Annotated in this window: 39 protein-coding genes and 1 other RNA gene; 27 read left to right on the plus strand and 13 right to left on the minus strand. The window is 46.1% G+C overall.

Going from position 1 to position 40,944, the window contains the following annotated elements; translation table 11 throughout:
- Positions 1-108 precede the first annotated feature (108 nt).
- The gene (locus tag AACR11_RS15315; protein WP_029790314.1) at positions 109-345 is read right to left on the minus strand and encodes a hypothetical protein; all 237 of its coding nucleotides are present in this window, start codon (positions 343-345) and stop codon (positions 109-111) included.
- A gap of 199 nt (positions 346-544) precedes the next feature.
- Here AACR11_RS15315 and epd point away from each other — a divergent pair, with 199 nt between their 5' ends.
- The 4 genes from epd to mscS all read left to right on the plus strand — a co-directional run bounded on the left by epd (position 545) and on the right by mscS (position 5,451).
- Entirely contained in the window at positions 545-1,582 is a 1,038-nt protein-coding gene (epd, locus tag AACR11_RS15320) for an erythrose-4-phosphate dehydrogenase (RefSeq protein ID WP_009698787.1), read from the plus strand.
- Between the two features lie 153 nt (positions 1,583-1,735).
- Positions 1,736-2,896 carry a phosphoglycerate kinase gene (locus AACR11_RS15325; RefSeq protein ID WP_005436484.1) on the plus strand — a complete coding sequence of 387 codons (1,161 nt, stop codon included), beginning with the start codon at positions 1,736-1,738 and terminating at the stop codon, positions 2,894-2,896.
- A 155-nt stretch (positions 2,897-3,051) separates the two neighbouring features.
- Entirely contained in the window at positions 3,052-4,128 is a 1,077-nt protein-coding gene (gene fbaA / locus AACR11_RS15330; protein ID WP_005449757.1) for a class II fructose-bisphosphate aldolase, read from the plus strand.
- Between the two features lie 456 nt (positions 4,129-4,584).
- Complete coding sequence (gene mscS / locus AACR11_RS15335; RefSeq protein WP_005436480.1) at positions 4,585-5,451, plus strand: small-conductance mechanosensitive channel MscS; 867 nt, start codon at positions 4,585-4,587, stop codon at positions 5,449-5,451.
- A 62-nt stretch (positions 5,452-5,513) separates the two neighbouring features.
- Here mscS and AACR11_RS15340 read toward each other — a convergent pair whose 3' ends face one another.
- Positions 5,514-5,996 carry a YbaK/EbsC family protein gene (locus tag AACR11_RS15340; protein ID WP_029790316.1) on the minus strand — a complete coding sequence of 161 codons (483 nt, stop codon included), beginning with the start codon at positions 5,994-5,996 and terminating at the stop codon, positions 5,514-5,516.
- Positions 5,997-6,021: 25 nt separating this feature from the next.
- Positions 6,022-6,651 carry a LysE/ArgO family amino acid transporter gene (locus AACR11_RS15345; RefSeq protein WP_029790317.1) on the minus strand — a complete coding sequence of 210 codons (630 nt, stop codon included), beginning with the start codon at positions 6,649-6,651 and terminating at the stop codon, positions 6,022-6,024.
- Between the two features lie 141 nt (positions 6,652-6,792).
- Between AACR11_RS15345 and AACR11_RS15350 the strand changes: the two genes are divergently transcribed.
- The gene (locus AACR11_RS15350) at positions 6,793-7,689 is read left to right on the plus strand and encodes a LysR family transcriptional regulator ArgP (protein WP_029790318.1); all 897 of its coding nucleotides are present in this window, start codon (positions 6,793-6,795) and stop codon (positions 7,687-7,689) included.
- Positions 7,690-7,943: 254 nt separating this feature from the next.
- Positions 7,944-8,639: an oxidative stress defense protein gene (locus tag AACR11_RS15355; RefSeq protein ID WP_029790319.1), complete on the plus strand. Its 696-nt coding sequence runs from the start codon at positions 7,944-7,946 to the stop codon at positions 8,637-8,639.
- Positions 8,640-8,712: 73 nt separating this feature from the next.
- Here AACR11_RS15355 and serA read toward each other — a convergent pair whose 3' ends face one another.
- From serA to AACR11_RS15380, 5 genes are all read right to left on the minus strand, one after another.
- A complete protein-coding gene (gene serA / locus AACR11_RS15360) occupies positions 8,713-9,942 on the minus strand; it encodes a phosphoglycerate dehydrogenase (protein ID WP_005449764.1) in 1,230 nt (409 codons plus the stop codon).
- Positions 9,943-10,201: 259 nt separating this feature from the next.
- A complete protein-coding gene (gene rpiA / locus AACR11_RS15365) occupies positions 10,202-10,858 on the minus strand; it encodes a ribose-5-phosphate isomerase RpiA (protein WP_005436473.1) in 657 nt (218 codons plus the stop codon).
- A 58-nt stretch (positions 10,859-10,916) separates the two neighbouring features.
- Entirely contained in the window at positions 10,917-11,510 is a 594-nt protein-coding gene (locus AACR11_RS15370) for a 5-formyltetrahydrofolate cyclo-ligase (RefSeq protein WP_029790321.1), read from the minus strand.
- Positions 11,511-11,515: 5 nt separating this feature from the next.
- Positions 11,516-11,700, minus strand: a non-coding RNA gene (ssrS, locus tag AACR11_RS15375) — 6S RNA.
- A 14-nt stretch (positions 11,701-11,714) separates the two neighbouring features.
- Complete coding sequence (locus tag AACR11_RS15380; protein WP_005449766.1) at positions 11,715-12,017, minus strand: cell division protein ZapA; 303 nt, start codon at positions 12,015-12,017, stop codon at positions 11,715-11,717.
- Between the two features lie 250 nt (positions 12,018-12,267).
- Between AACR11_RS15380 and AACR11_RS15385 the strand changes: the two genes are divergently transcribed.
- Genes AACR11_RS15385 through AACR11_RS15395 form a run of 3 tightly spaced genes read left to right on the plus strand, consistent with a single transcriptional unit; the run spans position 12,268 to position 15,301 of the window.
- Positions 12,268-12,846: a YecA/YgfB family protein gene (locus tag AACR11_RS15385; protein ID WP_009699857.1), complete on the plus strand. Its 579-nt coding sequence runs from the start codon at positions 12,268-12,270 to the stop codon at positions 12,844-12,846.
- Between the two features lie 40 nt (positions 12,847-12,886).
- Positions 12,887-14,065: a 2-octaprenyl-6-methoxyphenyl hydroxylase gene (gene ubiH, locus AACR11_RS15390; protein WP_029790322.1), complete on the plus strand. Its 1,179-nt coding sequence runs from the start codon at positions 12,887-12,889 to the stop codon at positions 14,063-14,065.
- Positions 14,066-14,092: 27 nt separating this feature from the next.
- Positions 14,093-15,301 carry an FAD-dependent 2-octaprenylphenol hydroxylase gene (locus AACR11_RS15395; RefSeq protein WP_017817662.1) on the plus strand — a complete coding sequence of 403 codons (1,209 nt, stop codon included), beginning with the start codon at positions 14,093-14,095 and terminating at the stop codon, positions 15,299-15,301.
- A 78-nt stretch (positions 15,302-15,379) separates the two neighbouring features.
- On the opposite strand, the gene AACR11_RS15400 is transcribed toward AACR11_RS15395, so the two are convergent.
- The 3 genes from AACR11_RS15400 to ygfZ form a co-directional block, all read right to left on the minus strand.
- Positions 15,380-15,586, minus strand: coding sequence for a DUF1107 domain-containing protein (locus AACR11_RS15400; RefSeq protein ID WP_079324419.1), 207 nt, complete (start codon positions 15,584-15,586; stop codon positions 15,380-15,382).
- A gap of 652 nt (positions 15,587-16,238) precedes the next feature.
- Positions 16,239-16,712, minus strand: coding sequence for an aminoacyl-tRNA deacylase (locus AACR11_RS15405; protein WP_009698779.1), 474 nt, complete (start codon positions 16,710-16,712; stop codon positions 16,239-16,241).
- Positions 16,705-17,673 (minus strand): tRNA-modifying protein YgfZ, encoded by a 969-nt coding sequence (ygfZ, locus tag AACR11_RS15410; protein ID WP_029790325.1) that lies wholly within the window; start codon positions 17,671-17,673, stop codon positions 16,705-16,707. The genes AACR11_RS15405 and ygfZ overlap by 8 nt, the downstream gene beginning before the upstream one ends.
- A gap of 236 nt (positions 17,674-17,909) precedes the next feature.
- Between ygfZ and AACR11_RS15415 the strand changes: the two genes are divergently transcribed.
- Positions 17,910-18,170, plus strand: a complete 261-nt coding sequence (locus AACR11_RS15415; RefSeq protein WP_009698777.1) for an FAD assembly factor SdhE — start codon at positions 17,910-17,912, stop codon at positions 18,168-18,170.
- The gene (locus AACR11_RS15420; RefSeq protein WP_321572337.1) at positions 18,118-18,558 is read left to right on the plus strand and encodes a protein YgfX; all 441 of its coding nucleotides are present in this window, start codon (positions 18,118-18,120) and stop codon (positions 18,556-18,558) included. Before AACR11_RS15415 ends, AACR11_RS15420 begins: the two co-directional genes overlap by 53 nt.
- A gap of 34 nt (positions 18,559-18,592) precedes the next feature.
- Here AACR11_RS15420 and nadB read toward each other — a convergent pair whose 3' ends face one another.
- The gene (nadB, locus tag AACR11_RS15425) at positions 18,593-20,200 is read right to left on the minus strand and encodes an L-aspartate oxidase (RefSeq protein ID WP_029790327.1); all 1,608 of its coding nucleotides are present in this window, start codon (positions 20,198-20,200) and stop codon (positions 18,593-18,595) included.
- Positions 20,201-20,758: 558 nt separating this feature from the next.
- Here nadB and rpoE point away from each other — a divergent pair.
- The 11 genes from rpoE (at position 20,759) to acpS (ending at position 29,978) form a co-directional block, all read left to right on the plus strand.
- Positions 20,759-21,337, plus strand: coding sequence for an RNA polymerase sigma factor RpoE (gene rpoE, locus AACR11_RS15430; protein WP_005449784.1), 579 nt, complete (start codon positions 20,759-20,761; stop codon positions 21,335-21,337).
- Between the two features lie 26 nt (positions 21,338-21,363).
- Positions 21,364-21,990 (plus strand): sigma-E factor negative regulatory protein, encoded by a 627-nt coding sequence (locus AACR11_RS15435; RefSeq protein WP_005449785.1) that lies wholly within the window; start codon positions 21,364-21,366, stop codon positions 21,988-21,990.
- Positions 21,987-22,952 carry a sigma-E factor regulatory protein RseB gene (gene rseB, locus AACR11_RS15440; protein WP_005449786.1) on the plus strand — a complete coding sequence of 322 codons (966 nt, stop codon included), beginning with the start codon at positions 21,987-21,989 and terminating at the stop codon, positions 22,950-22,952. Before AACR11_RS15435 ends, rseB begins: the two co-directional genes overlap by 4 nt.
- Positions 22,949-23,419: a SoxR reducing system RseC family protein gene (locus AACR11_RS15445; RefSeq protein WP_005449788.1), complete on the plus strand. Its 471-nt coding sequence runs from the start codon at positions 22,949-22,951 to the stop codon at positions 23,417-23,419. Before rseB ends, AACR11_RS15445 begins: the two co-directional genes overlap by 4 nt.
- A 127-nt stretch (positions 23,420-23,546) precedes the next feature.
- Positions 23,547-25,340, plus strand: coding sequence for a translation elongation factor 4 (lepA, locus tag AACR11_RS15450; protein ID WP_005449790.1), 1,794 nt, complete (start codon positions 23,547-23,549; stop codon positions 25,338-25,340).
- 104 nt (positions 25,341-25,444) lie between these two features.
- Complete coding sequence (gene lepB, locus AACR11_RS15455) at positions 25,445-26,344, plus strand: signal peptidase I (RefSeq protein ID WP_009703966.1); 900 nt, start codon at positions 25,445-25,447, stop codon at positions 26,342-26,344.
- A gap of 20 nt (positions 26,345-26,364) precedes the next feature.
- Positions 26,365-27,042 (plus strand): ribonuclease III, encoded by a 678-nt coding sequence (gene rnc, locus AACR11_RS15460; protein ID WP_005449793.1) that lies wholly within the window; start codon positions 26,365-26,367, stop codon positions 27,040-27,042.
- Positions 27,035-27,997, plus strand: coding sequence for a GTPase Era (gene era, locus AACR11_RS15465; protein ID WP_009698775.1), 963 nt, complete (start codon positions 27,035-27,037; stop codon positions 27,995-27,997). The genes rnc and era overlap by 8 nt, the downstream gene beginning before the upstream one ends.
- Positions 27,998-28,125: 128 nt before the next feature.
- Positions 28,126-28,857 (plus strand): DNA repair protein RecO, encoded by a 732-nt coding sequence (gene recO / locus AACR11_RS15470; RefSeq protein WP_009701980.1) that lies wholly within the window; start codon positions 28,126-28,128, stop codon positions 28,855-28,857.
- A complete protein-coding gene (gene pdxJ / locus AACR11_RS15475; RefSeq protein ID WP_005426507.1) occupies positions 28,854-29,585 on the plus strand; it encodes a pyridoxine 5'-phosphate synthase in 732 nt (243 codons plus the stop codon). Before recO ends, pdxJ begins: the two co-directional genes overlap by 4 nt.
- 12 nt (positions 29,586-29,597) lie before the next feature.
- Complete coding sequence (gene acpS, locus AACR11_RS15480) at positions 29,598-29,978, plus strand: holo-ACP synthase (protein ID WP_005449797.1); 381 nt, start codon at positions 29,598-29,600, stop codon at positions 29,976-29,978.
- Positions 29,979-30,068: 90 nt separating this feature from the next.
- On the opposite strand, the gene barA is transcribed toward acpS, so the two are convergent.
- Positions 30,069-32,867 (minus strand): two-component sensor histidine kinase BarA, encoded by a 2,799-nt coding sequence (barA, locus tag AACR11_RS15485; RefSeq protein WP_017189116.1) that lies wholly within the window; start codon positions 32,865-32,867, stop codon positions 30,069-30,071.
- A 192-nt stretch (positions 32,868-33,059) separates the two neighbouring features.
- Between barA and rlmD the strand changes: the two genes are divergently transcribed.
- The 5 genes from rlmD (at position 33,060) to eno (ending at position 40,920) form a co-directional block, all read left to right on the plus strand.
- On the plus strand, positions 33,060-34,379 hold the full coding sequence (rlmD, locus tag AACR11_RS15490) for a 23S rRNA (uracil(1939)-C(5))-methyltransferase RlmD (protein ID WP_079324421.1): 1,320 nt from the start codon (positions 33,060-33,062) through the stop codon (positions 34,377-34,379).
- 127 nt (positions 34,380-34,506) lie between these two features.
- Positions 34,507-36,726, plus strand: a complete 2,220-nt coding sequence (relA, locus tag AACR11_RS15495; protein ID WP_005449804.1) for a GTP diphosphokinase — start codon at positions 34,507-34,509, stop codon at positions 36,724-36,726.
- Positions 36,727-36,951: 225 nt separating this feature from the next.
- The gene (mazG, locus tag AACR11_RS15500) at positions 36,952-37,749 is read left to right on the plus strand and encodes a nucleoside triphosphate pyrophosphohydrolase (RefSeq protein WP_009698772.1); all 798 of its coding nucleotides are present in this window, start codon (positions 36,952-36,954) and stop codon (positions 37,747-37,749) included.
- A 151-nt stretch (positions 37,750-37,900) separates the two neighbouring features.
- The gene (locus AACR11_RS15505) at positions 37,901-39,541 is read left to right on the plus strand and encodes a CTP synthase (RefSeq protein WP_005449808.1); all 1,641 of its coding nucleotides are present in this window, start codon (positions 37,901-37,903) and stop codon (positions 39,539-39,541) included.
- 77 nt (positions 39,542-39,618) lie between these two features.
- Positions 39,619-40,920, plus strand: a complete 1,302-nt coding sequence (eno, locus tag AACR11_RS15510) for a phosphopyruvate hydratase (protein ID WP_005425372.1) — start codon at positions 39,619-39,621, stop codon at positions 40,918-40,920.
- Positions 40,921-40,944 lie beyond the last annotated feature (24 nt).

The raw sequence follows: 40,944 nt of genomic DNA on the forward strand, positions 1-40,944 counted from the left end.
AATGTTTGGTTTCACTGTAGAAAACGTAGTGAACACAGCAAAAGAACTATTAGCGTAATTTAGCGCTAGAAATGAAAAACCGAGCATTAGTGCTCGGTTTTTTTGTGCCTATTCAAATTCGTTTCCCCAGTTATCCTTCTCTTTGAGTCCACATTCCTTACAAGTGACATAACGATCCATATCGTAATAGTGACCGCCGTTTATCAGGGTATGAGCCCAAAGTTTTAAGGTTCCAAGAATCGATTTATCCGTATCGTAACTGCTTGGTTTACGGACCAGCACCTCTGAGTGTGGTGTTTCTCTATTGCATCGCTTGCAAAAGTGAGCAGTGGGAAAACCTGACATACGCATTTCCTTTTGGTGGTCAAACAAGGAGTTAAAATGCCAAGCGAAACATGCGATGTCAGAAATCAATATATTAGTGAAATGAATATTTCGGGAAGTGAAAAGATAGTTTACCGCGAGGGAGATCACTTACTTAATGCGTTCAGTCTTCGTATCAGGTACTATCTGTGACACGAATTTTTGGTGAGGCGAAGGATAAATGCTAAAAGTTGCGATCAATGGATTTGGACGTATCGGTCGTAATGTACTGCGAGCAGTATACGAGAGCGGTAAGCACCAGCAGATCAAGGTTGTTGCAGTTAATGAACTGGCTCAACCAGAAGCGATGGCACATCTTCTTCAGTATGATACTAGTCATGGTCGCTTCGGAAAGAAAATCTCGCATGACCAAGAACACCTCTACGTTCACCACGACAGTGGCGAATACGATCCAATTAGAATCCTCCACCTTGCTGAAATCGAACTTTTGCCATGGCGTGACTTAGAAGTCGATATCGTACTGGATTGTACTGGCGTCTTCGGCTCACAAGCTGACGGACAAGCCCATATTGAAGCGGGGGCTCATAAAGTTCTGTTCTCACACCCTGGCGCAAGCGATCTCGATAACACCATTATCTATGGTGTGAACCACGAAACTCTCAAAGACGAACACCGCGTGGTGTCGAATGGCTCATGCACCACCAACTGTATTGTCCCTATCATCAAAGTTTTGGATGAGGCGTTCGGCATAGAGTCGGGTACTATCACAACGATTCACTCTTCAATGAACGATCAGCAGGTTATCGACGCTTATCACAATGATTTACGTCGCACTCGTGCTGCCAGTCAATCGATTATTCCGGTGGACACTAAGTTGCATAAAGGAATTGAAAGAATCTTCCCGAAATTTTCTAACAAATTTGAAGCAATTTCGGTTCGAGTTCCAACAGTTAACGTCACTGCGATGGATTTAAGTGTCACAATTAGTACAAATGTGAAAGTTAATGACGTAAATCAAACCATTGTTAACGCATCTCAGTGTACATTACGTGACATTGTTGACTATACTGAATCGCCACTCGTTTCCATCGACTTTAATCACGATCCCCATAGTGCAATTGTGGATGGAACTCAGACAAGAGTGAGTAACGGGCAACTCGTAAAAATGCTCGTTTGGTGCGATAACGAATGGGGCTTTGCTAACCGGATGCTGGATACCGCTTTAGCAATGCAAGCTTCTTCACAGGTGGAGCAATAAGAGTGAATAAGCGATGGAGAAAATTTTTATTTCAAGCCTTGAAATAAATCTGACGTATCTCCATATCAATAACCAGTTTGAAGAATTAACGGGCTTGGCAGGATTGCCGAGTTTTTAAAAACTTTAATTATTTAATATTTGAGAGGACACATCATGTCTGTAATCAAGATGACTGACCTGGATCTTGCAGGTAAACGTGTATTTATCCGTGCTGACCTAAACGTGCCAGTAAAAGACGGTAAAGTAACTTCAGATGCACGTATCATCGCATCTCTTCCAACTATCAAGCACTGTCTAGAAGCTGGTGCTAAAGTTATGGTTACTTCTCACCTAGGTCGCCCAACTGAAGGTGAATACGCAGAAGAGTTCTCTCTACAACCAGTAGTTAACTACCTAAACGACGCACTAGACTGCGAAGTTAAACTAGCGAAAGACTACCTAAACGGTCTAGAGCTAAACGCTGGTGAACTAGTCGTTCTTGAAAACGTTCGCTTTAACAAAGGCGAGAAGAAAAACGAAGAAGAACTATCTAAGCAGTACGCTTCTCTATGTGACATCTTCGTAATGGACGCATTCGGTACAGCTCACCGTGCACAAGCATCTACTCACGGTGTTGGTATGCACGCAGACGTAGCATGTGCTGGTCCTCTACTAGCAAACGAACTAGAAGCACTAGGTAAAGCAATGGACAAGCCTGCTCGTCCAATGGTTGCTATCGTAGGTGGTTCAAAAGTTTCTACTAAGCTAACTGTTCTTGAGTCTCTATCTAAAATCGCTGACCAACTAGTTGTTGGCGGTGGTATTGCTAACACATTCATCGCAGCTGCTGGTCACAACGTTGGTAAGTCGCTATACGAAGCAGACCTAGTTGAAACAGCGAAGAAGCTAATGGACGAGTGTGCAATTCCAGTAGCAACTGACGTTGCATGTGCGAAAGCATTCGATGAGAACGCAGAAGCTGAAATCAAGCACGTTTCTGAAGTACAAGACGACGACATGATCTTCGACCTTGGTCCAGATTCAACTGCTGAACTAGCAGAAATCCTTAAGAACGCTAAGACTATCCTTTGGAACGGTCCAGTAGGCGTATTCGAATTCAAGAACTTCGAAGCAGGTACTAAAGGTATCTCTGAAGCTATCGCAGCTTCTGAAGGTTTCTCTGTTGCAGGTGGTGGTGACACGCTAGCAGCTATCGACAAGTTCGGTATCAAAGCTGACGTATCTTACATCTCTACTGGCGGCGGCGCTTTCCTTGAGTTTGTAGAAGGTAAAGTACTTCCAGCAGTTGAAATGCTAGAAGCACGCGCTAAGTAATAATCGCAAAGCGGGGGAGTCATCTCCCGCTTTCTTGTTTGCTGCAACGAGAGTGGAACTCTGCTAGAATAGCCTCAGTTGTGAGCAAACGTTTGCAAGATTTTTCAATTTAACAAGTTTTGTTTAAAAAACGACAGATAAATAGGATTACATCCATGTCTAAGATCTTCGACTTCGTAAAACCAGGTGTTATCTCTGGCGATGACGTTCAGAAAGTATTTGAAGTAGCAAAAGAAAACAAATTTGCTCTTCCTGCAGTAAACGTTGTTGGTACTGATTCTGTAAACGCAGTACTAGAAGCAGCTGCAAAAGTTAAAGCTCCAGTTGTTGTTCAGTTCTCTAACGGCGGTGCTGGTTTCTTCGCTGGTAAAGGCGTGAAACTTGAAGGTCAAGGTGCTCAAATCCTTGGTGCTGTAGCTGGTGCTAAATACGTTCACACTGTAGCTGAAGCTTACGGTGTGCCAGTAATCCTACACACTGACCACGCTGCTAAGAAACTTCTTCCATGGATCGACGGTCTACTAGACGCTGGTGAAGAGTTCTTCGCTCAAACTGGTAAACCTCTATTCTCTTCTCACATGCTAGACCTTTCTGAAGAGTCTCTAGAAGAAAACATCGAAACATGTGCTAAGTACCTAGAGCGCATGGCTAAGATGAACATGACAATCGAGATCGAACTTGGTTGTACTGGTGGTGAAGAAGATGGCGTTGATAACTCTCACATGGACGCATCTGAGCTATACACTTCTCCAGAAGACGTTGCTTACGCATACGAGAAACTAAGCGCTGTTTCACACCGCTTCACTATCGCAGCTTCTTTCGGTAACGTACACGGCGTTTACAAGCCAGGTAACGTTGTTCTAACTCCAACTATCCTACGTGACTCTCAAGCATACTGTGCAGAGAAGTTCGGTATCGCACCAAACGCTCTAAACTTCGTATTCCACGGTGGTTCTGGTTCTACTGAAGCAGAAATCCAAGAGTCTATCGGCTACGGTGTTATCAAAATGAACATCGATACTGATACACAGTGGGCAACTTGGGATGGTATCCGTCAGTACGAAGCTGACAACCACGATTACCTACAAGGTCAAATCGGTAACCCAACTGGCGAAGACGCTCCAAACAAGAAGTACTACGATCCACGCGTATGGCTACGTGCTGGTCAAGCTTCAATGGTAGCTCGCCTAGAGAAAGCATTTGCTGACCTAAACGCAGTAGACGTACTATAATTCGTCTCAACTGAGTTTCTAAAAACCCGCTCTTAGAGCGGGTTTTTTTATGTCTAAACAATGAGACAAATCCTATTCTTCCTCTGCGTGCAATTGATAACTTAGTCAGCTGCTATATGATCGCCTCACTTCATATCCCTTCATGTTGGTACAAATTTCGAAACTCAGCGCATTTCCGCATCAAGTGGCAGAAAACCAAGTAAAAAGTGTGGCGGAATGTAAATCCATTGCGTACTCTGTAACATGCCGGTATCAGAAAATTCTGATAAAGCTTTGTTTTGTAGGTCTTTGCTAAACTCTGACTTTGCAAAATTTCAGTTTTGAGATATTGTGCCAAAAATCTGACACTGTTCAGGAAAACAATAGGGATGTTGTTGTGAATAAGAACCTATAAAAAACAAGGTTCATAAATTAACGGCAATTAGATTTAATATCTTTATTTTGAGGATACGAATTATGGCAGGTGAATCGATGGGTATCGATACCTCTTTAACAGATGGTTTGAGCAAAGCTGAAACATGGCTAAATAACAACTCAGATCTTCTTATTCAATACGGTGTGAACATCATTTCTGCATTGCTGATCCTATTTATCGGTAACATTATCGTTAAAGCGGTAGCAAACAGCGTTTCAAAAGTGCTTGAAAAGAAAAAGATGGACAAAGCTGTTGTTGAATTCGTCAATGGTTTAGTTCGTTACCTTCTATTCGTTATCGTACTTATCGCGGCACTAGGTCGTGTCGGTGTTCAAACTGCATCTGTAGTTGCGGTAATCGGTGCGGCAGGTCTTGCTGTTGGTCTTGCTCTACAAGGTTCACTATCTAACTTCGCTGCGGGCGTACTGATTGTTGCATTCCGTCCATTCAAGTCTGGTGACTACGTAGAAATTGGCGGTGTAGCGGGTAGTGTTGAAGCAATTCAAATCTTCCAAACTGTACTAAAAACACCTGACAACAAAATGGTTGTTGTACCGAACTCATCAGTTATCGGTGGTGCAATCACTAACTACTCTCGCCACGCTACGCGTCGTGTAGACCTAGTTATCGGTGTTTCTTACAGCGCTGACCTTAAACAAACTAAGCAAGTTATCCGTGATGTGCTAGAAAAAGATGAGCGTATCCTTAAAGATCCAGCGATCCAAATTGGTGTGCTGGCTCTAGCTGACTCTTCAGTAAACTTTGTGGTTCGCCCATGGTGTAAAACAGCGGATTACTGGGATGTTTACTTCGATTCTACTCAAGCAATCAAAGAAGCGTTAGACGAAGCAGGCATCGAAATACCATTCCCACAAATGGATGTTCACTTGAACAAAGTAGAAGCTTAATCACTTCGATTGAGAACATGAAAAGCGAGGTGTTTGCCTCGCTTTTTTTATCTCTAGGGCTTTTATATTTCTAATAAAGTATTACTGCCGGCTCGGAGTAGTCGCTTGAGTTCTTTGCCTGCAAAACCGAAAGTCGATTCGGGTAAACCCGGGGTATAGAGCAATTCTTCATGTTGATAAAGTGCAGTATCCACAATGATAGTGACATGCTCTGGTAACCCTATCGGACAAACCGCACCGGGTACGCAGCCTAGTTGTTCGATCATTTCATCATCACTACAAATTGAAGGTCGCTTGCCGGTAATTGTTTTGATTTGTTTAGAGTCTAAACGCGAGTCTTTGTCGGTCAAGTATATGGCGTAACCTAACCCTTTCAGTTTGAGAAAAAGGCTCTTGGTGTGAGTGCCTGTCCAGCCGAGTTCAGCGGCAACTTTGATATCGGTTTCAAAGTCGAGAATGGCTTCATGCTGCCATTCTCGAAAGGGGATAGAGAGCGCACTAAACCGCTCTCGATTGAGTTGGTAGATTTTCTGCAGTGACTCCATGTCGTATTTCTTTCCTATTTTTTCTTTACCAGTATTGTGTGACTAGCTCATTTGCGAGAGCAAAAGCGATAGTAAACATCATAACGGCAACCGCAATATCGATGCCTTTTTTCACTTTTGGTTTTGAGAGCGTCGGACCTAATTTCGCCGCACCTAATGACAGCGTGTAGAACCACGCAAATGATGCCATGATGGTTCCCATTGCAAATGCGATGCGATCGTTGCCTTCGAACTGACCACCGATGGATCCCAAGATCACCACAGTATCCAAGTATAGGTGTGGGTTCAAAACGGTGACGGCAAGTGCGCCAAGAATTACAGTGCGACGACCGCGTGCGACCACTTCACTTTTTGACTCCGATGCATCAGATGGTTTGAATGCGCTCTTTAGTGACAGCAAACCGTAAACGCTCAAGAAAGCGATACCACCTAATGTCACTGATGTCAGTAGGATTTCATTTTGCGACAGGATCGCACCGCCACCGAAAATACCGAGCGAAATGAAGATCATATCTAGGATGCTACAGATAGTCGCAGTCGTCAGGTGATGTTGACGCTTAATACCTTGGTTAAGGACGTACGCATTCTGCGCACCGATTGGAATGATCATCGTCGCACCTAAACCGAATCCTTGTAATAACACCCAAAAGCTCACAACACACCTCAAAAATTAGCAATAGAACAACAGAGAAATGGAAGATATAGCTTTTATTGAAATAAGTATAATTAATGATTTTAATATATTATTAGTGTTACTTATCTTGTGTGTTTGGCGTTTGTTAGGGAGGAAAAGCACGTGCGAGGATTGGATTATAAATGGATAGAAGCTTTAGATGCCGTCGTGCATCAAGGCAGTTTTGACAGAGCAGCAGAACACTTATTTGTTTCACAATCAGCTATTTCCCAGCGAATTAAACAGCTCGAAAAGTATCTTGCTCAACCTGTGCTTATCCGTGAGCAACCACCAAAGCCGACACCGATTGGTAAGAAGTTACTTGGACTATATCGCCGCGTTAGACTTCTTGAGCATGAAATCCTCCCTGAACTGAAGAACGACACTACCACTCGCCCTGTACAACTCTCCTTGGCGACGAATGCAGATAGCCTCGCAACATGGTTGTTACCTGCGCTGCAGGATGTAATGAAGCATCGCCAAGTGGAGCTTAAGTTAACCATCTACGGTGAATCGCGCTCAATTGAAAAGCTAAGAAGTGGTGAGGTTGCAGGGGCTATCAGTTTGGAATCTCAAGCCATCCCGGGCTGTCGTGCCGACTATCTCGGTCGCATCGATTATGTCTGTGTCGCCAACCCAGAATTTTATCAATGCTATTTCTCTGAAGGGGTTGACAATCAAACACTCGCGAAAGCGCCGGCGGTGTCTTACGACCAATATGATGATCTGCATAAGAAGTTTTTGACTGAACATTTCAACGTAAGACCTGACAGTGTCATTCATCACAACATTAGTAGCTCAGAAGCTTTCCTCAAGATGGCGTTAGCAGGTGTGGCTTATTGTTTGATTCCTCGATTACAGATCACCGATGAATTAGAAAATGGTAAGTTGATTGATATTACGCCGGGTTTTTTGATGTCCTATCGAATTTACTGGCACCACTGGCAGTTAGAAACGGGCGTTCTTCAAGAAATCTCACAAGCGATTATTGGTTACGCTCAACAACATTTACCGCAATAAGTTCCCAGTTGACTCGCGTTTTAAGTTGAAATCACTGCGAAGTAACACAGTCAAAGTTGTGTTAGAAGTCGCGTAGGGCGCTTGGATAATTGACAGAAGTTTCTATGATGAGTCTATATACACTCCAGTTCATTGGTGTCTCTCCTCGTTGAAGCTAGGATACCAACTCAGTTGCTACAGTGTTCACCGAATCTCTCGAGATGAAATCTGGCACTGGAGTGACCTTAATCTTTCAAAACGGATGGATTTGTCGAATGAAACTGTCTTCATGTTTATTGGCGTCTGCATTAAGCCTTACCAGTATTTCTGCGTTTGCGAGCGATGTACCAAGTTTTGCCCATGTATCAACCACTGGTTACGGTGAGGTAGTTGCAACACCAGATATGGCTACTTTTTCTGTGAAGGTAGTTGATACGACAATGACAGCAGAGCAAGCGAAGCAATCGGTCGACAATACAGTTGATGCGTTTCTTAAGAGCCTTGCAGATGCAGGTTTATCAAAAGATAACATTACTAGCTCAAACTTATACTTGGCTCCACAATATCACTACCCAAAATCGGGCAAGGCAGAACTCGTGGGTTACCGTGCATCACGTAGCATTGACGTGACGGTCAATGATCTTGCGAACTTGAATGAGTACTTGGACATGGCGCTGAAAGCCGGCATCAACCAAGTCGACAATATTCAGTTAAAAGTGAGCAACCAGTCTGAGTATCAGCAAAAGGCACGCATGGCAGCGATTAAAGACGCGCAGAGTAAAGCGGCCTCTTTAGCGACCGGATTTGATAAGAAGTTAGGAGACGTTTGGCAGATCAACTATAACCAAATGCATGCTCGCCCGGTATTGATGCGTTCAATGGCAATGGATGCAAGAGAAAGTACAAACAGTTACCAAGACTCTACACTCGTGATTCGTGACCAAGTGGATGTGGTTTACAGGCTGAAATAATGCTTAAGTAAATACGGACGAATAAAACGAAAAAAGGCAGGGAATCCCTGCCTTTTGTGTTTGTTCAAATAGATTAGTGAAGGATACGAGCACGGATTGTGCCTTCGATGCCTTTTAGTTTCACTAGTGCTTCTTCTGCACGAGAAGTCTCAACGTCGATAACTACGTAACCGATCTCAGCGGCAGTTTGTAGGTACTGACCTGCGATGTTGATGCCGTCTTCAGCAAAGATGGTGTTGATTTGCGTCAGGATACCAGGGCGGTTTTTGTGGATGTGTAATAGACGTGAACATTCACGATGCTCAGGCAATGATACCTCTGGGAAGTTCACACTTGATAAGGTTGAACCGTTGTCAGAGTATTTCGCTAGTTTACCAGCAACTTCAACACCAATGTTTTCTTGCGCTTCTTGCGTTGAACCACCGACGTGCGGAGTTAAGATTACGTTGTCGAACTTCTGCAGTGGAGACTCAAACGCATCGGCGTTAGTTTTCGGCTCTACAGGGAACACGTCAATCGCTGCTCCTGAGATATGACCAGATTCTAAGCTATGGCATAGAGCAGGGATGTCTACCACGGTACCGCGCGCGGCGTTGATAAAGATAGCGCCCGGCTTCATGCGAGCAAACTCTTCTTCGCCCATCATGTTCTTGGTTTCTGGTGTTTCTGGTACATGTAGAGAAATCACGTCACACTTGTTCAAAAGCTCACTCATAGTGAACACTTGCGTAGCGTTACCTAGCGACAATTTGTTTTCAATGTCGTAGTAGTAAACGCGCATCCCCAAGTTTTCTGCAATGATACCCAACTGAGTACCGATGTGACCGTAACCGATGATGCCCAGACGCTTACCACGTGCTTCGTAAGAACTGTCTGCACTCTTCTTCCAAATACCACGGTGCGCTAGCGCGTTCTTTTCCGGAATACCACGAAGAAGGAGTAGGATCTGACCTAATACTAGTTCAGCAACACTGCGCGTGTTTGAGAATGGTGCATTAAAAACAGGAATACCACGGCTTGCTGCCGCGCCTAAATCAACTTGGTTGGTACCAATACAAAAACAGCCAATTGCAACTAGCTTGTTCGCTGCATTGATCACTTCTTCCGATAAGTTCGTTCGAGAACGGATACCGATGAAGTGCACGTCTTTTACTGCTTCAATCAGTTCTTCTTCCGGAAGGGAACCTTTGTGATATTCAATGTTGCTGTAGCCAGCTGCTTGAAGAACTTCAACTGAAGAAGGGTGGAGTCCCTCTAGCAAGAGGATCTTAATCTTTTCTTTTTCCAGTGAAACTTTGGCCATTTTTCTCGTCCTTAAAATGGAAAGGTGGGCTAATGTGGCGCACATAAAGCAAAACTATTAAAAAGGGGATAATTAACAGTTTTGTCGGAAGACAAACGTTTCCTTGTGCGTCTTCTGTTCAATAAAGTAACAAAAAATTTTTGCTTTGGGTAAGAAAATTACGGAATAAGGCATGCTTTTCTTAGAAAAAGGAAGAAAAAACGGCGCCCTAGGGCGCCGTCTGTAATGAAATAACAGAAAATTTAAATCATCTAATGATTTATTCTTCTATTTTCGCACCTTCTGGTGTGCCAGTGATAACCACGTCTGCACCGCGGTGAGCGAATAGACCCACCGTTACTACGCCAGCAATGCCGTTGATCTTGTCTTCAAGTTCTTTCGGGTTAGTGATTTGCATGTTGTGTACGTCTAGGATCACGTTGCCGTTGTCTGTTGTTACACCTTCACGGTATGCAGGGTCACCACCTAGTTTTACCAATTCACGAGCCACGTAAGAGCGTGCCATTGGGATAACTTCTACAGGAAGTGGGAACTGACCAAGTACGTCAACGGCTTTTGTGCCGTCAACGATACATACGAATTTTTCTGAAATAGCCGCAACGATCTTTTCACGAGTCAGTGCAGCACCGCCACCTTTGATCATTTCACGCGCTGCGTTGATTTCATCTGCACCATCAACGTAGATATCTAGCATTGCTACGTCGTTACACTCGTAAACCTCGATACCAAGCTCTTTTAGACGCTCAGTAGAAGCAACAGAGCTAGACACAGCGCCTTTGATATCATCTTTGATACTGCCTAGGGCATCGATGAAGTGATTCACGGTAGAGCCAGTACCAACACCGACAATGCTGCCTTTCTCAACATATTTAAGTGCTGCCCAACCAGCCGCTTTCTTCATTTCATCTTGAGTCATGCCAATCTCCTGAATAGATGTTCGTTAACGTTTGCGGCGTGATTATAGCGGTTAAGCGTTACTTTTCCCATTGCCAGATTTGGCTTGGAGTCACGATCTTAGGTAATGGAATATCCCAACTTTCGACGGGAAGATGCTCGACATGCTGACAATCATGGGCGATGCCGATAGGTTTTGCGCCTTCTCCAGTACTAAACCAACGTGAAAGCGTCCGGTCGTAGTAGCCTCCGCCCATTCCCAGGCGATGCCCAACACTGTCAAATCCGACTAGTGGCGTGCAAATGACATCAAGCTCACGAACTGGTTTGAGGAAACGGATATCAAGCGCAGGTTCTAAGATTCCGTATTTGTTGTATATCAACTGTTCATCATTGATGTACTGCAAGAAGAGCAATTGACCTTTAGAGAAAGGATGAATGACGGGCAGGTAAATCGACTTACCTTGCTGCCATAGTGATTCAATCAGAGGTTTGGTGTCTAACTCGCCATCGGCAGACAAATAGATAGCAATGTGCTGTGCGCTTTTTATTTCTGGTAACTGCGAAAACTGGTGAACGAGATCACGTCCAGCTTGAAACTGAGTATCGCTGTAAAGTGCGTTGCGTTTTTCGCGGATAAGTTTGCGGAATTCTTGTCGAGATAGGTCAGACATAGAGAGGATACCCCAGGGTGCCGTTGAGGATTGTGGCCCTTGAACCAGCTGGTTCAAGGCGGATCAGCAATGATAACCGTAGGCTTCTCGGTGCATGCCAAGCTTGCTCAATAGCTATCAAGTACTAACCCTTTGGTATTGCTTATCGGCTCAGGGACTTAAATCCAACTGACGCACACCCCAGGGTAAATTTGGTATCTACTGCTATCCTTGCTTCACTTTACTAAGCGCGCTTTCTAAAGACGCGGTGAGCTTTTCCATTCGCTCAGTAATTTCTTGTTGCTGACCGTTAGATTCGTATGATTTGGTATGCAATTCATAGCAAATGTTCAATGCAGCAAAGGTCAGTAGCTGAATTTCATTGGTTACCTTAGTACGCTCGCTCATCTCTTTCAATCGACGATCAAGATCTTTAGCCGCTGTAATTAGTGACTCTTCTTGCCCCGCAGGACAATTCACTCGTGTCATTTTGCCAAGGATTTCAACGTCGATCGCTTGATTGCTCATGATGAATAAACTCTATATTCGCGCTATCTAAGGCGTTGCGTTATACAACTACCGAGGAGGAAACTATAGGAAAACCGCTATTAAGATTCAAGCATTTCCCTTCACAGAAAGAAAAATGGTGAAGTGATCACACAGGAATTGGGCAAATTGCTCAAATGGTGTCCAAAATTGAATTTGATAGCCGTTTCAGCCGACTAGGCTTGATGGTAGGATATGTCGATACATTATTACGCAAGAATGAGCCAAGATTATGAGTGAAATCACCCTTCCTGAATACCAATCTATTGCTGCCGAATTGAAATCTGCAAGCCTTGCTGTGACACCAGCAGAGTTGCATGGTCTACTTGTTGGCATGCTCAGTGGTGGATTGGCGATTAACGACCAAACCTGGCAACCAATTCTGTTTGATTACACCAACGAAGGTATGGGCTGGCCATCAAGCGCATTAGCACTGGCACAAAGCGTGTTCCAAGTAACCGTTAACGAGCTAACTGGCACTTCTATGGAGTTGTCTTTGCTGCTTCCTGATGAAGCGGGTGAAGAAGGTTTGTTCGCACTAGCAGATGGTGTGTCTGATTTTGTGAACCACTTTATCTCAGGAATGGGTTTAGCGGGTATTGCGATTGATAAAGCGTCAGACGATGCAAAAGAAGCCTTAGCGGATCTAGAAGAAATTGCCAAACTGGGTATTGATGAAGATGATGATCTAGGCGAGCAAGCACTATTGTTAGAGCAAGTAATCGAACACGTTAAAGCCTGCGTATTAACTATTCATGCAGAGTTTGGTGCTCGTCCTGAAAGCAACGAAAACAAACCAACGATTCATTAATCACTTGTTTCCCATTATCGAATAGCTTCTAGAGGTTAGCATGAGGCAATATGACGTTGTAATTGCTGGTGGAGCCATGGCAGGTGCCACACTTGCGTTGGCAATCGACCATTTATCTAAAGGCGCGCTGCAAATTGCGGTTGTTGAGCCTTTTAAAGCTCAATCGGATCAACATCCGGGCTTTGATTCGCGCTCGATTGCTTTGTCCTACGGTACCGTTAACATTCTGCGTCACTTGCAGTTGTGGTCTGCTATCGAGCCTTGTGCAACTCCAATTGAACATATTCATGTTTCTGACCGCTCTCATGCGGGCATGACTGAGATTACCAAGCACGAAGTTGGCGTTGAAGCCCTTGGCTACGTAGTGGAACTTGCCGATGTAGGTCGTGTCTACCAAGAGCTCTTGGATAAGAGCAAAGCAATCACTCTGTTTTGCCCTGATTCGGTTGCGAACATCGAGCGTGAGCAAGACAAAGCACACATTGAGTTGAGCAGCGGTGAGAAGCTGGAAGCTAAGTTGCTAGTGGCTGCTGATGGCGCTGTGTCGCAATGTTGCCAGCAAATCGGTTTAGAGCTGTCTGAGCATGATTTCGACCAAGTGGCAGTGATCGCGAATATTGTGACGCAAGAGCCTCATCAAGGTCGCGCTTTTGAACGCTTTACAGAGAATGGTCCAGTTGCACTGTTGCCGATGAGTGATAACCGTATGTCGTTAGTATGGTGTCTGCGTCCTGAAGAAGCGCAAAGCGTCGTGAACTTGTCTGACGCAGAGTTTCTTGAGCGCTTGCAGAACGATTTTGGTTGGCGACTAGGTGCGATGCAGAAAGTCGGACAACGCGCGAGCTATCCGCTTCTTCTGCGTCATCGTAAGCAGAACATTTCGCACCGCTTTGCTATTGTCGGCAATGCTGCACAAACGCTTCACCCGATTGCTGGGCAAGGCTTCAACCTTGGTATTCGTGATGTGGCATCATTAGCGGAAGAGGTGGTTAAGCAAGCTGAAGATGCCGGTCGCTACCAAGGTTTGATGCGATTTAGCCAGCGCCGTGAAGATGATCGCAGCGAAACGATTTGGTTAACTAGCTCTCTCGTGCATATTTTCTCAAATGATTTACCTGCGATGCGAATTGGGCGTAACCTTGCTCTCGCAACGATGGATAACCTTTCTACTTTTAAGCAGCCGCTGCTACGCCATACACTTGGTCTAGTGAAACGATAAACGGCAACGAATTAGGTAACAAAAGCAATGATGCAAAGTGTAGATATCGCCATCATCGGTGGTGGAATGGTGGGTTTAGCATTAGCTGCCGCTTTTAAGGACAGTGACCTGCGAGTAGCCGTTATCGAAGGTGCAGTGCCAAACGACACCCTAAATGAACTGCCAGATGTACGTGTGTCGGCGTTGAGCCGTTCAAGTGAAACCATCCTTCGCAAGCTTGGTGCTTGGCAAGGTATCGAGCAGCGTCGCGCTTCACCATACCATGCGATGGAAGTGTGGGAGCAAGACAGCTTCGCGAATATCGCATTTGATGCGCAGAGCATGGCTCAACCGGATCTTGGTCATATCGTTGAAAACCGCGTAATTCAATTGGCGCTGCTAGAGCAAGTTCAAAAGCTCGATAACGTGACGCTGTTTATGCCTGCTCGTTGTGCAACGCTTGCGGTGGGTGAGCAAGAAAGCTGGCTAACGCTCGATAATGGTCAAGCTATGACAGCGAAGTTAGTGGTTGGCGCTGATGGTGCAAATTCTTGGCTGCGTAACCAAATGGATATCCCACTAACGCATTGGGATTACGGTCATAGCGCGCTTGTTGCGAACGTGAAAACCGCTGACCCACACAACAGTGTTGCGCGTCAGATCTTTACACCGCAAGGTCCATTAGCTTTCCTTCCAATGTCTGATCCTCACATGTGTTCGATTGTTTGGTCTACCGATCCAAATCGCGCAGAGCAACTGCTGGCGATGAACGAGCAAGAGTTTAATAAAGCACTGACTAGCGAATTCGATGCACGTTTAGGCATGTGTGAAGTAGTTGGCGAACGTGCAGCATTCCCACTTAAGATGCGTTATGCGCGTGACTTTGTGGTTGAACGCGTGGCGTTAGTTGGCGATGCTGCCCATACCATTCATCCGCTGGCAGGGCAGGGTGTGAATCTTGGTTTATTAGATGCAGCAAGCTTAGCGCAAGAAGTGTTGGCACTGTGGAAGCAAGGGCAAGACATTGGCACCAAACGTAATCTACGTGGTTACGAGCGTTGGCGTAAAGCCGAAGCGGCGAAGATGATAGCGGCAATGCAAGGCTTCCGTGATCTGTTCTCTGGTGAGAATCCTGCCAAGAAGTTGGTTCGTGGTATTGGTTTGAGCCTAGCAGGACAACTGCCGGGTGCGAAAGATGAAATCATGAAGCGTGCATTAGGTTTGAAAGGCAACCTGCCGGAACTAGCGCGTCAATAAATACGTTCTTCGCTTCGCAAACAAAAGATACAAAAAAGGCTGGTTAATCCAGCCTTTCTTTTTACATCGATGTTTAAGCTAAGCGTATGCGCATCTGAGCTTCATAATCTCTTGGTTAATCTCTTTTACTGCCTGAAAGTGACGTTTCTCAGCTTTCTCTGGCAACATCAATTTTCCGTTATCAAACTCGAACTTACCGACTCCGTAAATATAGATTCTTCCTTTAAAAAGACGACTTATGTGTTTAGCAATCATACTTGGTGTATAGCGCTTAAACAGTCTCATATTTACTCTTCCTTATCTCTTACCTAGCCCAGTTATTCTACGTTTTTCGCGTAAAAATTATTGTGACAGCAATAGTATTAAGTGCAGTTGAGGTACTTGGCTTTAGAGATTTGTGCTGCCTTAGACAAATTGACAGAGTCATATCTCAAATAGCGTGAGGATTACCTCAAAAAATCATTGTCGAAGGAACCAGTCCTTGAGCTCTCCTATTCTTACGTGGTGCATTAAGCAACAGTTTTGTTACAGAAATAAGAATAGAAGGAAAATGATCGTTTGCTAAATGTTTTTACTCAATGGGTTGCATTTTGTTCGTTTTGACGAGGTTGAAACCTCAAATGCATTGCTTTCATTGAGTTAGAGGAAGGAAAAGGAAAAAAGTTCCACGCAAAAAAAAGCCCGCTTCGGCGGGCGAATAGTCACAGATGCATTACACAAAAGTGGACGACTGACTTAATGAACGCTGTCATACAAGTCAGCAGATTCACTTTACGTTGGCTGAGTCGTTGTTGAAAACTTAACCAACGAATTCAGCATATACGAGTTTTTCATTTGTGACTATTTATGTTTTAAAAATGATTAAAAATTCTTAAGTGTAATCGGAGAGATATGAGTGAGATCACGCAGGAGTGAGAATCCTGCGCTTGATTACATGTTAGCGGCAGATATCAGCCACGGTTGGTTGGCACAATTGGATTAGATCATCGATGGATAGCGCTAAGCCTGCCATGCGATCTCCACTGCTTATGGTGATTTCTTTTTCTTCAAGCAAACTTGGGTCAAATACGATCGGCATGTAGCGTTTTAAGAGTAGTGGTGTGACAGTTCCAATCTTGTATCCGGTAATCGCTTCTACGTCTGCTTGATCAACACACGTCATACGACGGCACTGCAGTAACGCGCGCACCTTCTTTGGATCAACACTACGATCACCTGGTGCACAAGCAAGCGCATATTGATTCCCCATATCGCGCAAAAGAATCGCTTTGACCATTTGAGAAGGGCGAATGCCGCGTTGTTGCGCGGCATCCTCAATAGTTGTTGCTGGTCTTTGATGAGGAAGAAGACGGAACTCGATGTTCTGGTCCGCCAAAAACTGCATCAAAGGAGTACGAATGGTATTACTCATCTTCAAGGCTGTACGGCAGTGCTGCGATTTCCCATTCACACTCTGGTTGAGCAACCAAGCGCAGACGAGTGTCATCGTCTAGGTTGTTTGGCAATACAATGAGTCCTATCGCTTGGTTGTCGCTGAATTGGTAATGCGTGAGCAATGCGCCTACTGAACGCCAGTTTTCACCAACGCTACGCTCCAGTTCAATCGCACCTTCACCTAAGGCTTCAGCAGTTGCACCTTTAACAATGTACATTGCACGTTTGTTGGTGCCGCGGTATTTCGCGCGCGCTACGGTTTCTTGACCTGTGTAGCAGCCTTTCGTAAAGCTGATGCCCCCCAGCGCTTGTACGTTTAGTGCTTGTGGAATGTGCTCGTTTTGCGCATCAGCTGCCACGTATGGTAGTGCTGCTTCAATATCGAAACGGGTCCAAAGCTCATGGGTTGTCAGCGTTGCTTTGCTGTCTTCTAATAACGATTGTGCTGCTTCTGCTGTAAGCGCAAGCAACCAGCGGTTTGGAGTCACTTTGACTGCCGTGCCACCTTCAACTGTACGTACGTCGCCAGAATCAGCATTTAATGTTGAGATGAACGCATCTGCATTCTCACCAGCAACACCCAGCACGATGTCGTTTGATTCTTCGATGGTCACTTTCGAGAACACCGCGTACTTTTTGATTTCTTTCAGTTCTACTTCAATCGCTGATTTCGGCTGAACCATTGCGTAGCCATCGTTATGGTGGAATAGGCGGAAGACGCTCCATACTTTACCTTTTGCATCACAATGGGCACCCAACATTGATTGGTCTTTCTCAAGAGAAACCACATCACAGGTAACTTGACCGTGTAGGTATGACTTTTTGTCGTCCCCGACCATGGTGATCATGCCCAGATTATCCAATAGCGAGATAGACAACTCAGGTAGTGCGTCTTGTGTCGATAGGTTCAGCGGTGAAAAGCGAGTTTGCCATTCCATGATTACAATGCCTTTTGAAGATATTTTTCAGCTATGTTAATTGCAGAATTGGCATTTGTCAGCACTCAATATAACCACGCAATTTTAAGGTGTTTGGCTTTGCTGAACGTTTGTTTATTAAATGCGTTCAGGATTTGCAGCGACTTGGCTACATATTGTGACCCGCACACTAGTGACGTTGCACATCCCTTGTTACACTCCGCACTAAGAACAAGACATCTATGAAGGAATACTGAATGTACACTGCGGAAGAAAAGGCGCGTATTAAATGGGCTTGTCGTCGTGGCATGCTTGAGCTTGACGTGGTGATTATGCCGTTTTTTGAAGAGTGCTTTGAAGCACTGAATGAACAAGAGCAGCGTGATTTTGTCTCATTATTAGAATGTGATGACCCAGATCTGTTTACTTGGGTGATGGGACACGGTCGCAGCGAAAACCTAGGTCATGCATCGATGGTTGATAAAATTGTCGCGCACAACCTCAGCAAGGTTCGTTAATCTCAAGGTTAACACTTCTCTGTACGCCCAAATTGCCAACCAACTTCTTCTCCTAGGTTGCGTTTGGGCGCTTATCTGCTCTGCTATCCCACTCGTCTTATCAACTTATCTGTTATTACTGATTCTTCGCTGCCAAATGCAGGGCGGTTTTGTCGTGCCTTCTGCTCGTGGTGGCTGGTATTTACATCGTGATGGCACGGTACGTAATGACAAGCAAACCTCTACATTATCGAGCGTTGATGTGTCGGCGGTGATGTTCAAAGTCACGTTTGAATTAACGTCGGGTGAAAAAGTCACGATTTGGCGAGACAGTTGTGAAGACGTGGCATATCGTCAACTGTGTTTGATATTACGACAATGGAAAATGGGAGCCGAAGCTCCCATTTGATCTTATATCTGACTCTTACTTTTTAGTGTCAGTGCTATTTGTTTGGCGTAAGAATTGTTGGACCACTATTTTCTAGCTGATTTGGATAATCCAAGGTGTAGTGCAGACCACGACTCTCTTTACGCTGCATCGCGCAACGCACCATTAGCTCTGCGACTTGCAGCAGGTTACGTAGCTCTAGCAAGTTGTTTGATACGCGGAAGTGACTGTAGTACTCATGCGTCTCTTGTTGCAGCATCTGAATACGACGCAGTGCGCGTTCAAGACGTTTATCGGTACGAACGATACCCATGTAATCCCACATAAATAGGCGCAGCTCATGCCAGTTATGTTGGATGATCACTTCTTCATCACTGTTGGTCACTTGGCTTTCATCCCAACATGGAACCTGCGGTGCTAGTTCTACTTCGCTGTGATGTTTAAGAATGTCTTTGGCTGCCGACCATGCGTAAACCACACACTCAAGTAGTGAGTTCGATGCCATACGGTTCGCGCCGTGCAAGCCTGTATAGCTCACTTCACCAATCGCATAGAGGTTCTTCAGGTCGGTATGACCATTTTGATCGACCATGACGCCGCCGCATGTGTAGTGCGCCGCAGGTACAATTGGGATCGGCTCTTTAGTCATGTCGATACCCAAATCCATCAAACGAGAGTAGATAGTTGGGAAATGCTTAGTAATGAAATCCGCAGGCTTATGGCTGATATCGAGATACATGCAATCAGCACCTAAGCGCTTCATTTCGAAGTCGATCGCGCGAGCCACGACATCACGTGGAGCAAGCTCTTTACGCTCGTCGAAATCCGGCATAAAACGTGAACCGTCTGGACGACGTAAATACGCCCCCTCACCACGCAATGCTTCAGTCAACAAGAAGTTACGTGCTTCTGGGTGGTAAAGACAGGTTGGGTGGAATTGGTTGAACTCTAGGTTCGCAACACGACAACCTGCACGCCACGCGATTGCGATACCATCACCAGATGACACGTCTGGGTTAGAAGTGTATTGGTAAACTTTGGAAGCGCCGCCCGTTGCGAGAACAACAAATTTAGCGCGAACAGTTTCAACTTGTTCTTCGTTGCGGTTCCAAATATAAGCGCCAATGATCTTGTTTTTGTCGCCGCCGATTTTATCTTCGGTGATCAAATCCAGAGCATTATGGCGCTCAAGAACATGAATGTTTGGGTGGCTGTGTGCATTGTCTTGTAGAGAGGTTTGCATTGCCATGCCAGTGGCATCAGCAGCGTGCAAAATACGTCGACGGCTGTGACCGCCTTCGCGAGTTAAGTGATAACGTGGCTCATCGTCAGAATCATCATCTTCACGATCGAATGGTACACCACCATCAATCAACCACTGTACACACTCTTTTGAGTTTTCCGCGATGAACTTAACGGTCTCTTCATCACAGATTCCATCCCCGGCAATTTGCGTATCTTCAACGTGAGACTCAATGGTGTCCGACTCATCAAATACGGCAGCGATACCACCTTGCGCGTAATACGTTGCGCCTTCGCTGCGCGGTCCTTTACTTAGAACCATTACCTTACAGTGGTTTGCGACACGCAAAGCCAACGACAAGCCCGCGGCGCCACTCCCTACCACTAACACATCACATTCATGTTCACGATTTGTGTTCATATTACTTTTACAATCCCAAGCTAAGGTAACAAGGCTACCTTGTGTATATTTTGCACACCATGTGCATTCCATTAACGCGACATCCGTCGCTAAGGGCTAAGTTGGGAGACGTATCGAAATCGGCGTTACCTTGGTGACTTCAGCCACTCTTATTTTGCCATGCCTTGGGCATGCAGATGCTTCCTGAGTTTTGTTTGTAACGCGATGTTCTGATAGCCATTAGCCATGCAAATGAAAAGTAATAGTTTGTCAATGCCATTGCTTTTCTATGCTCTACCCAGCACAATCTGGGACAGAGATCATCCATTATACCCATTTCCCCACCAGTATGCTCGCTTGTCAAAACGAGACTTAAGTCGGACGAGGAGCGGGATTTGGCTAGTGACATCACACTGTGAAAAAACAATGACAAAAAATTTGAGAAACCATGGAACTTTCTCATTCACGTCAGGGTCACAATAGTGCTCAAGTAAGCAGTGGTGTCAATACTACGTTTTGCATAATTAGTACCCATATCTGAGAAGAGTAGGGGCATAACAAATAGGAGTATCCGCTCGAATGAACGAGCAGCTGACCGATCAAGTATTGATTGAGCGAGTTCAGAATGGCGATAAGCAAGCATTCAACCTGCTGGTAACAAAGTACCAGAACAAGGTATGTAACCTTATCTCCAGATACGTAAGTAATCCTGGCGATGTTCCAGATGTAGCACAAGAAGCGTTTATCAAGGCTTACCGAGCTATCCCTAGTTTTCGTGGGGAGAGTGCGTTTTACACTTGGCTGTATCGCATTGCAGTGAATACTGCGAAAAATCACATCGTTGCTCAAGGTCGTAGACCACCTGCAACAGACGTTGATGCTGAAGAAGCTGAATTTTACGAAACAGGTAATGCACTTAAAGAAATTTCGAACCCTGAGAACTTAACGTTGTCCAAAGAATTGCAACGGGTAGTGTTCAGTGCAATCGAAGCCTTACCTGAAGATTTAAAAACCGCAATGACTCTGCGCGAGCTTGATGGCTTGAGCTACGAGGAAATTGCTGAAGTAATGGATTGCCCGGTGGGAACGGTACGATCGCGTATCTTCCGTGCTCGTGAGGCGGTGGAAAAGAAAATCAAACCTCTTTTGCAGCGCTAGTACAAGTGATAACTATGGTGAAAATAATGGCTGACAAAGAAAAACTTTCAGCTCTCATGGATGGAGAATTGGTCGATAAGGCTTTAATTCAAGAATTAGAGCAAGACCAAGAGAGCCGTGATGCTTGGCAGAACTATCACCTGATTGGTGATGTGATGCGAGGCGAAGCGCCAGCAAAGCCTGAGTGGAATATTGCTGAAAGCGTAGCGTTAGCGTTAGAAGACGAGCCTGTGCATCGTGCTATCGATTCGCGCAGTGCTAACGTAATTTCAATTAACGACGCGCCAAAAGAGTCGCAACCAGAGCCACAAAAAGCGAAACGCCAGTTGCCTGCATGGTTGACTCAGTTTGGTCAAGTTGCCGTTGCTGCGTGTGTGTCACTTGTTGTGATATTAGGCGTTCAACAGTACGGCGGTAGCGACCCAATGTCGCCGCAAGCTGACCAACTTCCTGTGCTTCAGACTGTGCCATTTGCGGGCAGCGCTGAACCAGTAAGCTTGACGCGTGAATCCGTAGAGCGTTCCGTTGGTGAAGCAAATATGCAAGAGCAACGCAAACGCGTTCATGCTATGCTTCGTGACTACGAACTGCAGCTAAGAATTAACAGTGATGCGTCTCAACAAGATGCACATCTGACACCGGATATTGAATGAAAAAATTTCTGATCAGCGCTTGCGCTCTGTTCAGTCTGATGTCTTCGCAAGCCTTTGCTGGTGATAAGCCAGCGGAGGCTTTATTGCATCAAATGAGCGAGGCGAGCAAGAATTTAAGCTACGAACTCTCTTATATCCTTATCAAAAAGAACAGCATTGAACCTTTGCTGTATCGTCACGCGACTCACGACAAAGACCAGTACGCACATCTTGTGTATTTGAGTGGTCCTGTACGTGAAGTGATCCGTCGCGGCACAGAAGTAAGCTATATCGAAACTGGCGCAGAACCGTTTACCATCGAATCGGGTAAAATGGTTGCTCCAATCATGCCGATGCTGAACGCTAACATCGACGAGCTAAACTTGTACTATGACTACGTAAAAGTAGGTCGTGCCCGTGAGGCTGGTGTTCCAACACAAGTGCTGCGCATCGTGCCAAAAGATGGGCTACGTTACTCTTACGTATTGTGGATTGATGAGAAGAGTAAACTGCCACTGCGTGCTGATCTCGTTGATCGTGATGGTGAAATGCTTGAGCAGTACCGTACTATTTCTTACTCAGTGAACCCTAAGATTGGTGAACTGATGAGTGGTTTGGAAGAGGTTCAATTACCCGCGGTTCTGACAATGCCAAAAGGCGATATCGGTACCAGTAACTGGACCGTGGGTTGGACACCGGAAGGGTTCCATCCAAATGAACTGAATCGTTACCGCATGGCAGTGACTGACCAAATGGTAGAAAGCCAACTTTACTCTGATGGACTATTTAGCTTTTCAGTGTATGTAGCTGACAAAGACGAGCACTCGTTGAAAGGTCAACTGGTTCGTCAAGGTCGCCGTACATTGCACAGCTTTGTCAGCGGCAACCATGAAATCTCAGTTGTTGGTGATATTCCGCCGGCAACGGCTCAGCGTATCGCACAATCGGTCACTTTTAATGTAACAAAGAGTGAAGTGCAATGATGACTGCATTGGCTACCGTGACGGGCGTTCACCGTCACGGTCAGCAATATGATGTCGATATCAGCTGCGAGCAACAGACCAGTTGCAGCAGCTGTTCATCGCAAAAAAGCTGCGGCACAGGCGTGGTTACCAAAGCGATCGGTAACAAAACGCTGTCGTGGCATTTGCGTACCCCAAAATCCGTCAAAGTTGGTCAGGTCGTGGAAATTGGTTTCCCCGAAGCAAGCCTTATCAAATCAGCTATGGCGGTCTACCTTCTTCCTTTGTTTGGTTTGATTCTCGGTGCTGTAATTGGCAACTTCCTGCTAGTACCTTTAACCGCAGGCGGTGAGGGCATTACCATCCTAGCTTCGGTATTGTTCGCAGCAGGTGGTATGTGGCTCGCAAAACGTGTGTCACGCCCACTAGAAGATGAGTCAAAACGCCAAGTCACCCTCATTCGAGTTCTCGGTGAACCTATTCAATAAGTTCTAGACTTTAAATAAGGTGCGCCCGTTAACGAAATTGGGTAGAATCTGCCAACTTGATTGAAATGCCGTCAACAGACGGCTTTCTTACTGTCCCTATTTGTAAAGAGTTAGTCACCCTAAATCTATGAAGCACATTCGTAACTTTTCGATTATCGCCCACATCGACCATGGTAAGTCGACCCTATCTGACCGTCTAATCCAAGTTTGTGGTGGATTAAGCGATCGTGAAATGGCCGCACAGGTTCTGGATTCTATGGATCTTGAACGTGAGCGTGGTATCACCATCAAATCTCAGAGTGTGACGCTGAACTACACCGCTAAAGACGGCGAAACGTACCAGTTGAACTTCATCGATACTCCGGGACACGTTGACTTTGCGTACGAAGTATCACGTTCTCTAGCTGCTTGTGAAGGCGCGCTACTGGTGGTTGACGCAGGTCAGGGTGTAGAGGCTCAAACCCTAGCTAACTGTTACACCGCAATCGAAATGGATCTAGAGGTTGTGCCAATCCTGAACAAGATTGACCTACCAGCTGCTGATCCCGAGCGTGTAGCGGAAGAAATTGAAGAGATCGTTGGTATCGATGCAATGGAAGCAACCCGCTGTTCTGCGAAGACAGGTCTAGGTGTTGACGACGTTCTAGAAAACATCGTATCAGCAATTCCAGCACCAGAAGGTGATCCAGACGCGCCACTTCAAGCGCTGATCATCGACTCATGGTTCGATAACTACCTTGGCGTTGTTTCTTTGGTTCGTATTAAAAACGGTTCACTGAAGAAAAACGACAAGATCAAAGTAATGAGCACAGGTCAAACTTGGGGTGTGGATCGTCTAGGTATCTTCACGCCTAAGCAAGTGGACACTGATGTTCTGCGTACTGGCGAAGTAGGCTGGGTAGTTTGTGGTATCAAAGACATCCTAGGCGCACCAGTAGGTGATACGCTGACGCTAGCGAAAAACGGCAGCGAGAAGCCACTTCCAGGCTTTAAGAAAGTAAAACCTCAGGTATACGCGGGTCTGTTCCCAGTATCTTCTGATGATTACGAAAACTTCCGTGACGCACTAGGTAAACTTAGCCTAAACGATGCATCGCTATTCTACGAGCCAGAAAACTCAGCAGCACTAGGCTTTGGTTTCCGTTGTGGTTTCCTAGGCATGCTGCACATGGAAATCATCCAAGAGCGTCTAGAGCGTGAATACGACCTCGACCTGATTACAACGGCACCAACGGTAGTTTACGAAGTAGAACAAACTAACGGTGAGACTCTGTACGTTGATAGCCCTGCAAAACTGCCAGCGGTTAACGACATCGAAGAGATCCGTGAGCCTATCGCGCGCTGTAACATCCTAGTACCAGCGGACTACCTAGGTAACGTAATCACACTATGTGTTGAGAAGCGTGGCGTACAGGTGGACATGGTTTACCACGGTAACCAAGTTGCGATCACTTACGACATCCCAATGGCAGAAGTGGTACTGGACTTCTTCGACCGTTTGAAGTCGACATCACGTGGCTACGCGTCTCTGGATTACAACTTCCAACGCTTTGAAGCATCGAACATGGTACGTGTAGACGTACTACTGAACGGCGACAAAGTGGATGCGCTAGCGCTGATTACGCACAAAGATCAGTCTCAGACTCGTGGTCGTCAGCTTGTTGAGAAAATGAAAGAGTTCATTCCTCGTCAGATGTTCGACATCGCGATCCAAGCGGCTATCGGTAACCACATCATCGCACGTTCTACAGTGAAACAGCTACGTAAGAACGTAATCGCGAAATGTTACGGTGGTGACGTGAGCCGTAAGAAGAAACTTCTGAAGAAACAGAAAGAAGGTAAGAAACGTATGAAGCAGATCGGTAACGTAGAGCTGCCTCAAGAAGCGTTCCTAGCAATTCTTCACGTTGGTAAAGACTAGAGTTGAACTATCTCGTGCTCTTGTCTGTCATAAGACGTTAGATAGTTAAATAAGTGAAAGGGTTTCGGCTCTTTCACTTTCGTATTTTTAGATAAGGGAATTTAATGGCGAATACATTCTCACTGATTCTAGTTATCGTGACTTTGGTAACTGGCGTAGTTTGGCTACTAGAAAAGCTGGTGTTTGCGAAAAAACGTCAAGCGAAAGTAGCGGAGATCCAAGCGCAAACAACCAATGGTCTGGATGCGGTGACGCTACAAAAAGTAGAAAGCCAACCGTGGTGGGTAGAGAACAGCGTTTCTATCTTCCCAGTGCTTGCATTCGTATTGGTATTACGTTCTTTTATCTATGAACCGTTCCAAATCCCTTCAGGCTCAATGATGCCAACCCTACTAGTGGGTGACTTCATTTTGGTGGAGAAATACGCGTACGGATTGAAAGATCCGGTATGGCGCACGCAGCTAGTGGAAACTGGCAAGCCTGAGCGTGGCGACATCGTGGTATTCAAGTACCCACCACAGCCAAACGTTGACTACATTAAACGTGTGGTAGGTTTGCCTGGTGATACCGTTCGTTACTCTGCGGATAAGCAGGTATGTATTCAATCGAAAGGTGAGTCATCTTGTAAGCCAGTTAAGCTGAACAATGTTGAAGAAAGTCAATTCATCCAAAACGGTATTCCTCTGATTCAGATGAATGAAAAACTGGGTGAAGTTGAGCACCAAATTTTGGTGAACCCATTAACTCGTGACCGCGTGCAGAACTACCAACCACGTCCAGGTGTTAACGAGTGGGTTGTACCACAAGGTCAGTACTTCGTTATGGGTGATAACCGTGACAACAGTGCTGACAGCCGTTACTGGGGCTTTGTTCCAGAAGCAAACTTAGTCGGTAAAGCTGTTGCGATCTGGATCAGCTTCGAGTTTGATCGTGGCGCAGATAGTGTTCTACCTTCATGGATTCCAACTGGTGTGCGTTTTAACCGCGTCGGTGGCATTCACTAACCATTACATATCGAGAGAGTATGAATTCTCCAATTGAGAAACTAGAGAGAAAGCTCGGCTACCAATTTAAGGATGCTGGGCTTATCAACTTGGCGCTGACTCACCGCAGCGCCAATAGTAAGCACAATGAACGTCTTGAGTTTCTGGGCGATTCAATTTTAAGTTTTGTCATCGCTGATGATCTGTACCATCGTTTCCCGAAAGTGAACGAAGGTGACATGAGCCGTATGCGCGCGACCTTGGTTCGTGGGCACACATTGGCGGAACTGGGTCGTGAATTCGATCTAGGAGATTATTTAAAATTAGGTCCAGGTGAATTGAAGAGTGGCGGATTCCGCCGAGACTCTATTCTAGCCGATGCGGTAGAAGCCATTATTGGTGCGATTTACCTTGATAGTGATATTGAACAAGTTCGCGGTATCGTACTGAGCTGGTACAACTCGCGTCTTGAGGCGATTAAGCCTGGTGTATCACAAAAAGATCCAAAAACTCGCCTACAAGAGTTCCTGCAAGGCAGAAGAAAACCGCTGCCTGTCTACACAGTGACTAATATTAAAGGTGAAGCGCACAACCAAGAGTTCACGGTTGAGTGTGACGTAGCAGGTGTGGATAAGCCTGTAATCGGTAAAGGCACCAGCCGCCGCAAGGCAGAACAAGCGGCTGCAGAAACGGCACTTGAGCAATTAACGAATGGCTGATAACGAATTCGACATCGATGCGTTTTTCGCATCACACGGTGAAGTAAGTTCACCAGAGAACCAACACTGTGGCTTCATTGCGATTGTTGGTCGTCCAAACGTAGGTAAATCGACGCTTCTGAACAAAATCTTGGGTCAGAAGATTTCGATCACGTCTCGTAAACCGCAAACGACGCGTCACCGCATCATGGGTGTGGATACAGATGGTGATTACCAAGCGATCTACGTAGATACGCCGGGACTTCACATTGAAGAGAAGCGCGCGATTAACCGCTTGATGAACCGTGCAGCCAACTCATCTCTAAGTGATGTGAACCTAGTCTTCTTCTTGGTCGACGGTACGCATTGGACCAAAGACGACGAGATGGTGCTGACTAAGCTTCAAAAGTCGAACTTCCCTGTTGTGCTTTGTGTGAACAAGGTAGACAACGTGCAAGATCGTAACGAAGTGATGATGCACATGGCCGAGATGTCGAAGAAGATGGATTTCGTTGACGTTGTGCCAATCTCTGCAAAGCAAGGTAAGAACATCGACGTACTGCGCAAGCACGTTCGCGATCACTTGCCAGAAGCAACGCACCACTTCCCAGAAGAATACGTAACAGACCGCTCTCAGCGTTTCATGGCGTCTGAAATCGTGCGTGAAAAACTGATGCGTTTTACTGGTGAAGAGCTGCCATACTCGGTAACGGTTGAGATTGAGCGTTTCGATTACAACCCAGAAACGGACGGTTTCCATATCAACGCCCTGATTCTTGTTGAACGTAATGGTCAGAAGAAAATGGTGATTGGTAAAGGTGGCGAGAAGATCAAGACAATTGGTCGTGAAGCGCGCTTAGATATGGAAGAGCTATTCGGTCGTAAGGTTTACCTAGAGACTTGGGTAAAAGTGAAATCTGGTTGGGCAGACGACGAACGTGCTCTACGCTCACTAGGTTACATTGACGATCTATAAGCTTGGTTGCTTGTAAGTTTGGTAACGAAGACACTTCGTTCCAACATCGACTAAAATATAATATCGATTAGAATAGGGAGCCGCTTGGCTCCTTATTTTTTATTACCGACTTAGGCACACTGATTGAAATGAGCAACCAGTCTTCAGAAGGCTTCCAGCGCTGCTTTGTATTGCACCGACGCCCTTACAGTGAATCGAGCTTGATCCTTGATGTATTCAGCGAGGAGTATGGTCGTATCACGTTGATGGCGAAAGGCGCGCGCAGCAAACGCTCCAATCTTAAAGGGGCATTACAGCCCTTCACGCCACTATTGTTGAAATGGTCCGGCAAAGGCTCAATGAAAACCTTACGTCAGGCTGAGCCAATCAGTTTGGGTTTGCCGTTGTTTGGGATAAACCTTTACTCCGCAATGTACGTAAATGAATTAGTCGGGCGCGTGTTAATTGCGGAAGTGCCGATGCCTGCGCTGTTTCATGATTACCTGCATGCACTAACGGAATTGGCTCAGAGTGATAACCCTGAACCGGGCTTGCGTCGTTTTGAACTGGCTCTGCTGTCTTCAATGGGCTATGGCGTTGATTTCTTGCATTGTGCCGGGACGGGTGAGCCTGTCGATCCTGAGATGACTTACCGTTATCGTGAACAAAAGGGATTCATAGCTTCAGTAAGGCGCGACAATCTGACATTTTTAGGTAATGAATTGATTGCGATTAGTGAACGGCGATTCGTCACTAAAGAGCAATTAAAAGCGGCGAAACGCTTTACACGTATGGCATTAAAGCCGTATCTTGGCGGCAAACCTTTAAAAAGTCGCGAATTATTCATTCAGACATATCGAGCACGGAGTAACGGAAAATGAGCTCAATCTACTTAGGCGTTAATATCGACCATATTGCCACTCTACGTAATGCACGTGGTACTAAATACCCAGATCCAGTTCATGCTGCTGAGATCGCAGAGCGTGCCGGTGCTGACGGTATTACCATCCACCTACGTGAAGACCGTCGCCACATTCTAGATCGTGACGTACGTATCCTACGTGAAACCATTCAAACTCGTATGAACCTTGAAATGGCGGTAACGGACGAGATGGTTGAGATTGCGCTACAAACTAAGCCTGAGTTCGTTTGTCTGGTTCCTGAAAAACGTGAAGAGTTGACAACAGAAGGTGGTCTGGATGTTGTCGGTCAACTTGAGAAAGTGAAAGCGGCAACGCAAAAGCTAACTGAAGCGGGCATTAAAGTCTCTCTATTCATCGATGCTGACCGTCAACAGATCGATGCGGCAAAAGCTTGTGGCGCACCTTACATTGAGCTTCACACAGGTCACTACGCAGATGCGACAACAGAAGAAGATCAGCAAGATGAACTGAAGAAGATTGCAGCAGGCGCAAGCTACGCTGATGACCTAGGTATCATCGTAAACGCAGGTCACGGTCTGACTTACCACAACGTTGCACCAATCGCGGCACTGCCAGAAATCTACGAGCTTAACATCGGTCACTCGATCATTGGTCGTGCGGTTTTCGATGGTTTAGAAAAATCTGTGGCAGAAATGAAAGCCATCATGGTTGCGGCTCGTAAGTAATCAGATTTAAGCATGGCAATTTTAGGATTAGGCACTGACATCGCAGAGATTGAGCGCATTGAAAAAGCGCTCGGTCGAACGGGTGAGCCCTTCGCAAAGCGCATTTTGTCGCAAGATGAAATGGTAAAGTTTGCTGAATTGAAGCAAAAAGGGCGCTACCTTGCGAAGCGTTTCGCAGTAAAAGAGGCTGCCTCAAAAGCGCTAGGTACAGGCATCGCAAAAGGCGTGACCTTCCATGATTTTACAGTTTCGAATGATGAGTTCGGTAAACCGATATTGACCTTATCCGGTGTGGCGAAGCAAATCGCCGAGTCGATGGGCGTCAATCATGTTCATCTGTCGATTTCGGATGAACGTCATTACGCGGTCGCGACGGTGATTTTTGAATCCTAACTTAGCCTGATTACGGATTAATAACCGAATACGAAAAAGCCAGAGTCGATGCTCTGGCTTTTTTATGTCTCTGATTTAATACGTTATTTTCTACTGTTCAAGATAGAGTTTCGCCGTCGTGGTGACTTTAATCATCTCATCTTGCAGTTCGAACATTTCCGGTTCGATGTCTTCGATGTCAGCGCCCGAGCGCAGTGCTTGTTCCAAGGTTGCACACAGAGACTTTAATCTCGGCACGCCACAGTAAGAGCTGCTGCCGTGAAGTTTATGTACCACATGGATAAGATCATCACGCGAGAAGTCTTCTTGTTCTAATGCTTGATCGACCACTTCTTCCACCTCTGGAATAAAATCAATCAGCATGCGCAGCATGTCTTTGGCTAAGTCTTCCTTGTTGGCACTTTGTTTCAATGCCGCTTGCCAGTCGATGATGACATCTTGCTGTGGCTTTTCTGGCGCTGATGGCGCAGTTTCCACAACTGGTTCGACATAGGATGGCGCAATTTTATCGACACTTTCAGTACAGGTATTTGGGTTCCAGTGGACCAAAACCTGTTGCAGCACATGCTCTTCGATTGGTTTGGTTAGGTAGTCATCCATCCCCGCTGCTAATAGTCGGTCACGCTCGCCTGCCATGGCATGCGCGGTCACCGCAATCACTGGGGTGTCTTTGTTCAGCTCTAGCTCTTTAATATGCTGACAAGCCGTCACGCCGTCCATCAATGGCATTTGAATGTCCATGAAGATCAGATCGTATTTCTTCTCAGTCGCAAGATTCACCGCTTGCTGACCATTGCTGCACGCTGTTACCGTTTCTACACGCTCTTTCAATAGCGCAGAGATCAGTTTCAAGTTAGCTGGGTTATCGTCGACCGCAAGTACCGTCAGTGGTAAGCGTTCATTCACTACAGGCTCAATTGGAGCAATTACCGCTTGAGGCGTTTCGACATGATCTGTGATCAGACTTTGTAGAAGCTTGCGACGCGATAGTGGCTTGGTCAGACATTGGATCTGATGGTCGTTCATCACTTGATCTGCCAGTGCTAGTTCGGTACTTGGCGTACCCATGATCACACTCGGCGCCATGCGTTTGGCTTGTTCAATCCAAGCCGCTACCGATTGATCATCGTAGGTTTGGTTGGCAGCCAAGTTCAACAATACGTAGTCGTAGTTCTCGTCGTTTTCTGGCAACGAAGAGCGGTAGGTCACCAGAATGCCTTCTTGGCTCAGGATCTGCTGTGTCACTGACGCCGCTTGCATGTTTGGTTCAACCAACAGCAATTGCTTACCAGTTAGTAGTTCGACTTCAATCAGATCGCTCATTGGCATTTCAGTTGAGTGCAAGCGAACCGTAAACCAGAAGGTTGAACCTTGGTGTAGGCGACTGGTTAGGCTGATTTCGCCGCCCATCTGGCTTACTAGTTTCTGAGTGATAACCAGACCAAGACCTGTACCACCATAGCGACGTGAAATACTTGCATCCGCTTGGCTAAACGCTTGGAACAACTGAGCTTGCTGACGCTCAGAGATACCAATACCAGTATCGCGCACCATGAATTGCAGTTCGACCGAATCACCAGATTGTGAGCGCATCTCAACGCTGATGTCGATGTTACCGCGCTCAGTAAATTTGATGGAGTTACCGACCAAGTTAGTAAGGATTTGTTGGATACGAAGCGGGTCACCCACCAAGCCTTGCGGGATCTTCGGATCCACTTTCAAGGTGATTTCCAAACCTTTCTCGTGCGCGCTGGTGGCTTGTAGGTTGATTACTTCTTCTAAGCTTTCACGGAATTCAAATGGAATGTTTTCCAGCGCCAACTTACCGGCTTCCAGTTTCGAGAAGTCGAGGATGTCGTTGATGATGTTCAGTAGGTTGTTTGCGGACTTCTCAATGGTCTGCAAGTAATCCGTTTGGCTGTTCGATAGCTGTGTTTTCAGCATCTGGCGGGTAAAGCCAATCACCCCATTCAGCGGAGTACGAAGTTCGTGAGACATGTTCGCCAAGAATTCGGATTTCACACGTGCTGCTTCTTGGGCACGCTTCTTCGCGATGTCCAACTCCACGTTTTGAATCTCTAGCTGTTCCAGAGTCTCACGCAAGTCTGACGTCGCTTGGTCTATACTGTGCTGCATCTCAACGTGGTATTCCGACAGCGAGACCGCCATGGCGTTGATACCGTTTTTCAACTGGTCCAACTCACCGTGCATTTTACCTTCGATACGTACATCAAGGTGACCACGACGAATGCGGTCAACAACGTTCTTCATGTGAGTGATCGGTTGGGTTACGTCATGCATTAGACGAGAGGCGAACACACTCGCGAGACCAAGACCGAGGATCAACACCAAGAACGCAGAGAACACTTCTTGGTATTGCTGCAATCGAAGTGACGAAAGATCCATTTCCACTGCGATGTAGCCGATGGCTTTTGTGCCCTGATTCTCATTTGAGAGCTCCGAAAGATAGTGACCTTCAGATAGAATCGGCACGCGCAGAATAAGCGAGTTATCGAAGATTTCCGAATTGCCTAATTGAGGGATAGGCTTATCCTTCGGGAACATCAGAGCTTCAAAATTGGGGTGGAAGTTAGAAGTGACGAAAAGCTCATGATTTTCATCGAACACCGCGATACTACGAACCAGTTTTGAGTTCTTGCGGTGGGCGTAACTGATAAGGCGCCGAACGGCTTCGCGACTTTCGGAAAGTAGGTGAGTTTCACTGGCAATCGCAAGCGGTTCGATAATGCTATTGCCTGTGGTGATAACTTGTTTCTCGAGGTCTTGGTAGCGGTTAAATGAGAAAAAGCCGCTCAGTAATAAACCAATAATGAGAGTGGGAGCGAGAGTTAGTGTAATTACACGTGCTCTTAAGCCATATCTGGTCATGTTATCTAATTACATCGGAGTCTGGATATGGGAAAATAACGCATTATTTCTCAAGCGCACGATAAAGCCTTGAGCAAAGAAGTGACGTCACCGGATAAATGGTAAGCATAATCAAGTCACTCGAATCACACAACGGCTGCAATCAAGAATAGTGAAGCAGTAGAGCAATTAGACACAAATCAGGCACAGAGCATGGCACGTATCTTTCAACCTAAAAAGAAAACGCAACTGAATACCCGTCACCAAGCGGTACAAGTAGAGCGTTTGGATCACCACGGCGCAGGCATTGCTTACCTTAAGAAGAAACCATTGTTTATTGATGGTGCGCTACCGGGTGAGGAGGTGGTAACCCAATTGGTGGAAGAAAAGAGCAAATTCGCTCGCGGTAAGTTGATTAAAATCCTTAAACCGAGTGACGCTCGCGTGGAGCCATTTTGTCCGCACTACCATGAATGCGGTGGCTGTGACCTACAGCATTTGAGCTATGACCAACAATTGACGCACAAGCAGCAAACGCTTCGCCAGTTGATGAGAAAATTTGCCGGCAGTGATATCGAGTTGGATGCGCCTGTATTGGGTGAGTCTCTTGGCTACCGTCGCCGTGCTCGTGTGAGCTTGTTCGTAGATAAAAAGACTCGTCAGTTGCACTTTGGTTTCCGTAAGAAACAGAGTAAGCAAATCGCGCAAGTGACAGACTGCCCAGTGCTCGCGCCTGAGTTGAATGTGCTATTGCCAGAAATCTACTCGACGTTAAAAGCGTTTAAGAAGCCAGAGCAACTTGGTCACGTAGAGTTGGTGCTAGGCGATAATGGTCCATGCATTACATTGCGCCATCTAAGCAAGTTGACCGAAAAAGAGACCAATTCGTTGGTGGAATTGGCGAAGCGTCACAATGCATCGCTCTACTTAATGCCAGAAACGGATCAGCTTGATTTGATTGAAGGTGAAGTGCCTTTCTATCAAGAAGCGGGTGTCACCGTACCATTTACGCCAAATAACTTTATTCAAGTGAACCAAGCGGTAAACCAGAAAATGGTCGCTCAGGCAGTAGAGTGGTTAGACCCACAAAGTGATGAACGAGTGTTAGATTTGTTCTGTGGCCTGGGTAACTTCAGTTTGCCTATTGCGAAACGTGCAAAACACGTGGTTGGCGTAGAAGGCGTGGCAGAAATGGTGGAAAAGGCGGCAAATAATGCATCTTTGAACCAAATCAATAACGCGCAATTTTATCACGCTAACCTTGAGCAGGATTTTGAAGGGCAAGTTTGGGCGGCAGAACAATTCGACAAAGTGCTGCTTGATCCGGCACGTGCGGGCGCGAGTGGGATCATCGATCAAGTTTCTGCGCTTGGCGCACAGCGTGTAGTTTATGTTTCGTGTAATCCTGCTACCCTTGCAAGGGATAGCCAGAGCTTGCTGGAGCAAGGCTACCAATTGACCAAATTAGGTATGCTGGACATGTTCCCTCATACCAGCCATCTAGAATCGATGGCACTGTTTGAAAAGTCCTGATAATTGGGACTTTGTTGATCACTTACACGTGGTGGGTGGTCAATAAGCCAACGCTTAAAGCTTGGCGAAAGAACTAACCTGGATGGTGTTAGTCAAACCACACAAATATAATAATTAGGATGATGAGATGGTTGCGGTAAGAAGCGCGCATTTAAACCAAGATGAACAGTTTGAACTTGAAAACTGGGTGGCTAGCCTAGGTCAAGAGAAGAACACAGCGAAACGCTTAACCGAAGTGTATCGTGACTGCCAATCTGTGTTGGCGGATAACGAACAGGCGGAGCTTTTGTTGTGGCGTGGACGAGAGATGATCGAAATCTTGATCACCTTGTCGATGGACAAAGCGACACTTGTCGCGGCGCAACTGTTCCCTTTGGTCTCAAGTGGTGCTTTTGATAGAGAGCTCCTTGAGGAAAAATACAGCAAAGAAATCATTAAGCTGATCGATGGCGTCGACGAAATGGCGGCAATTGGTCAACTAAATGTAACAATGGATGGTGGTGCTGCCTCGTCTCAAGTAGATAACGTTCGTCGCATGCTGTTGGCAATGGTGGATGATTTCCGCTGCGTGGTCATCAAGCTGGCGGAACGTATCTGCAACCTGATTGAAGTAAAAAAAGCGCCGGACGAAGTTCGTCGTGCTGCGGCAAAAGAGTGTGCAAACATCTATGCGCCTCTGGCAAACCGCCTTGGTATTGGTCAGTTGAAGTGGGAAATCGAAGATTACGCCTTCCGCTACCAACAACCAGAAACCTACAAGCAAATCGCGAAGCAATTGGCTGAGCGTCGTATTGTCCGTGAACAATACATCAAAGACTTTGTCGACGACCTTACCCAAGAAATGACCGTATGCGGCATCAATGCAGAAGTCAGTGGTCGTCCAAAGCACATCTACAGTATCTGGCGCAAAATGCAGAAGAAGAGTCTGGCGTTTGATGAATTATTTGACGTACGAGCAGTACGTATCATCGCTGACAAACTTCAAGACTGTTATGCCGCTCTAGGTGTGGTTCACACCAAATACAAACACCTACCAAGCGAGTTCGACGATTATGTAGCGAACCCGAAACCAAACGGCTACCAGTCTATCCATACCGTGATTCTTGGACCTGAAGGCAAGACCATTGAGATCCAGATTCGTACTAAAGAGATGCACGAAGATTCTGAGCTAGGTGTTGCTGCGCACTGGAAATACAAAGAAGGTGCAAGTAGCCGCAGCGGTTACGATGAGAAGATCACATGGCTACGTAAGCTACTCGATTGGCAAGAAGAGATGTCTGACTCTGGCGAGATGTTGGACGAGCTACGTAGTCAGGTATTTGATGACCGCGTGTATGCCTTTACCCCACGTGGCGATGTTGTCGACCTACCAATGGGCGCAACACCGCTCGATTTCGCTTACCACATTCACTCCGAAGTGGGTCACCGTTGTATCGGCGCTAAAGTTGCGGGTCGTATTGTACCGTTCACCCATAAACTGCAAATGGGTGATCAGGTTGAAATCATCACCCAGAAAGAACCAAACCCTTCACGTGACTGGTTGAACCCGACTCTGGGCTTTGTGACGTCGAGCCGAGCACGTGCGAAAATCAACGCATGGTTCCGCAAACAAAGTCGTGAGAAGAACCTAGAAGCGGGTCGTGAAATCCTAGAGCACGAATTGGCGAAAATCGGCGCGACACTGAAAGACGCAGATCACTACGCACTAAAACGCTTTAACGTTAATAGCGCCGATGAATTGTATGTTGGTATTGGTAGTGGTGACTTGCGCATTAACCAGATCATCAACCACATCAACGCGTTAGTGAACAAGCCAACCGCGGAAGAGGAAGACCAGCAAGCGCTGGAAAAACTGCAAGAAGCAGAAAATCGCGCGCCAGCGCAAAGCCGTCCGAAGAAAGATGCGGTTGTGGTAGAAGGTGTCGATAACTTAATGACACACCTAGCGCGCTGTTGTCAGCCGATCCCAGGTGATGAGATCTCAGGTTACATCACTCAAGGTCGTGGTATTTCGGTGCACCGTAGTGACTGTGAGCAACTAGAAGAACTTCGTCATCACGCACCAGAACGTATCATTGATACCGTCTGGGGGAGCGGCTTTGTCGGCTCTTACATCTTGACGGTTCGTGTTGAAGCGATGGAGCGTGGTGGTCTACTAAAAGACATCACAACGCTATTTGCGAACGAGAAAATCAAAGTCACCAGCATGAAGAGTCGCGTCGATTACCGCACGCAAATGTCGATCATGGACTTTGACCTTGAAGTGACCAACCTTGAGGTGTTCTCACGCGTTTCGAAACGTGTTGAGCAGATCAAGGATGTGATGTCGGTGAAACGCTTAGGCTAATTTTTACGTCGTATTTGGCTTTCTAGCGGCGTTAGCTGCACTTATATCCGGAATGCCGGCCCAGACCCATCTCATAGACAAGCTATGCTCATGGGTCTCATAAGTTTGCTGCCTTGCCAGAAGAACCAACTACTTAGTAAAAACAGTTAGAAAACAAATTAAAGGTGAGTGGTTTTGGCTGCTCACCTTTTTCTTTAGATAGAAAGGTTTAAAGGAACAGAGAAAATGAGTCATCCAATTGAACAGTTAGAACAAATCATGGCGAAGTTGCGTGACCCAGAAAGCGGTTGTCCTTGGGACTTAAAGCAGACCTTCGACACCATTGTTCCTCACACTATTGAAGAAACCTACGAAGTGGTGGATGCGATTCAAAACCGCGATTGGTCGAACTTGCAAGAAGAGTTGGGGGACTTATTGTTCCAAGTGATTTTCTACAGCCAAATGGCGAAAGAGCAGGGATTGTTCGAGTTTTCTGATGTGGTGGAAACCGTTAACGAGAAGCTGACGCGTCGTCACCCGCATGTTTTTTCAGAAGTAGAATTCGATTCTGAAGAAGCGATTAACGCCAACTGGGAAGCGGAAAAAGCCAAAGAGAAAGCACAATTAGGCAAAGCTGAAGAAAGTATCCTAGACTCAATACCAAACTCTCTACCTGCGCTTTCGCGTGCTACAAAGATCCAGAAAAAGTGCGCAAAATTCGGCTTTGATTGGGACTCGCTTGGTCCCGTTGTCGGAAAAGTGCAGGAAGAAATTGAAGAGGTAATGGAAGAAGTGCTTCAAATTACTCCGGATGAGGAGAAAGTTGAACTCGAATTAGGCGATCTTTTATTTGCTACCGTGAACCTGTCTCGTCACCTAGGGAAAGACCCTGAAGTGGCACTGGCAAAAGCCAACTTAAAGTTCTCGAAACGCTTTAAAGGCGTGGAAACTAAAGTTGCAGCGCACGGTAAACAGCTGGCAGACTTTACTCTAGATGAACTCGATTCCATGTGGGATGAAGTGAAACGAGAAGAGCGAAGCTGAAATTGCATGAATACTCGACTTTGATTTGAAGCAAAAAATAAAAAATTACGGTGTGATAGATTTCACGTTGTGGCGGTTAGGAGCTTCTGGTATATTTACGTCCCGTCCAGAAGCACTCCATTTCCCTCATTCAACCAATTTCAGGTTAAACATGACGACAAATTACATTTTTGTTACTGGCGGGGTTGTATCCTCTCTAGGTAAAGGTATTGCAGCAGCATCTCTTGCAGCTATTCTAGAAGCTCGTGGTCTTAAAGTGACTATGATGAAGCTTGACCCTTACATCAACGTTGATCCAGGCACAATGAGCCCAACTCAACACGGTGAAGTGTTCGTTACGGAAGATGGCGCAGAGACTGACCTTGACCTTGGTCACTACGAGCGTTTCATCCGCACCAAGATGACTAAGCGTAACAACTTCACTGCTGGTCGTGTTTATGCAGACGTACTACGTAAAGAACGTCGCGGCGATTACCTAGGTGCAACCATTCAGGTTATCCCTCACATCACTAACGCTATCAAAGACCGCGTAATTGCAGGTTCTGAAGGCCATGATGTTGCTATCGTTGAAGTCGGTGGTACGGTAGGTGATATCGAATCACTACCATTTATGGAAGCTATCCGTCAGCTTGCTGTAGAACTAGGTCGTGAGCGCGCAATGTTCATGCACCTAACGCTAGTTCCTTACCTAGCCGCTGCTGGTGAAGTGAAAACTAAGCCAACTCAGCACTCTGTTAAAGAGCTGCTATCTATCGGTATCCAACCAGATATTCTTGTTTGCCGCTCTGATCGTATGATCCCAGCGAACGAGCGTAAGAAAATTGCGCTATTCTGTAACGTTCCTGAGAAAGCGGTAATCTCAATGAAGGACGTAGATTCAATCTACAAGATCCCTCAACTTGTTAAGTCTCAAGGTCTAGATGACCTAGTTTGTGCTCGCTTTGGTATCAACGCGCCAGAAGCTGACCTGTCTGAATGGGAACAGGTTATTTATGAAGAAGCGAACCCAACTGGCGAAGTAACTATCGGTATGGTCGGTAAATACATCGAACTACCAGATGCTTACAAGTCAGTAAACGAAGCACTTAAACACGCAGGCTTGAAAAACCGTCTAAACGTCACAATTAAATACGTAGACTCTCAAGATGTTGAGACGAAAGGCGTAGAAGTACTTGAAGGTCTAGATGCAATCCTAGTACCTGGCGGCTTCGGTGACCGTGGTATCGAAGGTAAGATTCGCGCTGCACAATACGCTCGTGAAAACAAAGTACCTTACCTAGGTATCTGTCTAGGCATGCAAGTAGCACTGATCGAATACGCGCGCAACGTAGCGGGTATGGAAGGTGCACATTCAACAGAATTTAACAAAGACACTAAGTACCCTGTGGTAGGTTTGATCACTGAATGGGTAGACGGCGAAGGTAAAGTTGAAGAACGTACTGAAACGTCTGACCTAGGTGGTACGATGCGTCTTGGTTCACAGCTATGTCACCTAGAGAAAGGGACGAAAGCTCGTGAACTATACGGTAGCGCGACAGTTCACGAACGTCACCGTCACCGTTACGAAGTAAACAACGTTCTTCGTCCGCAAATCGAAAAAGCAGGTCTGAAAGTATCTGGTCTATCAGCGGACAAGAAACTAGTGGAAATGATTGAGAACCCAGCTCACCCATGGTTTGTAGCGGCTCAATTCCACCCAGAATTCACCTCGACTCCTCGCGATGGTCACCCACTATTCGCAGGTTTCGTTAAAGCTGCTGGTCAAAACGCTCGCGGCGAATTCGAGAAGTAAAAGGATACGGGCGGCGGCGAAGGTTGTGCTGCTGCCCTTTAAAATTGACATTTATATTTGAACGAGAGGAAACATTAATGTCTAAGATCGTTAAAGTTCTAGGTCGTGAAATCATCGACTCACGTGGTAACCCAACTGTAGAAGCTGAAGTACACCTAGAAGGCGGTTTCGTAGGTATGGCGGCAGCTCCATCTGGCGCATCTACTGGTTCTCGCGAAGCTCTTGAGCTACGTGACGGTGACAAAGCACGTTTCCTAGGTAAAGGTGTTCTTAAAGCTGTTGAAGCTGTAAACGGCGCAATCGCTGAAGCTCTAGTTGGCAAAGACGCTAAAGACCAAGCTGCAATCGACGCAGTAATGATCGAACTAGACGGCACTGAAAACAAATCTAAGTTCGGTGCGAACGCTATCCTAGCTGTTTCTCTAGCAAACGCTAAAGCTGCTGCAGCGGCTAAAGGCATGCCTCTATACGAGCACATCGCTGAGCTAAACGGTACAGCTGGTCAGTTCTCTATGCCTCTACCAATGATGAACATCATCAACGGTGGTGAGCACGCAGACAACAACGTTGACATCCAAGAGTTCATGATCCAACCAGTTGGTGCTAAGACTCTTAAAGAAGGTCTACGTATCGGTGCTGAAGTATTCCACAACCTAGCTAAAGTTCTTAAGTCTAAAGGCTACAGCACTGCAGTTGGTGACGAAGGTGGTTTCGCTCCAAACCTTAAGTCTAACGCTGAAGCTCTAGAAGTTATCGCAGAAGCTGTTGCAGCTGCTGGTTACGAACTAGGTAAAGACGTTACTCTAGCTATGGACTGTGCAGCATCTGAGTTCTTCGACAAAGAAGCTGGCATCTACAACATGAAAGGCGAAGGTAAAACTTTCACTTCTGAAGAGTTCAACCACTACCTAGCTGAGCTAGCTAACCAATTCCCAATCGTTTCTATCGAAGACGGTCTAGACGAGTCTGATTGGGCTGGCTTCAAGCACCAAACAGAACTACTAGGTGACAAGCTTCAACTAGTAGGTGACGACCTATTCGTTACTAACACTAAGATCCTTGCTGAAGGTATCGAGAAAGGCGTAGCTAACTCTATCCTTATCAAGTTCAACCAAATCGGTTCTCTAACTGAGACTCTAGCTGCAATCAAGATGGCTAAAGACGCAGGTTACACAGCAGTAATCTCTCACCGTTCTGGCGAAACTGAAGATGCAACTATCGCTGACCTAGCGGTAGGTACAGCTGCAGGTCAAATCAAAACTGGTTCTATGAGCCGTTCTGACCGTGTTGCTAAGTACAACCAACTAATCCGTATCGAGGAAGCTCTAGGTGAGCGCGCTCCTTTCAACGGTCTTAAAGAAGTTAAAGGTCAAGCTTAATTCTTAACTGAATTAACAGCTTAA

It is taken from the genome of Vibrio sp. L85 (assembly GCF_963871815.1).
GTDB lineage: Bacteria > Pseudomonadota > Gammaproteobacteria > Enterobacterales > Vibrionaceae > Vibrio > Vibrio harveyi.

Coding starts and splice junctions, on each gene's coding strand:
- AACR11_RS15315 (WP_029790314.1), bottom strand. CDS start 345: ATGTCAGGTTTTCCCACTGCTCACTTTTGCAAGCGATGCAATAGAGAA.
- epd (WP_009698787.1), top strand. CDS start 545: ATGCTAAAAGTTGCGATCAATGGATTTGGACGTATCGGTCGTAATGTA.
- AACR11_RS15325 (WP_005436484.1), top strand. CDS start 1,736: ATGTCTGTAATCAAGATGACTGACCTGGATCTTGCAGGTAAACGTGTA.
- fbaA (WP_005449757.1), top strand. CDS start 3,052: ATGTCTAAGATCTTCGACTTCGTAAAACCAGGTGTTATCTCTGGCGAT.
- mscS (WP_005436480.1), top strand. CDS start 4,585: ATGGCAGGTGAATCGATGGGTATCGATACCTCTTTAACAGATGGTTTG.
- AACR11_RS15340 (WP_029790316.1), bottom strand. CDS start 5,996: ATGGAGTCACTGCAGAAAATCTACCAACTCAATCGAGAGCGGTTTAGT.
- AACR11_RS15355 (WP_029790319.1), top strand. CDS start 7,944: ATGAAACTGTCTTCATGTTTATTGGCGTCTGCATTAAGCCTTACCAGT.
- serA (WP_005449764.1), bottom strand. CDS start 9,942: ATGGCCAAAGTTTCACTGGAAAAAGAAAAGATTAAGATCCTCTTGCTA.
- rpiA (WP_005436473.1), bottom strand. CDS start 10,858: ATGACTCAAGATGAAATGAAGAAAGCGGCTGGTTGGGCAGCACTTAAA.
- AACR11_RS15370 (WP_029790321.1), bottom strand. CDS start 11,510: ATGTCTGACCTATCTCGACAAGAATTCCGCAAACTTATCCGCGAAAAA.
- AACR11_RS15380 (WP_005449766.1), bottom strand. CDS start 12,017: ATGAGCAATCAAGCGATCGACGTTGAAATCCTTGGCAAAATGACACGA.
- AACR11_RS15385 (WP_009699857.1), top strand. CDS start 12,268: ATGAGTGAAATCACCCTTCCTGAATACCAATCTATTGCTGCCGAATTG.
- ubiH (WP_029790322.1), top strand. CDS start 12,887: ATGAGGCAATATGACGTTGTAATTGCTGGTGGAGCCATGGCAGGTGCC.
- AACR11_RS15395 (WP_017817662.1), top strand. CDS start 14,093: ATGATGCAAAGTGTAGATATCGCCATCATCGGTGGTGGAATGGTGGGT.
- AACR11_RS15400 (WP_079324419.1), bottom strand. CDS start 15,586: ATGAGACTGTTTAAGCGCTATACACCAAGTATGATTGCTAAACACATA.
- AACR11_RS15405 (WP_009698779.1), bottom strand. CDS start 16,712: ATGAGTAATACCATTCGTACTCCTTTGATGCAGTTTTTGGCGGACCAG.
- ygfZ (WP_029790325.1), bottom strand. CDS start 17,673: ATGGAATGGCAAACTCGCTTTTCACCGCTGAACCTATCGACACAAGAC.
- AACR11_RS15415 (WP_009698777.1), top strand. CDS start 17,910: ATGTACACTGCGGAAGAAAAGGCGCGTATTAAATGGGCTTGTCGTCGT.
- AACR11_RS15420 (WP_321572337.1), top strand. CDS start 18,118: ATGCATCGATGGTTGATAAAATTGTCGCGCACAACCTCAGCAAGGTTC.
- nadB (WP_029790327.1), bottom strand. CDS start 20,200: ATGAACACAAATCGTGAACATGAATGTGATGTGTTAGTGGTAGGGAGT.
- rpoE (WP_005449784.1), top strand. CDS start 20,759: ATGAACGAGCAGCTGACCGATCAAGTATTGATTGAGCGAGTTCAGAAT.
- AACR11_RS15435 (WP_005449785.1), top strand. CDS start 21,364: ATGGCTGACAAAGAAAAACTTTCAGCTCTCATGGATGGAGAATTGGTC.
- rseB (WP_005449786.1), top strand. CDS start 21,987: ATGAAAAAATTTCTGATCAGCGCTTGCGCTCTGTTCAGTCTGATGTCT.
- AACR11_RS15445 (WP_005449788.1), top strand. CDS start 22,949: ATGATGACTGCATTGGCTACCGTGACGGGCGTTCACCGTCACGGTCAG.
- lepA (WP_005449790.1), top strand. CDS start 23,547: ATGAAGCACATTCGTAACTTTTCGATTATCGCCCACATCGACCATGGT.
- lepB (WP_009703966.1), top strand. CDS start 25,445: ATGGCGAATACATTCTCACTGATTCTAGTTATCGTGACTTTGGTAACT.
- rnc (WP_005449793.1), top strand. CDS start 26,365: ATGAATTCTCCAATTGAGAAACTAGAGAGAAAGCTCGGCTACCAATTT.
- era (WP_009698775.1), top strand. CDS start 27,035: ATGGCTGATAACGAATTCGACATCGATGCGTTTTTCGCATCACACGGT.
- recO (WP_009701980.1), top strand. CDS start 28,126: ATGAGCAACCAGTCTTCAGAAGGCTTCCAGCGCTGCTTTGTATTGCAC.
- pdxJ (WP_005426507.1), top strand. CDS start 28,854: ATGAGCTCAATCTACTTAGGCGTTAATATCGACCATATTGCCACTCTA.
- acpS (WP_005449797.1), top strand. CDS start 29,598: ATGGCAATTTTAGGATTAGGCACTGACATCGCAGAGATTGAGCGCATT.
- barA (WP_017189116.1), bottom strand. CDS start 32,867: ATGACCAGATATGGCTTAAGAGCACGTGTAATTACACTAACTCTCGCT.
- rlmD (WP_079324421.1), top strand. CDS start 33,060: ATGGCACGTATCTTTCAACCTAAAAAGAAAACGCAACTGAATACCCGT.
- relA (WP_005449804.1), top strand. CDS start 34,507: ATGGTTGCGGTAAGAAGCGCGCATTTAAACCAAGATGAACAGTTTGAA.
- mazG (WP_009698772.1), top strand. CDS start 36,952: ATGAGTCATCCAATTGAACAGTTAGAACAAATCATGGCGAAGTTGCGT.
- AACR11_RS15505 (WP_005449808.1), top strand. CDS start 37,901: ATGACGACAAATTACATTTTTGTTACTGGCGGGGTTGTATCCTCTCTA.
- eno (WP_005425372.1), top strand. CDS start 39,619: ATGTCTAAGATCGTTAAAGTTCTAGGTCGTGAAATCATCGACTCACGT.